The organism is Streptomyces sp. NBC_01463, assembly GCA_036227345.1.
Lineage (GTDB): Bacteria > Actinomycetota > Actinomycetes > Streptomycetales > Streptomycetaceae > Streptomyces.
The window spans coordinates 3914256-3971926 of the sequence record CP109468.1 but is presented as its reverse complement, the minus strand read 5'-3'; the positions used below and the strand labels follow the sequence as shown (position 1 = coordinate 3971926).

48 protein-coding genes and 1 pseudogene (2 of these 49 cut by a window edge) are annotated in these 57671 nt (G+C 72.7%); 25 read left to right on the top strand and 24 right to left on the bottom strand.

Annotated elements, in window-relative coordinates:
* Positions 1-190: the beginning of a MurR/RpiR family transcriptional regulator gene (locus tag OG521_17565; GenBank protein WUW22500.1), read on the bottom strand. Its footprint begins 728 nt before the window's first position; 190 of the gene's 918 nt are visible here — the first part of the coding sequence; its start codon is at positions 188-190; its stop codon lies beyond the left edge, outside the window.
* Between the two features lie 119 nt (positions 191-309).
* Here OG521_17565 and OG521_17560 point away from each other — a divergent pair, with 119 nt between their 5' ends.
* The 3 genes from OG521_17560 (at position 310) to OG521_17550 (ending at position 5171) form a co-directional block, all read left to right on the top strand.
* The gene (locus OG521_17560) at positions 310-678 is read left to right on the top strand and encodes a hypothetical protein (protein ID WUW22499.1); all 369 of its coding nucleotides are present in this window, start codon (positions 310-312) and stop codon (positions 676-678) included.
* Positions 675-947 carry a DUF4031 domain-containing protein gene (locus tag OG521_17555; protein WUW22498.1) on the top strand — a complete coding sequence of 91 codons (273 nt, stop codon included), beginning with the start codon at positions 675-677 and terminating at the stop codon, positions 945-947. The genes OG521_17560 and OG521_17555 overlap by 4 nt, the downstream gene beginning before the upstream one ends.
* A gap of 360 nt (positions 948-1307) precedes the next feature.
* Positions 1308-5171, top strand: coding sequence for a DNRLRE domain-containing protein (locus OG521_17550; protein ID WUW22497.1), 3864 nt, complete (start codon positions 1308-1310; stop codon positions 5169-5171).
* An 85-nt stretch (positions 5172-5256) separates the two neighbouring features.
* Here OG521_17550 and OG521_17545 read toward each other — a convergent pair whose 3' ends face one another.
* The 3 genes from OG521_17545 to OG521_17535 form a co-directional block, all read right to left on the bottom strand.
* Positions 5257-5886 carry an SMI1/KNR4 family protein gene (locus tag OG521_17545; protein ID WUW22496.1) on the bottom strand — a complete coding sequence of 210 codons (630 nt, stop codon included), beginning with the start codon at positions 5884-5886 and terminating at the stop codon, positions 5257-5259.
* Positions 5887-5964: 78 nt separating this feature from the next.
* Complete coding sequence (locus OG521_17540; protein WUW22495.1) at positions 5965-7200, bottom strand: MFS transporter; 1236 nt, start codon at positions 7198-7200, stop codon at positions 5965-5967.
* A 131-nt stretch (positions 7201-7331) separates the two neighbouring features.
* On the bottom strand, positions 7332-8006 hold the full coding sequence (locus OG521_17535) for a hypothetical protein (protein ID WUW22494.1): 675 nt from the start codon (positions 8004-8006) through the stop codon (positions 7332-7334).
* 101 nt (positions 8007-8107) lie between these two features.
* Between OG521_17535 and OG521_17530 the strand changes: the two genes are divergently transcribed.
* The 5 genes from OG521_17530 to OG521_17510 all read left to right on the top strand — a co-directional run bounded on the left by OG521_17530 (position 8108) and on the right by OG521_17510 (position 11901).
* A complete protein-coding gene (locus OG521_17530) occupies positions 8108-8761 on the top strand; it encodes a maleylpyruvate isomerase family mycothiol-dependent enzyme (protein WUW22493.1) in 654 nt (217 codons plus the stop codon).
* Positions 8762-8855: 94 nt separating this feature from the next.
* Positions 8856-9605 (top strand): LamB/YcsF family protein, encoded by a 750-nt coding sequence (locus OG521_17525; GenBank protein WUW26718.1) that lies wholly within the window; start codon positions 8856-8858, stop codon positions 9603-9605.
* Between the two features lie 44 nt (positions 9606-9649).
* Positions 9650-10270, top strand: a complete 621-nt coding sequence (locus OG521_17520; protein WUW26717.1) for an allophanate hydrolase subunit 1 — start codon at positions 9650-9652, stop codon at positions 10268-10270.
* The gene (locus tag OG521_17515; protein ID WUW22492.1) at positions 10267-11127 is read left to right on the top strand and encodes a biotin-dependent carboxyltransferase family protein; all 861 of its coding nucleotides are present in this window, start codon (positions 10267-10269) and stop codon (positions 11125-11127) included. The genes OG521_17520 and OG521_17515 overlap by 4 nt, the downstream gene beginning before the upstream one ends.
* Before the next feature lie 147 nt (positions 11128-11274).
* A complete protein-coding gene (locus OG521_17510; protein WUW22491.1) occupies positions 11275-11901 on the top strand; it encodes a GNAT family N-acetyltransferase in 627 nt (208 codons plus the stop codon).
* Between the two features lie 43 nt (positions 11902-11944).
* On the opposite strand, the gene OG521_17505 is transcribed toward OG521_17510, so the two are convergent.
* Positions 11945-14161 carry a heavy metal translocating P-type ATPase gene (locus OG521_17505; GenBank protein WUW26716.1) on the bottom strand — a complete coding sequence of 739 codons (2217 nt, stop codon included), beginning with the start codon at positions 14159-14161 and terminating at the stop codon, positions 11945-11947.
* A gap of 339 nt (positions 14162-14500) precedes the next feature.
* Here OG521_17505 and OG521_17500 point away from each other — a divergent pair, with 339 nt between their 5' ends.
* Both OG521_17500 and OG521_17495 read left to right on the top strand, forming a co-directional pair.
* Complete coding sequence (locus OG521_17500) at positions 14501-15190, top strand: copper homeostasis protein CutC (GenBank protein WUW22490.1); 690 nt, start codon at positions 14501-14503, stop codon at positions 15188-15190.
* Between the two features lie 340 nt (positions 15191-15530).
* Complete coding sequence (locus tag OG521_17495; protein ID WUW26715.1) at positions 15531-18092, top strand: glycoside hydrolase family 9 protein; 2562 nt, start codon at positions 15531-15533, stop codon at positions 18090-18092.
* Positions 18093-18136: 44 nt separating this feature from the next.
* Here OG521_17495 and OG521_17490 read toward each other — a convergent pair whose 3' ends face one another.
* Positions 18137-20215, bottom strand: a complete 2079-nt coding sequence (locus tag OG521_17490) for an AAA family ATPase (protein ID WUW22489.1) — start codon at positions 20213-20215, stop codon at positions 18137-18139.
* Positions 20216-20555: 340 nt separating this feature from the next.
* Here OG521_17490 and OG521_17485 point away from each other — a divergent pair, with 340 nt between their 5' ends.
* Positions 20556-20738 carry a hypothetical protein gene (locus OG521_17485; protein ID WUW22488.1) on the top strand — a complete coding sequence of 61 codons (183 nt, stop codon included), beginning with the start codon at positions 20556-20558 and terminating at the stop codon, positions 20736-20738.
* Position 20739: 1 nt separating this feature from the next.
* Here OG521_17485 and OG521_17480 read toward each other — a convergent pair whose 3' ends face one another.
* The gene (locus OG521_17480) at positions 20740-22383 is read right to left on the bottom strand and encodes a DEAD/DEAH box helicase (protein WUW22487.1); all 1644 of its coding nucleotides are present in this window, start codon (positions 22381-22383) and stop codon (positions 20740-20742) included.
* Between the two features lie 565 nt (positions 22384-22948).
* Entirely contained in the window at positions 22949-25399 is a 2451-nt protein-coding gene (locus OG521_17475; protein ID WUW22486.1) for a helicase C-terminal domain-containing protein, read from the bottom strand.
* A 75-nt stretch (positions 25400-25474) separates the two neighbouring features.
* Between OG521_17475 and OG521_17470 the strand changes: the two genes are divergently transcribed.
* On the top strand, positions 25475-26518 hold the full coding sequence (locus OG521_17470) for a hypothetical protein (protein WUW22485.1): 1044 nt from the start codon (positions 25475-25477) through the stop codon (positions 26516-26518).
* A gap of 451 nt (positions 26519-26969) precedes the next feature.
* Here OG521_17470 and OG521_17465 read toward each other — a convergent pair whose 3' ends face one another.
* Genes OG521_17465 through OG521_17455 form a run of 3 tightly spaced genes read right to left on the bottom strand, consistent with a single transcriptional unit; the run spans position 26970 to position 29877 of the window.
* Positions 26970-27803, bottom strand: a complete 834-nt coding sequence (locus OG521_17465; GenBank protein WUW22484.1) for an ABC transporter ATP-binding protein — start codon at positions 27801-27803, stop codon at positions 26970-26972.
* Positions 27800-28870 carry an iron ABC transporter permease gene (locus OG521_17460; GenBank protein WUW22483.1) on the bottom strand — a complete coding sequence of 357 codons (1071 nt, stop codon included), beginning with the start codon at positions 28868-28870 and terminating at the stop codon, positions 27800-27802. The genes OG521_17465 and OG521_17460 overlap by 4 nt, the downstream gene beginning before the upstream one ends.
* Positions 28867-29877 (bottom strand): iron ABC transporter permease, encoded by a 1011-nt coding sequence (locus tag OG521_17455; GenBank protein WUW22482.1) that lies wholly within the window; start codon positions 29875-29877, stop codon positions 28867-28869. Before OG521_17455 ends, OG521_17460 begins: the two co-directional genes overlap by 4 nt.
* A 118-nt stretch (positions 29878-29995) precedes the next feature.
* Here OG521_17455 and OG521_17450 point away from each other — a divergent pair, with 118 nt between their 5' ends.
* Positions 29996-30619 (top strand): HAD family hydrolase, encoded by a 624-nt coding sequence (locus OG521_17450; GenBank protein ID WUW22481.1) that lies wholly within the window; start codon positions 29996-29998, stop codon positions 30617-30619.
* Between the two features lie 16 nt (positions 30620-30635).
* Here the strand turns inward: OG521_17450 and OG521_17445 are convergent, their stop codons facing one another.
* Positions 30636-30863 carry a hypothetical protein gene (locus OG521_17445; protein WUW22480.1) on the bottom strand — a complete coding sequence of 76 codons (228 nt, stop codon included), beginning with the start codon at positions 30861-30863 and terminating at the stop codon, positions 30636-30638.
* A 206-nt stretch (positions 30864-31069) separates the two neighbouring features.
* On the opposite strand from OG521_17445, the pseudogene OG521_17440 reads away from it, so the two are divergent.
* A pseudogene (locus OG521_17440) lies at positions 31070-31264 on the top strand (cold-shock protein).
* A 207-nt stretch (positions 31265-31471) separates the two neighbouring features.
* Here the strand turns inward: OG521_17440 and OG521_17435 are convergent.
* From OG521_17435 to OG521_17420, 4 genes are read right to left on the bottom strand one after another with little or no spacing between them, the layout of a single operon-like run.
* Complete coding sequence (locus OG521_17435) at positions 31472-32329, bottom strand: 1,4-dihydroxy-6-naphthoate synthase (GenBank protein ID WUW22479.1); 858 nt, start codon at positions 32327-32329, stop codon at positions 31472-31474.
* Entirely contained in the window at positions 32310-33014 is a 705-nt protein-coding gene (locus OG521_17430; GenBank protein WUW22478.1) for a futalosine hydrolase, read from the bottom strand. Before OG521_17430 ends, OG521_17435 begins: the two co-directional genes overlap by 20 nt.
* 29 nt (positions 33015-33043) lie before the next feature.
* The gene (locus OG521_17425; GenBank protein WUW22477.1) at positions 33044-33523 is read right to left on the bottom strand and encodes a DUF2771 domain-containing protein; all 480 of its coding nucleotides are present in this window, start codon (positions 33521-33523) and stop codon (positions 33044-33046) included.
* Between the two features lie 27 nt (positions 33524-33550).
* The gene (locus tag OG521_17420) at positions 33551-34981 is read right to left on the bottom strand and encodes an MFS transporter (GenBank protein ID WUW22476.1); all 1431 of its coding nucleotides are present in this window, start codon (positions 34979-34981) and stop codon (positions 33551-33553) included.
* Positions 34982-35400: 419 nt separating this feature from the next.
* Between OG521_17420 and OG521_17415 the strand changes: the two genes are divergently transcribed.
* The 3 genes from OG521_17415 (at position 35401) to OG521_17405 (ending at position 41073) form a co-directional block, all read left to right on the top strand.
* On the top strand, positions 35401-36327 hold the full coding sequence (locus tag OG521_17415; protein ID WUW22475.1) for a DUF3027 domain-containing protein: 927 nt from the start codon (positions 35401-35403) through the stop codon (positions 36325-36327).
* Between the two features lie 610 nt (positions 36328-36937).
* The gene (locus tag OG521_17410) at positions 36938-40144 is read left to right on the top strand and encodes a molecular chaperone Hsp90 (protein ID WUW26714.1); all 3207 of its coding nucleotides are present in this window, start codon (positions 36938-36940) and stop codon (positions 40142-40144) included.
* 185 nt (positions 40145-40329) lie between these two features.
* Entirely contained in the window at positions 40330-41073 is a 744-nt protein-coding gene (locus tag OG521_17405; GenBank protein WUW22474.1) for a calcium-binding protein, read from the top strand.
* A gap of 23 nt (positions 41074-41096) precedes the next feature.
* Here the strand turns inward: OG521_17405 and OG521_17400 are convergent, their stop codons facing one another.
* Positions 41097-43574 (bottom strand): cation-translocating P-type ATPase, encoded by a 2478-nt coding sequence (locus OG521_17400; GenBank protein ID WUW22473.1) that lies wholly within the window; start codon positions 43572-43574, stop codon positions 41097-41099.
* Positions 43575-43709: 135 nt separating this feature from the next.
* Positions 43710-43994: a DUF2530 domain-containing protein gene (locus tag OG521_17395; protein WUW22472.1), complete on the bottom strand. Its 285-nt coding sequence runs from the start codon at positions 43992-43994 to the stop codon at positions 43710-43712.
* A 185-nt stretch (positions 43995-44179) separates the two neighbouring features.
* Here OG521_17395 and OG521_17390 point away from each other — a divergent pair, with 185 nt between their 5' ends.
* Positions 44180-45634 (top strand): NCS2 family permease, encoded by a 1455-nt coding sequence (locus OG521_17390; GenBank protein WUW22471.1) that lies wholly within the window; start codon positions 44180-44182, stop codon positions 45632-45634.
* Positions 45635-45673: 39 nt separating this feature from the next.
* Here OG521_17390 and OG521_17385 read toward each other — a convergent pair whose 3' ends face one another.
* A complete protein-coding gene (locus OG521_17385; GenBank protein WUW22470.1) occupies positions 45674-45880 on the bottom strand; it encodes a BrnA antitoxin family protein in 207 nt (68 codons plus the stop codon).
* Between the two features lie 145 nt (positions 45881-46025).
* On the opposite strand from OG521_17385, the gene OG521_17380 reads away from it, so the two are divergent.
* From OG521_17380 to thpR, 3 genes are all read left to right on the top strand, one after another.
* On the top strand, positions 46026-46466 hold the full coding sequence (locus tag OG521_17380; GenBank protein WUW22469.1) for a MarR family transcriptional regulator: 441 nt from the start codon (positions 46026-46028) through the stop codon (positions 46464-46466).
* Positions 46467-46561: 95 nt separating this feature from the next.
* Positions 46562-47896, top strand: a complete 1335-nt coding sequence (locus tag OG521_17375) for an MFS transporter (protein WUW22468.1) — start codon at positions 46562-46564, stop codon at positions 47894-47896.
* Between the two features lie 94 nt (positions 47897-47990).
* On the top strand, positions 47991-48554 hold the full coding sequence (thpR, locus tag OG521_17370; protein WUW22467.1) for an RNA 2',3'-cyclic phosphodiesterase: 564 nt from the start codon (positions 47991-47993) through the stop codon (positions 48552-48554).
* Positions 48555-48675: 121 nt separating this feature from the next.
* On the opposite strand, the gene OG521_17365 is transcribed toward thpR, so the two are convergent.
* A complete protein-coding gene (locus OG521_17365) occupies positions 48676-49452 on the bottom strand; it encodes an alpha/beta hydrolase (GenBank protein WUW22466.1) in 777 nt (258 codons plus the stop codon).
* Between the two features lie 90 nt (positions 49453-49542).
* On the opposite strand from OG521_17365, the gene OG521_17360 reads away from it, so the two are divergent.
* Entirely contained in the window at positions 49543-50067 is a 525-nt protein-coding gene (locus OG521_17360) for a PadR family transcriptional regulator (GenBank protein WUW26713.1), read from the top strand.
* Positions 50068-50130: 63 nt separating this feature from the next.
* The gene (locus tag OG521_17355; GenBank protein WUW22465.1) at positions 50131-51129 is read left to right on the top strand and encodes an aldo/keto reductase; all 999 of its coding nucleotides are present in this window, start codon (positions 50131-50133) and stop codon (positions 51127-51129) included.
* Between the two features lie 37 nt (positions 51130-51166).
* On the opposite strand, the gene OG521_17350 is transcribed toward OG521_17355, so the two are convergent.
* The 3 genes from OG521_17350 to OG521_17340 form a co-directional block, all read right to left on the bottom strand.
* On the bottom strand, positions 51167-52858 hold the full coding sequence (locus OG521_17350) for a serine/threonine protein kinase (protein ID WUW22464.1): 1692 nt from the start codon (positions 52856-52858) through the stop codon (positions 51167-51169).
* Between the two features lie 144 nt (positions 52859-53002).
* Entirely contained in the window at positions 53003-53980 is a 978-nt protein-coding gene (pip, locus tag OG521_17345) for a prolyl aminopeptidase (protein ID WUW22463.1), read from the bottom strand.
* Positions 53981-54001: 21 nt separating this feature from the next.
* Positions 54002-54697 carry a hypothetical protein gene (locus OG521_17340; GenBank protein ID WUW22462.1) on the bottom strand — a complete coding sequence of 232 codons (696 nt, stop codon included), beginning with the start codon at positions 54695-54697 and terminating at the stop codon, positions 54002-54004.
* Positions 54698-54794: 97 nt separating this feature from the next.
* On the opposite strand from OG521_17340, the gene OG521_17335 reads away from it, so the two are divergent.
* A complete protein-coding gene (locus OG521_17335; GenBank protein ID WUW22461.1) occupies positions 54795-55301 on the top strand; it encodes a hypothetical protein in 507 nt (168 codons plus the stop codon).
* Positions 55302-55315: 14 nt separating this feature from the next.
* Here the strand turns inward: OG521_17335 and OG521_17330 are convergent, their stop codons facing one another.
* The gene (locus tag OG521_17330) at positions 55316-56692 is read right to left on the bottom strand and encodes a choice-of-anchor A family protein (GenBank protein WUW22460.1); all 1377 of its coding nucleotides are present in this window, start codon (positions 56690-56692) and stop codon (positions 55316-55318) included.
* A gap of 261 nt (positions 56693-56953) precedes the next feature.
* On the opposite strand from OG521_17330, the gene OG521_17325 reads away from it, so the two are divergent.
* Positions 56954-57671 carry the 5' portion of an endonuclease/exonuclease/phosphatase family protein gene (locus tag OG521_17325; protein WUW26712.1) on the top strand. 320 nt of this gene lie beyond the right edge of the window, so only the first 718 of its 1038 coding nucleotides appear in the window; its start codon is at positions 56954-56956; its stop codon lies beyond the right edge, outside the window.

Here is a 57671-nt window from a genome sequence, read left to right as displayed (position 1 = left end):
TGGTGCCGGTGAGCTCGGCGAGACCGGTGACCGTCAGGGCAGCGCAGCCGGCCGGGTCACCGGCGACGGCCTCGGCGACCCGCTGCATCGAGCGGGTCATGGACGGCGCGAGCGTCCGCACCTTGGCCGCGAGGGCTGCCGGGGCGGGCGGCGAATCAGCGCTGAAACTTTCCTTCAGGTCATTGGTCACCTTTGAAAGATATTTTCAACCCCGGGGTCCGTCAACCCCCCTTTGGTCCTGACCTCTGGCGGTTTCCGGCCTCCGGCGGCACGGGCGGGGGCTCCGGTGCGCAGGTGGACAATGGAGGTATGGAGCCGAACCCCCTGGAGCAGGCGCTGCACACCGCCCGCGCCCTTGTCATGGCCGACCTGGCCGCCGGAGACGTCGCCGAGGCGCAGATCGTCTCGATGGTCGAGGACGCCGTGACGCACCGGCGATGGTGGGTGGAGCAGTGGCCGGAGGGGGTGGAGTTCGTCGTCGGCCTCGTCGCCCAGGACGTCCAGGACGCGCTGCTGGAGGAGTACGGCCGCTGGCCGCTCTGCCCGGTCTGCGACGCGGGCGACCCGCACGCACTCGACGTCGAGCCGGAGCTCGGTCCCGACCCGCACTGGGTCTGCACGAAGGCCACCGTCGCGGTCGCCCCGGTCGGATCGCTCGGCGGGATACCGCGCCCGTGACCGTCTACATCGATCCGCCGGACTGGCCGGGCCACGGACGGCTCTGGTCGCACCTGGTCAGCGACGTCTCGTTCGAGGAGCTGCACGCCTTCGCCGCGTCCATCGGCTGCCCGGAGCGGGCCTTCGAGCGGGACCACTACGACGTGCCGGAGGCCCGGTACGAGGACGCGGTCCGGGCCGGCGCCCGGCAGATCGGCTCCAAGGAGCTGGTCCGCCGGATCACCGATGCGGGCCTGCGCCGCCCGAAGGGCCGGCCGGCGCCGCGGTAGCGCCGGGGGCGAGGACGGCCGACGCCGGTAAGCCCCCATTCCCGAAATCTGACGCCAAGTTACCGGATCAGGGGTGGAATCGCCCGGCGACTTGTCGACCCCTCCAGGCAATCCCCTTTCTGAAGGCGGCAGTTCGGATGATTCGGCCTGCAACTCTCCAGGGCCGTGTCGGGCGTCACGTCCACAACCTCCGGCTTCGGCTGATCCTCCTGATTTCTTCTCTTGCTGCCGGATGTCAACTCCCCGTAAACAGACGGGCGGCGCGACACCCTGCAACCAGGAGATCAACAGCCTTTGAGCGGCAGCACAGTCAAAAGAAGCGGCACAGGAAAAAGAAGCAGAGCGGGAAAACGAAGCACCGTGCCCCTGATCGCGATCGGGGCAGCACTGGCCACCGCGGTACCGCTCGCGGTGGCCCCTCCCGGGGCCTCGGCCGCGGAGAGCCCCAGGTCCACGGCCGCGGCGATACGGCCGGCCGCCGAGGACATCGAGGCCTCCGACCTCGCCTGGGCCGCACGGCACTCCAGGGGCGGCATCCCGTGGGCGCTGGCAGAGGCCGCGAGGACGGGCAGGAAGACCCTCGTCCCGGACGAGACCACACCCACCAGCCTCACCTACGCCAACCCCGACGGGACGCTGACCTCAGAGGTCACCACCGGGCCCGAACGGATGCAGCGCGACGGCAAGTGGATCGACGTCGACGCCACTCTCACCGAGACCGGTGGCATGGTCGCGGCGAAGGCGCACCCCGAGGGCCTGCGACTCGCCCCGGGCGGTGGCACCCGCGCGAAATCGCTGCAGGCCGCCAACGACGCCGCAGGCCGTGACCTGGTCACCCTCGGCACCGGTGCCGAGCAGGTGACGATGCAGTGGAAGGGCGGTCTGCCCAAGCCCGTCCTGGAGGGCACCCGCGCCACGTACAAGGACGCCGTGCCCGGCGCCGACGTGATCGTGGAGGCCACCCGCACCGGCTTCGAGCAGTTCGTGCGGCTCGACTCCGCGCCGGCGGCCGGCGCCTACACCTACACGCTGCCGCTGAAGGCGAAGGGCCTCAAGGCGGCGGCGCAGAAGGACGGCTCGGTGCGGTTCACCGATGCCAGGACCGGTGCGCCCAAGGCCACCATGCCCGCCCCCGTCATGTGGGACGCGAGCGTGGACAAGATCTCCGGCAGGCACGAGAACCGTGCCCGGGTCGGCATGGAGGTCGTCGACAACGGCGGCGGGAACATCGACCTCGTCGTGACCCCGGACGCGGAGTTCCTCGCGGACCCGGCGACGGAGTACCCGGTCACCGTGGACCCGTCGACCTCCGCGCTCGGGAACACGTTCGACACCTATGTGCAGCAGGGCGAGACCACCGACCTGGGCTCGGAGACCGAGCTCGACTTCGGCAACCCCGGCACGGTCAACGCCGACGGCACGCCGCGTACCGCGCGGACGCTGATGACGTGGAACACCGCGCCCTTCGCCGACGCGCTCGTCTCCTCGGCGAGTGTGCAGCTGTACAACTTCCACTCCGGTGCCACCGACTGCAAGGCGCAGGGCTGGACGGTGTGGAACACCGGTGCCGGGTCCTCCGCCTCCCGGTGGACGAAGCAGCCCGAGTGGATGCAGCAGTACGCCACCGGCACCCAGACCGCCGGATACCCGGCGGGATGCCCCTCCACGGCGGACGGCTGGATCAAGGCCGATGTGACCGAGCTGGCGAAGGTGTGGGCATCGGGCAAGCAGACCGCCGGCCACATGGGCGTGCGTGCCGTGTCCGACGACACCAAGGCCTGGAAGCGCGTCAACAGCCGCAACGCGACGGCCAACCAGCCCAAGCTCACGGTCAACTACAACTTCCGGCCGGGTGACGGCAGCGCGCAGCAGGCCGGTGCGCCGTTCAAGTCCTACGCCGGGGTGTGGGCCGTCAACTCCACCACCCCGACCCTGCGGGACAAGTTCGCCGACGCGGACGGCGACAAGGTCAACGGGACCTTCCAGGTCTACGACGCCGCGACGAACAAGCCCATCACCACACCTGCGGGTGACGGCGCGATCGTCTCGGACTACGTCGCCCCCGGCTCCTGGGCGAGCGTGAAGGTCCCGGCCGGTCAGCTGAAGGACGGCAGGACGTACAAGTTCCGCACCAACGCCTACGACGGCACCCACTACAACCTCGGCTGGTCTCCGTGGCGCGAGTTCGCCGTCGACACCACCGCCCCCGGTGAGCCGGCCGCGATCGGCTCCGCGACCTATCCGGACGACGGACGCGGAGGCGGCACGGGAGTCCAGGGCACGTTCGACGTGGACACGGGCGACGACGGCGCGCAGCAGATCCGCTACCGCGTCGACGGCGAACTGCCCGAGGACGACGACCCCGGCCTGCTGGACGGCACCGACGAGTCCCCCGACGCGGAGGGCGGGGACTCTCCCAGGCCGCCGACCCGGCCCACCGCACGCGCGGTCGCCCCGGAGTGGCAGAGCGCGCCGACGGCCGGCACCACCGGCTCGTTCACCGCGACCCCCGGCGCGGACGGCGCGCACCACGTCGAGGTGCAGACGGTCGACCGCGCGGACAACGTCGGTGCCACGGGCACCTACGGGTTCCTTGCCGGTGGCCAGGTCCGTACGAACCATGTCGTGGACATCACGCTGCCCGACAAGCCGGCGTACAGCGACGGCAAGTGGAAGGCCACCGGCGAGTGGCAGCAGATCCCCGGATGGGCGACCGCCGCTCTCAGGAGCACGGCACCGAAGTGCACCGACCGGGGTGACGGAACCGTCTCCTGCGGTGTGCTGAAGCCGCGTACGTCCAAGGGCGGTCCGGCCACCGAGCCGTCGGTCGTCACCGAGCGGCTCGACGCCGCACCGGTCGCACCGCGCGCCGGCACGGAACTGCTTCCGGAGTGCTCGGGGGTCAACCCGGACGGGACCCCGAACCCGGACAACGCGCAGTGGGGCTGGTTCAACCGCACGAAGATGTGCATGGCCGCGTACTACGAGTACTACACCTACGACAAGAAGACGAAGAAGCGCCTGACGCAGGCCGACTTCTTCATAGACGTCCAGATCAAGACCGACACCAAGTCACCGGACATCAAGTTCTGGTCGCGGATCCGCCCGAAGACGGCGCCGCCGCCCACCCCGGCGATGAAGAACGACATCGAGATCGGATTCACCCCCCGGTGCGACTTCGGCTGTACCGGCGTCCCGGCCTTCACCTGGGACGGGTCGACGACCTGGAAGGGCGCCAAGGAGTACGACAGCCATGAAGTGACCGGGACCGCCACCATGACGTACGACGTCAAGAACGACCAGAACGGCGGCGCCAACGGCAGTGGCTGGGACGGCAAGTCCCGCAAGGACAAAGCTCGCTCCCGCACCATGCCGATCAGCTTCTTCGGCCCCGATTTCAACGGCGCCGCGGCCGACGAGGACTCCGACGTCGGCGTCAGCGGCGACAGCATCTTCGAGGCCGAGGCGCGCTGCGACTTCGCCGACATCGGTATGCCGCCCGGCTGTGTGTTCCCCGACTACGTGCCCGGCTATGTGATCAAGGGCAATGAGTTCCCGGCCGCCGCGGCGCACATCTGGCTGATCACCGGCAAGATCGGGCAGCGCACCGGCACCTACCCGGGCAGCTGGCCGTCCTCCCCGCTGCACTACCTGCCGATGACGGCGAAGGCGGAGCACAAGGCCAACCAGCGCAACGCGTACGACCGGGGGGCCAACGCGAACCGCAACAAGATCTGCGGCCGGAGCGGCGCGAACGGCTTCGAGCCGCACGGCCTGACCAGGAAGGCCGTGAAGCAGTACAACCACCCGAAGCGGGACACGCCGTCCTGCGACGAGTTCTCCTTCAACTCCACCTACGAGTCGGCCGGTATGCCCGCGAACATGGTTCCGTCGGGCATCACCTCGTACGCCGTCGACAACGGGGCCCAGTGCGTCCAGACGTACGAGGGTCTGGCCGACGACGGCAAGATCCATCTGCGGGACGACGGGCGCTACCCCGAGCCGGACTGGAAGAACATCAACTGCGGCCGGTCGTCGATGGCGCTGAGTGTGAACTCCGGCTCGATGGCGCCGTTCGGCGCGTTCGCCAAGGCGCACCGCATGCTCGACCAGGACGCGTACTACGTGTACGCACCCATGGCCGACCTCGGCTGCGGGGAAGCCATCAAGAAGGACGTCGTCACGTGCGAGATCACTGATCTGGACCCGGACACCATTCCCTAGGCCCGGCGCACACACCAAGGGTGGAGCGGAACCCCGGCCGAACCGGGGGTCCGCTCCACCCGCGGTTCCGCCGGGGTGGCGACGGTCAGGGGTGCAGCGGCGTCCAGCCGGGCATCCACACGTCCCGCGGGTCCATCCACACCAGGCCGCCGTCCACGATCCCCGGGGCGCTGGTGCTGCCGATCCTCGGCCCCGTGCCCTCTCGCAGGGCTTCGACGATCTGTGCCAGCATGCCGGGCAGGGTCAGTGCACCACCGGACCCGTCGCCGTGCATCCCCGGTTCGTCCTCCATGTCCTCCATGCCCCAGAAACCGGTCGCTCCGGTGCCGCAGTGGATGAAGTCGCCGCTCCACGGCTCGTCCACCTCGTTCGCGGTGAACGGAAGCCACAGCGGGTCCCAGTCGGGCCAGGCGTCGGACAGGGCGCCGTGAGTGTCCAGGGCGGTCTCGATCGGCAGCGGCCCGTGCCCGTCCAGGAAGGCGCTCGCGCCGGTTCGGCTGTGGACGACGCCGTCGTTCAGTGTCCACAGGGCGCGCAGGGAGGCGGGCAGGGTGAAACCCAGCCGCTGTTCGGCCTGCGCCACGCGGTCATCGGACGCGCCCGGCCGCAGGGACGCGGCGGAGCCCGGGGCGTTCTCTCCCAGCCAGCCCGTGAGCCAGGTCCACGCCGCCCGCACCTGGGCCGCCTCGTCTTCTACATTTTGTTGATCCGGCATGCCGCCCACACTAGACAACGGGGGAGTCCGCCGGGCGGGCATGGCGACAAGAATCCACGGCCGCTGTCCCGCCGCCGCTCACACGGCCTTCTGGCAGGCGGCCTCCGCCGCTCTGCCCTGCACCCCGACGGCGGCCGGCGCACCCGCCACCAGCCGGGACGCCGAGGTGCGGGAGCGCTGCAGCCGCAGCGAGAACACCACCGTCACCAGCGCCACCACGGTCATCGCCGCCCCCGCCCACGCGGTCGCCGCGAAACCGAAGTCCAGGTCGATCACCGTGCCGCCCAGCCACGGGCCACCCGTGTTGCCCAGGTTGAACGCGGCGGTCGTCGTCGCACCCGCCAGGGTCGGGGCGGCGCCCGCGACGTTGAACATCCGGGCGTTCAGCGCCGGAGCGGTGAAGAACGCCGACAGACCCAGCAGGAAGGCCAGCACGATCACCGCGACCTGGCTCGACGCGAACAGCGCCAGCGCGGCCAGGAACACCGTCGACGCCGTGATGCCGCTCAGCAGCACCCCGAAGAGGTGCGCGTCCGCGACCCGGCCGCCGATCGTCGTACCGATCAGCGCACCGACCCCGAACAGCGCGAGCACGGTCGGCACCCAGCCCGAGTCGAGACCGGCGACGTCCGTCAGCAGCGGCGCCAGATAGCTGAACGCGCAGAACACTCCGCCCGCCGCGAGCGCGGTGATCACGATGGAGAGCCACACCTGACGGTCGCGGTAGATGGCCATCTCCCGCTTGAGCTGCGGCTTCTCGTCCGGGAGCGGGATGCGGGGGATCATCGTCGCCACCCCGGCCAGGGCCACCGCGGAGGCCGCGCCGACCGCCCAGAACGCCGAGCGCCAGCCCAGGTTCTCGCCGAGGAAGGCCCCCAGCGGCACACCCAGGACGTTCGCGATCGAGAGCCCGCCGATCATCACGGCCATCGCACGGGCGCGCGAGTTCACCGGCACCATCGCGATGGCGACGGCGGCGCCCACCGCCCAGAACCCGGCGCAGGCGAAGGCGCTGATCACCCGGGAGGCGAAGAGGATCTCGTACGTCGGCGCGAGCGCGCCCGCGACCTGCCCGAGGCCGAAGACCGAGATCAGCGCGATGAGCGTGGTGCGGCGCGGCAGCCGGAGCGTGGCGACGGCGAGCAGCGGGGCGCCCACCACCATGCCTATCGCGAACGCGGATATGAGGAGACCCGCGCGCGGGATCGACACGTTCATGTCATCGGCGATGGGCGGCAGCAGCCCGGAGAGCATGAACTCGCTCGTACCGAGAGCGAAGACCGAGAGTCCCAGGATGTACACGGCCAGGGGCATGCGGGAGCGGCTAGCGGCAGAGTCGGGCATGACAGGTGCCAACAGCGAAACAGACCGTCGCATTCCCCGGCCCCGTTCCCCGGCCTCGTTCACCGGCTCCTTCCGGCCGGCCGGAAAGAGGCCCCGCCCGCTCAGTGCGAGGCGAGCAGCTCCAGCTCCGTCAGCAGGTTGTGCCGCGCCCTCGGCTCCCACTCCGCCGCCCCGTGCGGCGTACGGAACAGCCGCGGCAGCTCCAGGAGCTGCCGCAGCACCGCCGCCCGCCCCTCCCGGAACGCCTCGTCCGGGACGAAGCCGTACTCCTCGCGCACCCGGGACGCGTACTCCGCGTACTCCTTCGGTGACGCGGCCAGGATCGCGAGGTCCGCGTCGCACAGCACCTCGCCGTTGGTGTCGCCGTCCGCCGGGTCGTGCGAGACCGTGAGCCGGACCAGCCGGGCGACCTCGGCGGTGGTCGTAGCGGGCACCCCGGCCTCGGGCAGGGCGCGCTCGGCGAGCACGGCGCTGCGCTCCTCGTTCTCGGTCCGGTCGGGCCGGTACACCGCGTCGTGGAACCAGGCGGCGAGCCGTACCGCGTCCGCGTCGGCGGCATGACCGGCGAGCGTGTCGATGCGGTCCAGGACCGCCGCCAGGTGCGCGGTGGTGTGGTACCTGCGCTGGGGTTCGGCCCAGCGGGCCAGCAGGTTGTCGGCGTACGGCAACGGGTCGGGGCCCGGCCCGCCGGCCCGCGCGGCGGTCAGGGAGTCGCGCCAGCGGACGCGGAGCCCGGCGTCGTCGGTGCTGCGGGTGCCCTGAGCGGTGTCGTCCATGGGGACGAGCGTAGGGGTGTCCGGTCGCGGCGGGGCCGTGCCGCCCGCCACATCTGTGCGGAACGCCGGTCCGCGCGGGCCCGCGGTGGTTGGCTGGGCCCATGGCTGACGAACGCGATCCCGAGCTGCCCGGTCTCCTGCTGCGCACCGAGCGGGACCTCCTCCTCCCGCTGCTGCGGTCCGCCGCGGCGAGCGACTTCACCCTGCGCACCGCGTGTCCCGGCTGGACCGTGCGCGATCTGCTCGCGCATTGCAGCTCCGCGCTGGACCGGGTGGTGGAGAGCCGGTTCGGGCCCGACGTGTACAGCCCCGAGAGCAACGACCGCGACATCGCCGAACGCGCCGGCTGGACGGACGCGCAGGTGCTGGACGAGCTGGAGCGCGGGATGACCGAGGCCGGTGCGGCGATCGCCGGGGCGGGCGGGGTGCTGGACGCGGTGGCGCTGGGGGAGTGGGTGCACGCCGGGGACGTACGCGAGGCATGGGGGCTCGACGGGGCCTACCGGGGCCCCGGACTCGGACACGCCCTCGGGCTCCTCGGCCCGCGCTCCCGCCGCGAGAAGACACCGCTGCTGATCGCGCGGTTGGAGGACGGCGGCGACGAGCTGGTCCTCGGCGCCGAACAGGACGGCCGCGCACCCGCCCGCTACCGGGGCGACGGAGCGACGCTGATCAGGCTGTACGCGGGCCGGCCGCTGGTGGGGACGCGGTACGAGCTGGAGGGCGCGAAGGAGAGCGAGCTGTGCGTCTTCTGACGGACGGCCGGCCGCGGTGAGCGCTAACGTGCGCAGCGTGACGAATCTGATGCAGCCGGCGGACCGGGGCGACGGACCGGCCGAGGCCGGCCCCATGGATCTCAACGCGGACCTCGGCGAGGGGTTCGGGCGCTGGCCCCTCACCGACGACGAGGCGCTCCTCGCGTGCGTGACCAGCGCCAACGTGGCATGCGGCTTCCACGCCGGCGACCCCTCGGTGATGCGGCGGGTCTGCGACACCGCCGCCGCCCGCGGCGTCCGGATCGGCGCACAGGTCTCGTACCGCGACCTGGCGGGCTTCGGGCGCCGCTCCATGGACGTGCCGTCCGACGAGCTGACCGCCGAAGTGGCCTACCAGATCGGCGCCCTGCGGGTGTTCGCCGAGGCGGCCGGTGCCACCGTCGCGTACGTCAAACCGCACGGCGCCCTCTACAACCGGGCCGTCCACGACGACACGCAGGCCGCCGCCGTGACCGAGGGCGTCCGGCTGGCGGGCGGGGACCTGACCGTGCTCGGACTGCCCGGCTCCCGGCTCCTCGTACGCGCCGCCGAAGCGGGACTGCCCACGGTCGAGGAGGCCTTCGCCGACCGTGCGTACACCCCGCAGGGCACGCTCGTGCCGCGCACCGAACCGGACGCGGTCGTGCACGACGGGGACGAGGTCGTGCGCCGCAGCGTCGGGATCGCGGTGGACCGGAGCGTGATCGCGGCGGACGGCGTACGGATCCCGGTCGTGGCCCGGTCCCTGTGCGTCCACGGCGACACCCCCGGCGCGGCCCTGATCGCGCGGCGGGTGCGGGCCGCGCTGGAAGAGGCGGGCGTCGCGGTCCGGGCGTTCACGTGAGCACGCCCCGCCCGGACGCGGAGGGGCGCGGACCCGCGCCCCTCGTGCTGACCGCCGGGCCTGCCGCGCTGCTCGTCGAGCTCGGGTCCGGCGAGGAGACGGAGGCCTTCCACGCGGAGCTGCTGCGACGCCGCGGGAAGGGCGAACTGCCCGGCGTGCGCGAGATCGTGCCCGGGGCCAGGACGGTCCTGCTGGACGGCATCGCACAGGACCCGGCCGCGCTCGCCCGCGAGATGGTGACCTGGCGGGTGCCGCCGCTGCGCCGCGACACGGGCGAACCGGTGGAGATCCCGGTCGTCTACGACGGCCCGGACCTGCCCGACGTCGCCGAGGCGTGGGGCGTCGCCGCCGACGAGGTGGGCCCCCTCCACGCCGGGACCGCGTTCCGCGTCGCCTTCTGCGGCTTCGCCCCCGGCTTCGGGTACCTGACCGGGCTGCCCGAGCGCCTCCACGTGCCCCGCCGGGCCACCCCGCGGACCCGGGTCCCGGCCGGAGCGGTGGCCCTCGCGGGCCCCTACACCGGGGTGTACCCGCGGCTGTCGCCCGGCGGCTGGCAGCTCATCGGGCGGATGCCGGACCCGGCCGCGCTGTGGAACCCGGACCGCGAACCGGCGGCCCTGCTGACACCCGGGGCCCGGGTGCGTTTCGTCGAGGCGGCGGCATGAGCGGGCAACTGGAGGTCGTCCGCGCCGGCGTCCTGACCACCGTGCAGGACGAGGGGCGGTTCGGCCACGCGCACCTGGGCGTGGGACGGGCGGGCGCCCTGGACGCACCGTCCGCCCGGCTCGCCAACCGGCTGGCCGGCAACCCCGTGACCGCCGCGCTCCTGGAGACGACCGTCACCGGCTGCGCCGTCCGCCCGGACCGCGCCGTGCGGGTCGTCGTCGGCGGCGCGCCCTGCCGGGTGACGGTCGACGGGCGGCCGGTGGCGTGGGGGGCCGCGGTGCGGGTGCCGGCGGGCGCGGTGCTGGACGCCGGCCCCGCCGCGTACGGGCTGCGCGGCTACCTGGCGTTCGCGGGCGGCCTGCGGCCGCGGCCGGTGCTCGGCAGCAGGTCAGCCGACCTGCTCTCCGGGCTGGGCCCGGCACCCCTGCGCGACGGGGACGTCCTCCCGCTGGGCGCGCCCCCGTCCGGCCGCGTCCACAGCGGCGAGGCGGTGCCGTGGCCGGGCGTGCCCGACACACTCGTGCTCCCCGTCCGTCCCGGCCCCCGCCACACGTGGTTCACGCCCGCCGCCCTGCGTACGTTCACCTCCGCCGCGTACCGCGTCTCCCCACAGAGCAACCGCATCGGCCTGCGGACCGAGGGCCCGTCCCTGGAGCGCGCCCGCACGGGCGAACTGCCCAGCGAGGGCATGGTGCTCGGCGCCGTCCAGGTGCCCCCGGACGGGCGGCCGGTGGTGTTCCTCAACGACCACCCGACGACGGGCGGATACCCGGTGGTGGGCGTCGTACCGGAATCCGCGCTGGCCGCGGCGGCGCAGGCCGTGGCCGGGACGGTGGTGCGGTTCGTGCGGGCATGAGACGGGACACGCGCCGTCGCACACCGCGCCGGGCCCGTCCACGCCTGCCCGCAACGCCGGCCCGCGCTTATTCGCGCGACACGGACCGCCGCCTCTGGAACGCTACGTCGCGGACTGTGCCCGAGGACGGAAGCGGAGGGGTGCGCGATGGGGTTCACGCTGGAGGGACCGGTTCTTGAGGGCTCGCGGGTGCGCCTGGAACCGCTGGGGCACCGGCATGCGCGGGACCTGGCCCGGGCGGCGGAGGAGGACCGGGGTTCGTACCGCTTCACCTGGGTGCCCCGCGCCCATGAGATCGAGGGATACCTCGACGAACAGCTGGCCCGCACCGCTACCGGGAAGCTGTTCCCGTACGCGCAGGTGGACCGGGCGTCCGGCCGCGCGGTCGGCGTCACGGCCTACTGGGAACCGCGGCACTGGCTGGACGAGGACATCCTGAGCGCGATCGAGGTCGGCTTCACCTGGCTCGCCGCGTCCGCCCAGGGCTCCGGCATCAACGCCGAGGCCAAGTACCTGCTGTTCCGGCACGCGTTCGAGGTGTGGGGCGTGGCACGCGTCGACCTGAAGACGGACGCGCGCAACAGCCGCTCCCGGGCCGCCATCGAGGCGACGGGAGCGCGCTTCGAGGGCGTGCTGCGCAACTGGTCCCGCTCCTCGGTACCCGGCGAGGACGGAATGCTGCGGGACTCCGCGATCTTCTCGGTCACCGCGCAGGAGTGGCCGGACCGGCGGAAGGCCATGGAGGAACGCGTCGCACGCGGGCGCAGGACCTGACCCACCGGGCCGGCCCCACTCCCGCGCACGACGGCCTGCACCCCTACGCGGCCGCCCGGAACCCGCGCAGCCGAAGCGAGTTGCCGACGACGAACACCGACGAGAACGCCATCGCCGCACCCGCGATCATCGGGTTCAGCAGCCCCGCCGCGGCCAGCGGCAGCGCTGCCACGTTGTAGGCGAAGGCCCAGAACAGGTTCGTACGGATGGTGCCCAGCGTCCTGCGCGACAGCCGGATCGCGTCCGCCGCGGCCCGCAGGTCCCCGCGCACCAGCGTCAGGTCACCGGCCTCGATCGCCGCGTCCGTGCCCGTGCCCATCGCGAGGCCCAGATCGGCCTGGGCCAGGGCGGCCGCGTCGTTCACCCCGTCACCGACCATCGCGACCGAACGGCCCTCCCGCTGAAGGCGCTTGACGACGTCGACCTTGTCCTGTGGCATGACCTCCGCGTACACCTCCTCGATGCCGACCTCGGCCGCGACCGCCTGCGCCACCGCCCGGTTGTCACCGGTCAGCAGGATCGGCGTCAGACCGAGTCCGCGCAGGCGTCGGATCGCCTCGGCACTGGTGTCCTTCACCGCGTCGGCCACCTCCAGGACCGCCCGCGCCTCGCCGTCCCAGGCGACCGCGATGGCTGTCCGGCCCGCGGCCTCCGCCGCGGCCTTGCGCCGGGACAGCTCCACGGGCAGGCGGATCTCCCACTCGGCGAGCAGCTGTTCGCGGCCGACGAGGACGGCGTGGCCCTCGACGACGCCCTGGACGCCGAGCCCGGGGACGTTGACGAAGTCCTCGGGGGTGGGGAGTGGGGTGCCGGTCCGTTCGGTGGCTCCGGTGGCGACGGCCTGGGCGATGGGGTGCTCGGATGCGTGCTCCAGTGCGCCGGCGAGGCGCAGGACGTCCGCCTCGGTGGTGCCGTCGGCGGTGTGGACGTCGACGAGCGTCATCCGGCCGGTGGTGACGGTGCCGGTCTTGTCCAGGACGATCGTGTCCACCCGGCGCGTGGTCTCCAGGACCTCGGGGCCCTTGATCAGGATGCCGAGCTGGGCGCCGCGCCCCGTGCCGACCATGAGGGCGGTCGGGGTGGCGAGGCCGAGGGCGCACGGGCAGGCGATGATCAGGACGGCGACGGCGGCCGTGAACGCGGCTGTCAGGCCCGCCCCGTTGCCCAGCCAGAAGCCGAGCGTCCCGAGCGCCAGCGCGATCACGACGGGGACGAACACCGCGGAGATCCGGTCGGCCAGCCGCTGCGCCGCGGCCTTGCCGTTCTGCGCGTCCTCGACGAGCTTCGCCATCCGGGCCAGCTGGGTGTCGGCGCCGATCCGGGTGGCCTCGACGACGAGCCGGCCGCCCGCGTTCAGCGTCGCGCCGGTCACCGGGTCGCCCGCCGTGACCTCGACGGGCACGGACTCACCGGTCAGCATCGACGCGTCCACCGCCGAACTGCCCTCCACCACCGTGCCGTCCGTGGCGATCTTCTCGCCGGGCCGGACCAGGAACCGGTCCCCGACCCGCAGATCGGCCGTGCCCACGGTGACCTCGCGGCCGTCGCGCAGGACGGTGACCTCCTTGGCGCCCAGTTCGAGCAGCGCCTTCAGCGCGGCGCCCGCCTTCCGCTTGGAGCGGGCCTCGAAGTAGCGCCCGGCCAGGATGAACGCGGTCACTCCGGCGGCCGCTTCGAGATAGATGTTCCCGGCGCCGTCGCTGCGGCCGATGGTCAGCTCGAAGGGGTGCGTCATGCCGGTCATCCCGGCGGTGCCGAAGAACAGCGCCCACACCGACCACAGGAAAGCGGCCGATGTGCCCACCGAGATCAGCGTGTCCATGGTGGCCGCGCCGTGCCGCGCGTTGGTCCACGCGGCGCGGTGGAAGGGCCAGGCGGCGTACGTGACGACGGGGGCGGCGAGGGTGAGGGAGAGCCACTGCCAGTTGTCGAACTGGAGGGCCGGGATCATCGCCATCGCGATCACCGGCACCGCCAGGACGACCGCGGTGACCAGCCGCTGTCGCAGCGCAAGCAGCTCGTCCGCCGCCTCGCCCTCCCCGGGCCCGTCGTCGGCCCGTACGGCCGGGGGCGCGGGCTCCTTCGCGGTGTAGCCGGTCTTCTCGACCGTCGCGATCAGGTCCTGTACGGAGACGTCCGCGCCCCGGTAGCTGACCCGGGCCTTCTCGGTGGCGTAGTTGACGGTGGCCTCGACGCCGTCCATCCGGTTGAGCTTCTTCTCGATACGGGCCGCGCACGAGGCACAGGTCATGCCGCCGATGGCGAGCTCGACCTCTGCGGCGGCGCCGTCACCGGTGGGGTCACCGGGGACGGTGGTGCCGGTGGTGGCTGCGGTCTGCGCGGACACGGTGCCTCCTCGTTCACTGGATCATTCATACCCCCTAGGGGTATGCGGTGCTGATTCAGGTATACCCCCTGCCCCTATCCGGACGCAAGGGTGATCGGCCGTGGAGCGGTGGCCCGCGCGCGTCCGATTGCCGGTCGGCCGTCTGACCTCGCGTATCTTCACGTTCACGGTGCGGCTGTGCCCCCGGCCGCCCGCCCCGTAGGCTGCCCATTGGACTAGACCTATAGCTGCTTCCTGGAGGATTGGGATCCCATGAGCAACCGTGCAGTCCTGGAGGTGATCGCTCTCGACGCGGAGGACGCGGTCGCTGCCCAGGCGGGTGGTGCCGACCGGCTCGAACTGGTCACCGACATGGCGGCGGACGGTCTCACCCCGTCCTGCGCGACCTTCGCGGCGATCCGGGCCGCGGTGGACATCCCGCTGCGGGTGATGCTCAGAGTGGCGGACGGTTTCGCGGCCGGCGACGTCGGCATACTCGTCCGCAAGGCGCGCGAGCTGCGGGCCGAGGGTGCCGACGAGTTCGTGCTCGGCTTCCTGGACGAGGGCGGCCACGCCGACCTCGTCGCGGTCGAGCGGATCGTCGCCGGACTGGACGGCTGCAACTGGACGTTCCACCGCGCGATCGACCGCGCCGCCGACCGGGACGCACTGCGCAAGTCCCTCGCGGACCTGCCGGGCCTGGACACGTACCTCACCGCGGGATCGCCCGCCGGGGTCGACGACGGCATCCCCACGCTGCTGGTCGAGGCGGCCCGCAAGGGCGAGCCGGGGTACGAACCGCAGATCCTCGTCGGCGGCGGCCTGCGGCTGGAGCACCTGCCGGAGCTGCTGGACGCGGGCATCGACGCCGTCCACATCGGCGGCGCCGCCCGGCCGGGCGGCTGGTCGGGACCGGTGGACGCGGCGGCGGTACGGGAGTGGCGGGACGTGCTCGACGCGTAGGGCGGTCGCGTGCGAGGCGGGGCGGGTGCCGGGCAACGGCACCCGCCCCGCCGCCGTTTCCGGCCCGGCAGCACAGGCTGGTGCTGTCATGACCCTGGCGCAACAATCACCCCCGGCGCCACAATGAACCGGCGGTGTGGGAACGCTCCCACGATGCCTCCCCGGCCTTGCGCCTCGCTAATGGGAGCGTTCCCACCGCGCCATCTCCGCTTCGTTCCCGACGTTCCGCCCGCCCCCTACCGAAAGGCCCCCGGTGAACGCCTCCCCGCCCCCGTCCCCCACCGGCCGCGCCCGCGCCCCGCACGGCCGCCGTGTACTCGGCGCGTTAGCCCTCGCCGCACTGTTCGCCGGTGCCCTCACCGCACCCGGCGCCGCCGCCGATGACGCCGACCCCGCCCCGGAACAGATCACCAACGGCGACTTCTCCGCGGGCACCGCGCCCTGGTGGTGGACGGCCAACACCGCCGCCGTCACCGACGGCCGGCTCTGCACCGACGTGCCGGCGGGAACGGCCAACCCGTGGGACGTGATCGTCGGCCAGAACGACATCCCGCTCGTCGCGGGGGAGACGTACACCCTCACCTACACGGCGACGTCCACCACCCCGCTCTCCATCCACACCAACGTCCAGCTGGCCACCGAGCCGTACACGACCGACCTCTCCGCGACCGACCCGATCGGCACCGATGCGGTGCCCGTCACCCACGTCTTCACCGCGACCGCCGACCGCGACGCCGCCCAGGTCGCCTTCCAGATCGGCGGCGGCGACGAGGCGACCGCCTTCTGTCTCGACGACGTGTCCCTGCGCGGCGGCGCCGAACCACCCGTGTACGTCCCCGACACCGGGTCGCCCGTCCGCGTCAACCAGGTCGGCTACCTCCCGCTGGGCCCCAAGGAAGGCACCCTCGTCACCGAGGCCACCGCGCCCCTGACCTGGACGCTGCGCGCTGCCGACGGAACCGCCGCCGCCACCGGCACCACCGTCCCGGGCGGCGTCGACCCGACGTCCCGCCAGAACGTCCACACCTTCGACTTCGGGGCCGTCACCACCTCGGGCGACGGCTACACCGTCGAGGTGGACGGGCAGGTCAGCGAACCCTTCTCGATCGGGTCCGACCTGTACGACTCGCTGCGCGGCGACTCGCTGGCGTACTTCTACCAGAACCGCAGCGGCATCGAGATCGACGCGGACCTCGTCGGCGCGCAGTACGCCCGGCCCGCCGGACACCTCGGCGTCGCCCCCAACAAGGGCGACACGGACGTGCCCTGCCGGCCGGGGGTCTGCGACTACCGGCTCGATGTGCGGGGCGGCTGGTACGACGCCGGTGACCAGGGCAAGTACGTCGTCAACGGCGGCATCGCGGTCGCCGAACTCATGGACACCTACGAGCGGACCCTGACGGCCGACGGGGCGGAGTCCGCCGAACTCGGCGACGGCGCGCTGCGCGTGCCCGAACACGGCAACGACGTGCCGGACATCCTCGACGAGGCGCGCTGGGAGCTCGACTTCCTGATGCGCATGCAGGTCCCGGCCGGGCAGCCGCTCGCCGGCATGGTCCACCACAAGATGCACGACGCCCAGTGGACCGGGCTGCCGATGATGCCCGACCAGGACCCCCAGCAGCGCGAGCTGCACGCGCCGACCACCGCCGCGACCCTCAACCTGGCCGCCACCGCCGCCCAGTGCGCCCGGCTCTTCGCCCCGTACGACGCGGACTTCGCCGCCCGGTGCCGTACCGCCGCCGAGACCGCGTGGACCGCGGCGAAGGCCCACCCGGACGTGCTCGCCGACCCGAACGACGGGACGGGCGGCGGGACGTACAGCGACGACGACGTCTCCGACGAGTTCTACTGGGCCGCCGCCGAACTCTTCACCACCACCGGCGCCGGCACCTACCGCCAGGCCCTCCTCGGCTCCCCGCTGCACGGCGACACCGACGCGGCGTTCCCCGCCGACGGCGGCATGTGGTGGGGCGAGACCGCCGGGCTCGGCGTCCTGACCCTCGCCACCGTCCCCAACGACCTGACCGCCGCCCAACTGGGACAGGTCCGCACGGTCGTCACCACCGCCGCCGACCGCTACGCGGCACAGACCGAGGACCAGGCGTACGGCGTGCCCTACGCCCCGGCCGGCCAGAACTACGTCTGGGGCTCCAACAGCCAGGTGCTCAACAACATGATCGTGCTGGCCACCGCGGCCGACCTCACCGGAAGGGCCGCGTACCGCGACGCCGTCCTGCGCGGCGCCGACTACCTCTTCGGACGCAACCCGCTCAACCAGTCGTACGTCACCGGATACGGCGAGCGCAGCTCCGAGAACCAGCACCACCGGGTCTGGGCCCACCAGAGCGACCCGTCCCTGCCCCACCCGCCCGCCGGCTCCCTCGCGGGCGGACCGAACCTCACCGCCCCCACCTCGGGCGACCCGGAGGCCGCGGCCAAGCTCAACGGGTGCGCGGCGGCGATGTGCTACCTCGACGACAACGGCTCGTACGCCACCAACGAGGTCGCGATCAACTGGAACGCACCGCTGGCCTTCGTCGCCTCCTACCTGGACGACGCCGGAGCCGGCACGGGCCCGGCCCGCGCCTGCACCGTCACGTACTCCTCGCACCCGTGGCGCACCGGATCGACCACCACGGTCACGGTGAAGAACACCGGAACCGAGGCGCTCACCCCCTGGTCCCTGACCTGGCTGCTGCCGGGCGACCAGAAGCTCAGCCACACCTGGAGCGCCGAACTCGCCCAGTACGGACGGACGGTCACCGCGGCGCCGCTGTCCTGGAACCGCACCCTGGCCCCGGGAGCGGCGGTCGACTTCGGGTTCAACAGCAGCCTCTCGGGTCCGGCGGCCGACCCGGGAACGGTCAAGCTGAACGGGAGGGCGTGCACAACGGCCTGAACGGGAGCGGTGTGCGGGGGAGCCCCGCACACCGCCCCATCCCCTCAGCCCAACTGCGCGGGCAACGGGGCCGAGTGAAGGACGATCAGCCCGGACACGGCACGGGTCAGGGCCACGTACAGCCGGCGCAGCCCGGTCCGCTCGTCCGGCTCGCCGTCCACCACGGCCGCCGGCTCGTCCAGCACCACGTAGTCGTACTCCAGACCCTTCGCCAGCGACGCCGGCACCAGGGTCAGCCGGGACTCGGCGGTCGTCTCCTGACCGGGCGAGAGATACGTGTGCCCCGCCGCCGTCAGCGCCTCGGCCAGTGCGGGGATCCGCGCGTCGGCGGCGATCAGACCCGTCGACCCCTCCTGCCGCAGCGACTCCACGCACGCCGCGACCACCGCCGCGTCCAGCCCGTCCGCCGCCTCCCGCACCGACAGCGAACCGGGCGACTCACGTACCGACTCCACCGCGGCCAGACCCGGTGAGATCACCGGCAGCAGCCGCGACGCGTACGCGATCACCTCGCGCGGCACACGGAAGCCCGCCGTCAGCTCCTCCACCATCGCGTCCGGTTTCCCCAGATGGTGCAGCGCCTGCTCCCAGCTCTGCGTCGACCAGGGCGTCGTGCCCTGCGCCAGGTCCCCGAGCACGGTCGCCGAACCGGTCGAGCACCGCCGGCCCACCGCCCGGTACTGCATGGGGGACAGGTCCTGGGCCTCGTCGATGACGACATGACCGAGCGAGTGCGTACGCGCCACCAGGTCGTTCGCCTCGTCGATCAGCACCGCGTCCGCCGCCGACCATTTCGCGGACCTCACACTGCGGGCCGGCCTGGCCCACAGGATCGTCTTCTGCTCATCCTCGGTCAGCAGCCCGTCCGCCTGCGCGGCCAGGAACTCCGGGTCCGACAGCAGCCGCAGCACCAGCTTCGACGGGTCGACCGCGGGCCAGGCCGCCTTCACCGCCGCCTTCACCGCCGCCTTCACCGCGGGATTCCGCGCCACCGCGTTCTGCACCCGGTCGTCGGGCGCCTCGCCCGCCTCCTCCATCCGCACCAGCACGGCATGCGCGATGCGCTGCGGCAGAGCCTCGTGGGCGGCCCCGTACCGCATGTCGCGGTCCAGCAGCTCCTTGACCATCTCCTCGATCTCGTACGCCGGAACGCGCCAGCGGCGGGACCCCCGCACCACCATCACGGGCTCCGTCGGCATGGTCACGTGCGAACGGATCGCCCGCCGCAGCACCTCCGCCATCCGGGCATCGCCCTTCACCACGGCGGCCCGCGCCTCGTCCGTGCCCCGGACCTCGACCTGTGCCGTCACCAGGTCGTCGACGGTCGCCTGCTTCACCTCCAGCTCACCGAGCGCCGGCAGCACCTGCTCGATGTAGTGCAGGAACGACTTGTTCGGCCCGATGACCAGGGTCCCGGTGCGGGCGAGCCGCTCCCGATGCGCGTACAGCAGATACGCGACCCGGTGCAGGCCCACGGCCGTCTTCCCGGTGCCCGGCCCGCCCTGCACGCACACCGTGCCGCCGAGCCCGCTGCGGACGATCTCGTCCTGCTCCGGCTGGATCGTCGCGACGATGTCACGCATCGGACCGACACGCGGCCGCTCGATCTCCGCCTGGAGCAGCTTGCTGGTCTGCGCCGCCTCCGAGGGGTCGGTGAGGTGCTCGTCCTCGTACGCGGTCAGCTCACCGCCCGTGTAGCCGAAGCGGCGCCGCTGGCCCACGTCCAGCGGATCCTTCCGGGACGCCCGGTAGAACGGCTGGGAGACCGGCGCGCGCCAGTCGATCACCATCGGGTCGCCGCCGGCGTCATGGACGTGGCGCCGCCCGATGTAGAACTGCTCGCCCTCCGCGCCCTCGGCCTGCTCGGCGCCGACCACGTGGAGGTAGTCCAGCCGCCCGAAGAACAGCGGGGTGTGGGCGAGGTCGGCGAGCGACTTGATGCGGTCGGTGATCTGCGCCTGAAGGACGGCGGCGTTCACCCAGTTCGCCGTGACGTCACGGATGTCGAGGGCCTGGGCGTCCTCGCGCATCGCGCGCAGCGCGGCGCGCGATGCGGCGAGATGGGCGCGCTCGTGCGCGAGGGGATCGGTGGTGGTGTCGCTTTCGTGTTCGTGCGCGGGCACGGTGTTGCCTCCGGCATTCAACGCAGGACGGCGGACCGCATCGCCCCGTGTACGTGGGGTGCGGTCCGCTCGGGAATCGATCACTGGCTGTCGGCCGGTTTCCGTCCGGTCGGCGGCGCTCCCCCGGCTGCCGGACAGGCCCTTGCGGGCGGCCGGTACCACGGTGCGGGAGGCGGGCAGACCGGCGATTCTAGCGACCACCCGTCCCGGGCGCGAACGAATACCGGCACGCCTCCACCCCGTAGGGGACGCCGTGCGACCACAGAGGGAGACGGCCGCCCCCGGGCTTCCGTCTCCGGACCGACGCGGTGACGCGCCCGTCCGGAGCACCATGGAAGACATGAGCACCGTCACCCTGAACCCCAGAAGGACCGGCCCCGCGCACGGCGCCACCGCGGCCACCGGTCACCCCCACAGCCACCGGGCCGGAGACGCCCTGCGCGCCGTCAGGATCTTCGCCCGGGCCGCGTTCGGCGTCGTCGTCCTCGGCGAGTACGCGGAAGAGGCGGGCGTCCGCCGCTGAGTCAGCCCTCCGCCAGCAGCTCGTCCGCGTCCATGATCCGGTACGCGTAACCCTGCTCCGCCAGGAACCGCTGGCGGTGCGCCGCGAAGTCCTGGTCGATCGTGTCCCGCGCGACCACCGAGTAGAACCGCGCCTCGTGCCCGTCCGCCTTCGGACGCAGCACCCGGCCCAGCCGCTGGGCCTCCTCCTGACGCGAGCCGAACGTACCCGACACCTGAATGGCGACGGTGGCCTCCGGCAGGTCGATGGAGAAGTTCGCCACCTTCGACACCACCAGCACGCTGATCTCACCCTCCCGGAAGGCGCCGAACAGCTTCTCGCGCTGGGCATTGGTGGTCTCGCCCTTGATCACCGGGGCGTCCAGATGCTCACCCAGCTCGTCGAGCTGGTCGATGTACTGCCCGATGACCAGCGTCTGCTCACCCTTGTGCTTGCGCACCAGCGCCTCGGTGACCTTCCGCTTCGTCGCCGTCGTCGCGCAGAACCGGTACTTCTCCTCCGCCTCGGCGGTCGCGTACGCCAGCCGCTCCGAGTCCGTCAGATTGACCCGCACCTCGACACAGTCGGCCGGAGCGATGTAGCCCTGCGCCTCGATCTCCTTCCACGGAGCGTCGAACCGCTTCGGCCCGATCAGCGAGAAGACGTCCGACTCGCGGCCGTCCTCCCGCACCAGCGTGGCCGTGAGCCCCAGCCGGCGCCGCGCCTGCAGATCGGCGGTGAACTTGAACACCGGCGCGGGCAGCAGATGCACCTCGTCGTAGATCACCAGACCCCAGTCGCGGGAGTCGAACAGCTCCAGGTGCGGATAGATCCCCTTACGCCGGGTCGTCAGCACCTGGTACGTCGCGATGGTGACCGGCCGGATCTCCTTGCGCGTACCGCTGTACTCGCCGATCTCCTCCTCCGTCAGCGACGTCCGCTTCACCAGCTCGTGCTTCCACTGCCGGGCCGACACCGTGTTCGTGACCAGGATCAGCGTCGTCGCCTTGGCCTGCGCCATCGCGCCCGCCCCGACCAGCGTCTTGCCCGCGCCGCACGGCAGCACGACCACACCCGAACCGCCGTGCCAGAACCCCTCGACCGCCTGCTGCTGGTACGGCCGCAGCGCCCAGCCGCTCTCGTCCAGCTCGATCGGGTGCGCCTCGCCGTCCACGTACCCCGCGAGGTCCTCGGCGGGCCAGCCCAGCTTCAGCAGCGTCTGCTTGACCTGCCCGCGCTCGGACGGGTGCACCGCCACCGTGTCCGGATCGATCCGGGCCCCCACCAGCGGCTGGACCTTCTTCGACCGCAGGATCTCCTCCAGGACCGGCCGGTCCGTGGACGTCAGCACCAGCCCGTGCACCGGATGCTTGGACAGCGTCAGCCGGCCGTAGCGGTCCATCGTCTCGGCGATGTCGACGAGCAGCGCGTGCGGTACGGGGTAGCGGGAGTACTTCACGAGCGCGTCGACGACCTGCTCGGCGTCGTGCCCCGCCGCCCGGGCGTTCCACAGCCCGAGAGGGGTCAGCCGATAGGTGTGGATGTGCTCGGGCGCACGCTCCAGCTCCGCGAAGGGGGCGATCACACGACGGCAGGCGTCGGCCTGCTCGTGGTCGACCTCCAGGAGCAGCGTCTTGTCGCTCTGGACGATGAGGGGTCCGGTCACGCGCTTCGGCCCTTTCTGCGGGGCCGCCCACGGGGGCGGCGGGTTGGCCAAACCTCCAGTGTGCCGCATCTGTGGTCGTGGTGCGGGGTGCTGTGGTGCGGGGTTCCGTCCTCAATCGCCGGACGGGCTTGGGTGCGGGTTCCCCGCGGGGTGCGCCGTTCCCCGGTGGGTGGGGGTCCGGTGCCCCTCCGGGGCGTCTCCTCAAACGACGAACGTTTCCAGTCCCACGCGAACGAACCCCGGTATCCGTTCGTCGTCCTGCGGGGACTCCCCTGCACGGCCCCGGACCCGGCCGCCGAGCGTCTGCGGCAGTCGTTTCGTCGGCGTTCAGACGCGACTGATGCCGGGTGGGGGCGTGCAGGGGCGTCCCCGCAGAAAAATGGCGTACTACCCGGCCCCTGCTGCGTCTCCGGTTGCCACGCCAGTTTTTGAGGAGACGCCCCGGAGGGCCCCCACCCCCACCCACCGGGCATTCGCGCCCCGCGGGGGACCCGTACACAAGCCTGTCGAGGGGGTCCCCCCCCATGCCCTTAAGGCTATGGGGGAGATTGAGGACGGAACCCCGTCAGCTCTGGTCGTCCGCCAGTTCTGCGACGCCCGTGATCCGGTGGAGCGGGTACGTGCGGACCTCGTCCGCCGTGTGGTCGTACGCCGTCACGTAGCCGCCCTCGACGCGGACCGGGGCGATCACCCGCTGGCTCGCCGCGCCCTCCGCGTTGACGTAGCCGATCCAGATCGCGGAGCCCGTCATCGCCGCGGCCTGGACGGTGACCAGGGTCTCCGCGGAGGTCGTGCGGGGCAGGGCGCCGGCGGGCGAGGAGGGCCCCGTCTCCTTGTGGACGACCGTGGCCGCCGTGTCCCCGGCCCGGATCGCCCGGACCGCCGCGCCCAGCAGCGTGGGGTCGGGCAGGGGCGGGCCCTCGGGGACGGGGACGGGGGCGGTGCGCGGCGGTGTGCGGCGGGCGCCCGCGCGGGTGATCAGGACGTCGCCGTCGGCGGACTCCGCGGCGGGCGCGTAGCCCATGTCGCGCAGGCCGTCGAGGAGGGAGGCCGGGTCGGTCTGGGCGGCCAGGGCCGTGGGCGCGAGCCGCCGCAGCCGCAGTGTGGCGGAGCGCTTGTCGGCGAGGATCTCGTTGAGGACGGCCTCGTCGTCGCAGCGTACGTACGCGGAGGCGGCACCGATCCGCAGGTGCCCGTGGCGCCGGGCGACGTCGTCGATGAGGTAGCTGAGCGGCTGGGGGACCGGCGTGCGGCTGTGCGCGGCGAGGAAGGCGTGCAGGTCGGCGGCGGACTGCCCGGCGTCGAGGGCGCGGCGTACGGAGCCGGGGGTGAAGCGGTAGACCGTCGCGCCGCCCTTGGACTCGACGTCGGCGAGGACGCCGAGGGTGTCGGCGAGGGGCCGTTCCAGCGGGCCGGGCGCGACGGCTGTCAGGTCGGCCTGGAGGAGGACGTGGTCGAGGGGTTCCGGGATGAGCGGGGCGAGCCGGGCGGCGGCCTCGGCGGGCCCGCCGGAGAGCAGGGCGCGGGTCTGCGAGGCGAGGGCGCCGCGGCCGGTGATGCCGAGGAGCTCGGACTCGTTCAGCGTCCACAGGGCGAGCCGGGACCGCAGGTCGGTGGTGTCCCCGGCGGAGGTGGAGGCGCCGCGCAGCGGGCGTTCCCAGCGGAGCCGGGCGAGGAGCGTTTCCGGGTCGGGGGCGGTGCCGGGCGGCAGCGTGGCGAGGAGGGCGAGGACCCGGTGGCGTACCTCGGGCGCGGCGGAGCGGTCCAGTTCGGGGCCGAGGGTGGACAGGGCGCGGCCCTTGGCGTCCTGGCCGCCGACGAGCCCGGAGGTGCGGGTGGCGGCGAGCCAGGCGGCGGCGAGCCGCACCCAGCGGTCCTGGGCGGAGAGTTCGGTCCAGTCGTCGTACGCGGGCGTCGGCGCGTACCGTTCGTCGGCCTCGCCGTCGGAGGCCAGCAGCCCGGCCGCGTAGGCGAGTTCGATCCAGAACGCGGCGAGGGGTTCGGAGACGTCGAGGACGGCGGCGGTCTTCTTGAGTTCGCGGACGCTGAGGCCGCCGGCCCGCAGTATGGCGGGGCCGCCGCCGTTCCAGCTCTTCAGCAGTTCCTCGACGGTGGAGACGGCGAGGAACGCCTGGCCGGCCGCGGCGCTGTCCACAGCCTGTGGATCACGTTCGGCGACGGCCACGACGGCGGGCGGCTGCGGTTCGGGCACGCGGTGGGCGCGTCCGGCCCGCAGGTGCAGGGCGGCCTCGCGCGGCAGGACGACGGTGCGGGTGGACACGGGCAGCAGGAGCCCGCGGTCGCGCAGCCACTTCACGGGCGGGGTGGGGTTCGGCGTGACCTCGCCGTACGGCGGGCCCCAGACCAGCCGGTCCAGTACGGCCAGCGCCTCCACCGGCGCGGTGTCGAGGAGTTCGCCCATCCGGGTGCGGTCGGTGAAGAGCGCGGACAGGGCGGTCACCGCGGACACCGGGTCGTAGGTGGCGGGCAGTCCGGCGGCCGTGAGGATCTCCTGGAGGCGGCCGGGCGACATGCCGGCCGTGGCCTCGGCGATGGTCGGCCCGAGGCCGGTCGGGGAGGGGTGCTGCGGTGTGGGCGACAGCAGTTCGCGGGCGGTGCGCACCAGGCGCAGCCGGTCGTCCTCCCCCCAGACGAGGGCCTGTTCGCGCAGGGTGCCCAGGGCGCGGGGCAGCGCGGCCACGATCGCGGCGCCCGCGTCGTCCCGGTGCTCCCCGTCGTCGCGGCCGTCGCCCGTGAGCAGGCCGAGCAGCGTGTCGTACGGCGCCGGGTCGGGCGCGACGGCCAGCGCCTCGGCGGTCTGCAGGGCGAAACGGTCGAGGTGTTCCAGGGCGCGGACGACGGAGGCACGGGTGCCGGCGCGCGTCGCGAGCTGGGTGATGTCGCCGGGCACGGGGCTGAGGAGGTCGGGACGGGCACGCAGCAGCCCGGCCAGTGACTCGTCGTCCCGGGCGCGCAGAGCCTCGGCGAGCGTCCGCGGTGGTGTGGTCATCCCCATCCGTCCCACGGTAGTCGCTCCGGACAGGCCCGAGGGCGCTACCGTCGGTGCAGGGCCGTAGAGGGGAACCATCGCGTGGGGATCGAGAGCGACCAGCTGGTCTACGACTACCTGAGCCGGGTCGGGGACCTGGCGCAGCAGCAACAGCTGTCCTCGGGCACCCGGATGAGGCTCGTCTCGGCGTTGCGGAGCGAGATCGACCGGCAGCGGGTGAAGCAGGCCGCGGACACGCCCGGGGCGGTGCGCCGCATCATCGGGGGGCTCGGAACCCCGGACGAACTCGTCGCGGCGGCGGCCCTGTCGGGGGACGGTACGCCGTTGTTGCCGCAGGAGCCGGAACAGGGTGCCGCGAAGCCGGCGGGGGTCCCGCGCCCGCGCCGGGCGAAGCTCCGGAAAGACAGTTCGCGCAAGGGCGCGTCGGAGGCCGCAAGAGCGGTGCCGGCGCCGTCCCCGCCGCACCGTGCGGGTTCGGAGGAGCTCGGCCCGTCCTCGGGGGACGGCACGGACTGGTGGAGCGTCGCCCCGGGCCCGTTCGGCGAGTTCGGCGCGGGCACGGACGTGCCGGGTTTCCGGGGCGGGGTGGAGATCCCGGCGGTGCTGCGGCCTCCGGTGCCGGACGACGAGGACGAAGAGGAAGCCGAGGCCGAGGCCGAGGACGACGAGGAGTACGACGACGAGGCCGCGGAGGAGGAGGCCGCCGTGCCGCGCCGGCGGCTGCCGCGGCTGCGCCGGGTCCGGGTCCGTGAGGACGGGGCGCGGCGCGGCTTCTCGCACCCGCTGCTTCTGCTCGCCGCCGTGCTGCTGGTGGCCGGTGCGGTGCTGGACACCCCGCAGGCCGTGCCGGTGCTGGCGGCCGGCTGGGGGCTCGCGTACGGCACGCGCAAGCTGTCCCGGGCGCAGGCGAAGTGGGCGGCGATGGGGCTGCCCGGTGCGGTCGCCGTGGCGGCCCTGGTGTGGCTGTGGGGCCGGATGGACGGCCGGTGGGGCGCGCCCATCCCGGAGGGGCAGATGGGCCCGGCGATCGGCCAGACGTGGCCGTGGGTGGTGCGGGGGGCGGCCGTGGCCTCCGCGCTCTACCTGGTGTGGCGGGCGCGGGGCCCTCGGCCGGGCGGGCGTTGAGGTCCAGCGGTGGGTGCTCCGCTGCTTGGGGTTCGCCTCTGTCCGAGGTGAGGGTGGGGGCCCTCCGGGGCGTCTCCTCAAAAACTGGCGTGGCAACCCGACACGTAGCGGGGGCCGGGTAGTACGCCATTTTTCTGCGGGGACGCCCCTGCACGCCCCCACCCGGCCCGCCATGCGTCTGAACACCGGCCCAGCTTTCTGCCGCAGACGCTCGGCGGCCGGGTCCGGGGCCGTGCAGGGGAGTCCCCGCAGGACGACGAACGGATACCGGGGTCGCTCGCGTGGGACTGGAAACGTTCGTCGTTTGAGGAGACGCCCCGGAGGGGCCCCGGACCCCCACCCACCGGGGAACGGCGCACCCCGCGGGGAACCCGCACACAAGCCCGTCCGGCGTTTGAGGACGGAACCCCGCTCCACAGCACCCCGCACCCCGCACCCCGCACCACGGCGGCTACGGCCGCCAGGGCGCTCCCGGTACGACGAGCGGCGAGCCCGTCACCGGGTCGGGGACGATCACGGCTTCGAGGCCGAAGACCTCGCGGACGAGCTCGGCGGTGACGACGTCCTCCGGGCGGCCCTCGGCGACGATCCGGCCGGACTTCATGGCGACCAGGTGGTCGGCGTACCGGGCGGCCTGGTTCAGGTCGTGCAGGACCGTCACCACGGTCCGGCCGCGGGTGCCGTCCGCCGCCGGGGTGGCGAGCCGGCGGACCAGGTCGAGGACCTCCACCTGGTGGGCGATGTCGAGGTAGGTGGTCGGCTCGTCGAGCAGCAGCAGGTCGGTGTCCTGGGCGAGGGCCATCGCGATCCACACGCGCTGGCGCTGCCCGCCGGAGAGCTCGTCCACCGACCGGGAGCCGAGGGCGGTGATGTCGGTGCGCTCCATGGCCTCGGTCACCGCCCGCTCGTCGTCCTGCGACCACTGCTGCCACCAGTGCTGGTGGGGCTGGCGGCCGCGGGCGACGAGGTCGGAGACGGTGATGGCCTCGGGCGCCACCGGGGTCTGCGGGAGCAGCCCGATCGACTGGGCGATCTTCTTGGTGGGGATGCCGGACAGTTCGCTGCCGTCCAGGAGGACCGCCCCGCCGCGCGGTTTGAGGAGCCGGCCGAGTGCGCGCAGCGTCGTCGACTTGCCGCAGGCGTTCGGCCCGACGATGACGGTCACCTTCCCGTCGGGGACGGCGAGGTCCAGCTCGTGGACGACGGTGCGGTCCTCGTACGCGAGCGTCAGCTCCCGTGCCCGCAGCCGGCTGGGTACGGCGTCCTGCTGCCGGGTCGTGGTCATGCGTTGCCTCCCCTGCGGCCACCGTGACCGCGGATGATCAGCCAGATCAGGTACGGGGCGCCGACCGCCGCCGTCAGGACGCCCACCGGGAGTTCGGTGGGGGAGAAGAGTCTGCGGGCCAGCAGGTCCGCGAAGACGACGATCACCGCGCCGAGCAGCGCCGAGCAGAGCAGCGGGATCTGCGCGGTGCGGGTCATGCGGCGGGCGATCTGGGGGGCGAGCAGCGCGACGAAGTCGACGGGCCCGGCCGTGCCGGTGGCCACGGACGCCAGGATCACGCCGAGGGCGACGAGCCCGAGCCGGGTCCTGCCCAGCCGGACCCCGAGCGCGGTCGCGGTGTCGTCGTCCATGGAGATGCTGCGCTGGGCGCGTGCCGCCCACAGGACGGCGGGCAGCAGGATCAGCAGCGTCCAGCCGATGGGCGCGGCCTCGTCGTAGCCGCGGCCGTTGAGGGAGCCCGTCATCCAGATCTGCGCCTGCTGGGCGACGAGGTAGTCGCCCTTGGTCAGGAACAGGGTGGTGACCGAGCGCAGCGCGATCGCGAAGCCGATGCCGATCAGGACGAAGCGGGTGGCGTGCAGCCCGCCGCGCCAGGCGAAGAGGTAGACGAGCGCGGCCGCCGCGACCCCTCCGATCACCGAGAGGTAGGGCAGCACGGTGTACGAGGTGATGCCGTACGTCATCGCGCCGACGGTGAGCGCGCTCGCGCCCTGGCTGATGCCGATGATGTCGGGGCTGGCGAGCGGGTTGCGGGCCACGGTCTGGATGAGCGCGCCGGCGATCCCGAAGGCGAGGCCGACGAGGAGACCGACGACCATGCGGGGCAGCCGCAGCGTGCCGACGACGAGTTCGTCCGGGGACGGCCGCCCCAGGACGACGTTCACGACCTCGGACGGCGCGACGAAACTCTCGCCGACACAGAGGTACGCGACACAGACGACGGCCAGCAGCACGACGAGGACGGCGGCGACGACCGCGGCCCGGCGGTGCAGCAGGAACCGTCCGCGCGACCCGATCCGTACGAGGCCGTAGCCGGCGGGCCGCACGGCGGCCGTCGGGGCGCTCATGCGGGCACCGCCTTCCGGCGCACCAGCGTGACCAGGAACGGCACCCCGATCAGGGCCGTCATGACCCCGGCGGGCACCTCGCTCGGCGGGAAGACGATCCGGCCGATGACATCGGAAACGAGCAGCATCACGGGTCCGATCAGGGCGGCCATCGGGAGCACCCAGCGGTGGTCGCTGCCGACGATCGCGCGGGCGATGTGCGGGACGGCGAGCCCGATGAACGCGATCGGGCCGGCCGCGGCGACCCCGGCGCCGGTCAGGACGGTGGCTCCGATGCCGCCGACGATCCGTACGGTCGCGACCTTCTGGCCGAGGCCCTTCGCCATGTCCTCGCCGAGCGCGAGCGCGTCGAGCCCGCGCGCCACACAGAGCACGAGGACCGTCCCGATCAGGAGGAACGGCCAGATCTGCTGGGCGACCTGGGCCTCGCGGCCGGCGATCGAGCCGACCTGCCAGAACCGGAACTCGTCGAGCGCGGACGCCTTCGTGGTCAGCACGGCCATGGTCACGGACACCAGCAGCGCGTTGATCGCGGCGCCGCCGAGCGCGAGCTTCACCGGGGTCGCGCCGCCGCGCCCGCTGGAGGCGATGGCGTACACGGCGACGGAGGCGATGGCGGCGCCCGCGAAGGCGAACCACACGTATCCGGTGAGCGTGTGGATGCCCGCGTACGCGATGGCCAGCACCACACCGACCGAGGCGCCCTGGCTGATGCCGAGGATGCCGGGATCGGCGATGGGGTTACGGGTGATGCCCTGGAGCACCGTGCCGGCGAGGGCGAGCGAGGCGCCGACCATCAGGCCGATCAGGGTGCGGGGCACCCGCATGTTCCGGATGACCTCGGCGGCGTCGGAGTGGCCGCCGTGCAGCAGGGCGTCGAGGACGGCGGACGGGGCGATGGAGCGCGCCCCCACGGCGAGGCTGAGCAGTACGGCGAGCAGCAGCGCCACGACGGCCGCCGCCGTCGCGAGAGCGCGTCTGGAACGGCGTGGTGCGGCGGCTGACATCGATCCTCATAGACAGGCGGGCAAGCGGGACAACGCAGAGCGAAGTAAGGCTTGGCTAGCCTATGCGGAGGCTGTGCGGGGTCGAACAGGGGTACGCCGCGCGCGGGCGCTCGGCACAATGGAGGGCATGGCTTCCCACGCGCTGACGGTCGGCTTCGACCTGGACATGACGATCATCGACTCCCGGCCCGGCATCAAGGCCGTCTACCAGGCACTCGCCGCCGAGACGGGGGTGTGGATCGACACCGACCTGGTGGTGACCCGGCTCGGTCCGCCCCTTGAGGAGGAGCTCGCGAACTGGTTCCCGGCGGCCGAGGTGCCCGCGATGACCGACCGCTACCGCGAGATCTATCCCACATACGGGATCGGCCCGACGCTGGCGATGCCGGGTGCGCGGGAGTCGGTCGAGGCGATCCGCGCGCTCGGCGGCCGGACGATGGTCGTCACCGCGAAGTACGAGCCGAGCGCGAAGCTTCACCTCACGCACCTCGGCATAGAGCCCGACGTGATCGTGGGCGGCCTGTGGGCCGAGCGGAAGGCGGAGGCGCTGCGGGAGCACGGGGCGGGGATCTACGTGGGCGACCACACGGGAGACGTGCGCGGCGCACGGGCGGCGGACGCGCTGTCGGTGGGCGTGACCACGGGCCCGTGCGACGAGGCCGAGCTGCGTGCTGCGGGCGCGGACGTGGTGCTGACGTCGCTGACGGAGTTCCCGGCGTGGCTGGAGAGCTACCGGGGGTAGGGCGTACGCCCCGTCGTCACCGGCGCTGGGGCGACCCGGCCCGCACCGACCGGACCACGCCCGCCGCGGCGATCAGGAAGCCGACGCCCATCAGCATGCAGAGCGACCAGGCGACCGACGGCAGCGGGTCCGTGCCCAGGAAGAGCGGGGCCATCGTGACCAGGGTGCACACGGCGCCGACGAAGAAGACGATCGCGCCGATACGGACCAGCCGGTCACCGGCGCCGGAAGTGGGAGTACTCACCCCGCCAGGGTAGTTCCCGGCGGCGGAGCACCCGAGGGCGGCCGGTCGAAGAAGCAGGTGCCGTTTCCGGACAGAGTCCGGATGACCAGGCTTGACGAGGGGTACTTCACCTGTGGAGGCTTCTGCCAGCAGGGGAGCACGACCACAGGACGGCCTGACCTGCTGAGGCTCTGTTCCGGCATACGGGTTGAGATGGGGTGCGTGCTTTGCCGACTGGCAAGGTCAAGTGGTTCAACAGCGAGAAGGGCTTCGGCTTTCTCTCCCGCGACGACGGCAGCGACGTCTTCGTGCACTCGTCCGTGCTTCCCGACGGAGTCGACGCACTCAAGCCCGGCCAGCGCGTCGAGTTCGGCGTGGTCGCCGGACAACGCGGTGACCAGGCGCTTTCCGTGGCGATCCTCGACCCCACCCCGTCCGTCGCGGCGGCCCAGCGCCGCAAGCCGGACGAGCTGGCGTCGATCGTCCAGGATCTGACGACCGTGCTGGAGAACATCACGCCGATGCTGGAGCGCGGCCGCTACCCCGACAAGGCGGCGGGCGCCAAGATCGCCGGTCTGCTGCGCGCGGTCGCGGACCAGCTCGACGTGTAGCCGGCGGACGCGGGCGGATCAGACGAACGACAGCGCGTCCGGGCCGAGGGGCGGAACCAGTCCCTCGGCCGCGGCGCGCGTCAGCAGGCCGCGGATCGCCGCGTAGCCGTCCTCGCCGAGGTCGGCGGTGAACTCGTTCACGTACAGACCGATGTGCTGGTCGGCGACGGACGGGTCCATCTCCTGCGCGTGCTCCAGGACGTAGGGGCGGGAGGCCTCCGGGTCGTCCCACGCCATCCGCACCGAGGTGCGCACCGACTCGGCGAGCAGCTTCAGCGTGTCCGCGCCCAGGGAGCGCTTGGCGATGATCGCGCCGAGCGGGATCGGCAGCCCGGTCGTGTCCTCCCAGTGCCGCCCCATGTCGGCCAGGTTGTGGAGTCCGTAGTTCTGGTACGTGAAACGGGCCTCGTGGATGACGAGACCGGCGTCCACCTTGCCGTCGCGCACCGCCGGCATGATCTCGTCGAACGGCATGACGACGATCTCGCCGACCCCGCCGGGCACCTGGTCGGCGGCCCAGAGGCGGAACAGCAGATAGGCGGTGGAGCGCTCGCTGGGCACGGCGACGGTCCTGCCCGTCAGGTCCGTGCCCGCCTCCTTCGTGAGCACGAGCGGTCCGCAGCCCCGCCCCAGCGCCCCGCCGCACGGCAGCAGCGCGTACTCGTCGAGGACCCAGGGCAGCACCGCGTACGACACCTTGAGCACATCCAGCTCACCGCGCTCGGCCATGCCGTTGGTGATGTCGATGTCCGCGAACGTGACGTCGAGCGCGGGCGCGTCGGGGACCCGCCCGTGCGCCCAGGCGTCGAAGACGAACGTGTCGTTCGGGCACGGCGAGAAGGCGATCCGCAGCGGGTCAGGAGTCGTGTCGGTCATGGTGGATCCAGCCTTCCAGTACGGGGGTGAGCTGCCCGAACGCCTCGGTGAGCGCGCTCAGCGCGTCGCCGATGCGCCAGGCGTCGCGGTCGCGCGGGCCGACGGCGTTCGAGACGGCCCTGATCTCCAGGACGGGGACACCGAGCCGGTCGGCCGCCTCCGCGACCCCGAAGCCCTCCATGGCCTCGGCGACCGCGCCGGGGTGCGCGGCGAGGAGGGCGGCGGCGCGCCCGGCGCTGCCGGTGACGGTGGAGACGGTGAGGACGGTGCCGGTCCGCGCGCCGGTGGCCGCAGCAGTCTCCCGTACGAGCGCGGGGGGCGGGGTGAAGCGGTCGCGCCCGAAGCCGAGCGCGGTCACGGGGACGAAGCCCCCGGCGGTCTCGGCGCCCAGGTCCGCGGCCACGACCGCGTCCGCGACGAGGAGCGTGCCGACCGGAGCGGCACCGGCGAAACCGCCGCCGATGCCGGCCGAGATCACCAGGTCGTAGCGGTCGGCGGCCAGGGCGAACGCGGCGGAGGCGGCCGCCGCCGACGGTCCCGCACCGCCCGCGAGGACGTCGAACGGTCCCGCGCGGTGGATCTCCGCGCCCGGCACCGTACGGACGGACACCGCGTCAGCGGGCCCGAACGCGCGCGTGACCGCGTCCCGTTCCACCGGGACAGCGGTCACGACGAGCACACGCACGGGAGGAGTCCTCCGAGGTCGGGAGGGGGTCAGTCGGTCTTCTTGAGCTCGAAGTGCCAGATGCCCAGCAGCTCCTTGCCCTTGGTCTCCACGATGCTGAGCTGCGTCTTGTCCGTGGTCTCGCCGGTCTGGCTGGCGAAGAAGGCGCTGCCCGCGATGGAGCGGTAGGTCTTCTTGTTGGGCGCCTGCTCGGCCTGCTGGCCGTTGATGAAGATGGTCCAGCCGTTGTCCGCGACCTCGGGGTCGACACCGAAGTGGACCTGGTCCTCCATCGAGACCTTGACGGTCTTCTCGGCCTTCTTGTTGAGGCAGCCCTTGATGTCGGCTTCCTTGAGGGCCTTGCCGTCGTTGTAGCAGGACGCCTCGGTACTCACCGAGTTGTCGCCGACCGTCACGGTGGCGAGCGGCGTCGGCTTGTCGCAGGCGGAGAGGACAAGGAGTCCCGCGGACACGGCACCAAGAGCGACGCCGATTCGACGGCCCTTACCGGAGAAGAACGCAACGGTCATGGGCCGAAGGCTATCGGTCGCTCCGGCTCACGCCACGCGGGGGTGCGGCGAGCCGCGCCGCGCGGCGCCCAGCAGACCCCGTACGGACGCCGCCGCGCCGAGGGCGAGGATGCTCGCGGCGACCGACATGCCCAGTACGCCATTGAGGGGGAGGGCGATCCCGATCGCCCCGCCGGCCACCCAGGCCATCTGGAGCAGCGTCTCCGAACGGGCGAAGGCGGAGGTCCGCACCTCCTCCGGCACGTCGCGCTGGATCATCGCGTCCAGCGACAGCTTCGACAGCGCCTGGGTGAACCCGGCCATGGCCGCCAGCGCGGCGACCATCACCGTGCTGAAGAAGACGGCGGCAAGCACGGCGACGCCCAGGGCCAGGCCCAGCACCGAGGCGATGATGATCTCGGGGCCGCGGGCCCGGATCCAGGAGCCGACCGCCGTGCCCAGCGCGTTGCCCACCCCGGCCGCCACGCCGACGATGCCGAGGGAGATCGCGGCGCTCTGCCCGGCGAGCGGGTGCTCGCGCAGCAGGAACGCCAGGAAGAAGATCAGGAAGCCGGAGAGCGCCCGGTGCGAGGCGTTGGCCTGCAGTCCATGCAGGACGGACGGGCCGACGGAGCGCAGCCCGGGCCGCTTCTCGCCGCTCTTCTCCTTGGCCGGCTTCTTCCCGCTCTTCGGCGTGGCGGTCTTCCGCAGCGGTTCGGGCCGGCCGGGGCCCTCGCCGTGCGGCGGCACCAGCTGCGCCTTGCGCTCGCCCTTCGCGGAGTCCACCTTGGGCGGCAGCGTGAACGCGAGGACGGCACCGCCGACGAAGATCGCGCAGGCGCCGTACAGCGGCCACGGCGGCCCGATGGTCTGCAGCCCCGCCCCGACGGGCGCGGCCGCGCCCGTCGCCAGGAGACCGGCGAGGGTGACCCGCGAGTTCGCCTTCACCAGCGAGAAGCGGGGTGGCAGCAGCCGCGGCACGACGGCGCTGCGCACCACCCCGTACGCCTTCGAGCAGACCAGGACGCCCAGGGCCGCCGGATACAGCTCCAGGCCGCCGGTGGCGACCGCGCCCGACATGGTGAGCGCCAGCACGGCCCGGGCCAGCATGGAGCCCGCCATCGCGGCGCGGCGGCCGTGCGGGAGGTGGTCCAGGAGCGGGCCGATGACCGGGGCGAGCAGGATGAACGGTGCCATCGTGACGGCCAGGTACAGCGCGACGCGGCCGCGGGCCTGGTCCGTCGGCACGGAGAAGAACACCGTCGACGCGAGCGCGACCGTGATCATCACGTCGCCCGCGCCGTTCACCGCGTGCAGTTCGATCAGCTTGCCCAGGCCGGATTCGCCCGCCCCGTGGGCGTGCGTCGCCTTCCGGATGCCCCTGGCGGTTCCGGTGAACGGGGTGTGGAGGGCATGACCGATCGTCCGGCCCGTTCTGCGGAGCGGGCCGGATTCGTCGTGCGACCTGGCAGAAGCCACTTGGTCATAGTGCCCCAGTCCCCGGCATCGCGAACCGAGATCGGCGCGGGGCGCGTGGTCCACCGCCCTGTCGGGTGAGTGATCGGGCAGGTCGCAGGGGGTGCGGCGGCCCGGATCAAGAGGGCAGCGGAGCGCGCTTCCCGCGCAATACGGTGTCGGATACGGCGTCGTTTGGGACGGGCAGGTGGGCGGGGAGCGGCGGAGAGGGTAGCGTGCGTAGCGCGCCACCGGCGGTTGTTCTTGGCCGCGCGCCTCTCGGCGATCCCGCAGAATGGATCGAAGAAGGTGCGCCCGAGGCAGGCACAACGGGTGTGGACGTCGACGCGGCCCCCAGGTCCGCTCCGCCCGCAACCGAATGGCCGAAATCGATGGATGTGCTGGCGCGCTCGTGAGACTGGCGTAGGAGAGAAGCGAGACCTGTGAGTGCTGCGACGACGCGAAGCCGTACGGCCCGTACCCCCGTTCCCGACCGTCTGTGCGCCGAGGCGGTAGACCTCGCCCGCGCGGCGGCCGAGGAAGCGGCCGCGCCCGGGGTGGTGGGCGAGCATGTGGCCGTGATCCCCGAGGGGGACCGGGTCGTCACGCACTACTTCGAGTGCAAGGACCCGGCCTACCGGGGCTGGCGCTGGGCGGTGACGGTCGCCAGGGCCTCCCGCGCGAAGAACGTCACGCTGGACGAGACGGTCCTGCTGCCGGGCACCGACGCGCTGCTCGCGCCGGAGTGGGTGCCGTGGAGCGAGCGGCTGCGGCCGGGCGACATGGGGCCGGGCGACCTGCTGCCCACCGAGGCGGACGACCTGCGCCTGGAGCCGGGCTACACCGGCGAGGACGAGGTGCCGCCGAACTCCGCGGTCTCGGGCGAGCTGGCCGACCTCGTCGAGTCCGAGGACGCGGAACTGACGACGCGCCCGGAGCCGCCGCGCCGCGGTTCGATCGCGGCCGTCGCGGACGAGCTGGGCATGCGGCGTGCGCGGGTGCTGTCCCGGTACGGGCTGCACGCGGCGGCCGACCGCTGGGACGAGGGCTTCGGCGCGAAGACGCCGATGGCCCAGGCGGCCCCGGCGACGTGTGTGTCGTGCGCCTTCCTGGTGCCGCTCGCGGGTTCCCTGAAGCAGGCCTTCGGGGTCTGCGCGAACGAGTTCGGTCCGGCGGACGGGCACGTGGTGTCCCTGTCGTACGGCTGCGGTGGGCATTCGGAGGCCGCGGTGATGCCGAAGCCGCCGAAGCCGGCGCCGCATGCGCTGGACACGATGCAGGTGGACGAGTACCCGCTGCGACCGGCGCGGGACTCCGGCTCGGTGCCGGCGGAACCGGACGCCCCGGCGGCGGACCTCGGCCACTCCTGAGGCGGGGCCCTTGGGCGGGCGGCAGCGTGCGCCTTCCGTGCCCCGGTCCTTGGTGCGGGGTTCCGTCCTCAATCGCCGGACGGGCTTGTTGGTGCGGGTTCCCCGCGACCCGGGGCGCCGTTCCCCGGTGGGTGGGGGTCCGGTGCCCCTCCGGGGCGTCTCCTCAAACGACGAACGTTTCCAGTCCCACGCGAACGAACCCCGGTATCCGTTCGTCGTCCTGCGGGGACTCCCCTGCACGGCCCCGGACCCGGCCGCCGAGCGTCTGCGGCAGTCGTTTCGTCGGTGTTCAGACGCACGCGAGAGTGGGTGGGGGCGTGCAGGGGCGTCCCCGCAGAAAAATGGCGTAATACCCGGCCCCCGCAACGTCTCCGGTTGCCACGCCAGTTTTTGAGGAGACGCCCCGGAGGGCCCCCACCCCCACCCACCGGGCAGGCGCCCCCGGGTCGCGGGGCACCCGCACACAAGCCCGTCCGGCGATTGAGGACGGAACCCCCAGCCACGAAACCCCGCACCGGCGAAGAGCCGGTAGCTTCGGGCGCACAATGGGCAGCGCTGGGTACGCGTAACCGGATCCAGGGACCACGGATGAGGGAGTCACGGCGTGAGCATGAATGCGACCGAGGGGGCCGACCCGTTCGGGACCGCACGGCTGCGACGCGGCGTGCTCGATGCCTGGGGCGCCGGCCCCGCCCGCTTCCGCGAGGACGCCAACGCCGAGGAGGACCTCGCGCTCGGCGGCTACCGCGACCGCCTCGTCGTCGAGCTGGCCCAGAACGCCGCCGACGCCGCCGCCCGCGCCCGCGTGCCCGGCCGGCTCCGGCTGACCCTGCGCCCGGCGACCGCGACCGCCCCGGCGGTCCTCGCCGCCGCGAACACCGGCGCCCCCCTGGACGCCACCGGCGTGGAGTCGCTGTCCACCCTGCGGGCCTCCGCCAAGCGCGAGGGGCACGAGGGGGCCGTCGGACGGTTCGGCGTCGGGTTCGCCGCCGTGCTCGCGGTGAGCGACGAACCGGCCGTCGTCGGCCGGCACGGCGGCGTCCGCTGGTCCCTCGCCGAGGCCCGCGACCTCGCCCGCGAGGCGGCCGTCGGCAGCCCCGGCCTAGGCGACGAGCTGCGCCGCCGCGACGGACACGTACCGCTGCTGCGGCTCCCGCTGCCCGCCGAGGGCACCGCCCCCGACGGCTACGACACCGTCGTCGTCCTGCCGCTGCGCGACGGCGTCGCCGAGGACCTGGTGGGCCGGCTGCTCGCCGCCGTGGACGACGCGCTGCTGCTCACGCTCGGCGGCCTGGACGAGATCGTCATCGAAACCCCGGACGCCGTACGGACGTTGCGCCGCGCGCAGCACGGCCCGTACACGCACGTCGAGGACTCCGCGCACGGCACGAACCGCTGGCGCACCGTCACCCACCACGGCCCCGTCGAGCCCGCGCTGCTGGCCGACCGTCCGCTGGAGGAACGGCTGCGCCCGCACTGGTCGGTGACCTGGGCCGTGCCCGTGGACGCGGAGGGCGCCCCGGTCCACCCCCGTACCGCCCCCGTCGTGCACGCCCCGACGCCCACTGACGAACCCCTCGGCATCCCGGCGCTGCTCATCGCCTCGCTGCCGCTGGACACCACCCGGCGCCACCCCGCGCCCGGCCCGCTCACCGACTTCCTGGTGCAGCGCGCGGCCGACGCGTACGCGGAACTGCTCGCCGACTGGCAGCCGGTGACCGTCGCCACGATCGGGCTGGTGCCCGGACCGCTCGGCAAGGGCGAGCTGGACGGTGCGTTGCGGGGTGCCGTGCTGGAGCGGCTGCCGCGCGTCGCGTTCCTGGAGCCCGCCGCCCCGCGCGACCCCGCCGCCGAACCCGACCGGTGGGACGACTGGGACGCGGGCGTCGGGAGCGCCCGCAAGGCCACCACCGCGCTGCGGCCGATCGAGGCCGAGGTGCTGGAGGGCGTCGGCGCCGAGACGGTCGCCGTGCTCGCCGAGGTGCTGCCCTGCCTGCTGCCGGCGGGGCTTGAGCGCCGCAGCGAGCTGCGGACGCTCGGCGTCGCGCGCGTCCCGCTGACCGAGGCGATCGACCGGCTCGCGGGTCTGGAGCGCGACCCCGGCTGGTGGCGGCGGCTGTACGACAGCCTGGCCGGTGTCGACCCGGACCGGCTCTCCGGCCTTCCGGTGCCGCTCGCCGGAACGGAGTCGCCGGGCCCGGACCCGGAGGCCCCGGCCGTCCCCCGGACGACGATCGGCCCCCGGCAGATCCTGCTCCCGCTGCCCGACGCGCTGACCGGCCCGGTCCTGGACCGGCTCGGCCGGCTCGGCCTGAAGGTCGCCCATCCGGACGCCGCGCACCCGCTCCTGGAGAAGCTGGGCGCCCTGCCCGCCACCCCGCGCGCCGTGCTGACGACCCCGCAGGTGCGGGCCGCCGTCGCCGGTTCTCTGGACGCGGGCGAGATCTGGGACGAGGACGCGCTCGACGGCGACGAGCTCGTGGAGACCGTCCTGACCCTGGTCCGGGACGCCGACCTGACACCCGGCGACGAGCCCTGGCTCGGCGCGCTCGCCCTGCCCGACGAGGACGGCGAGCTCGCACCGGCCGGGGAACTCGTGCTGCCCGGCAGCCCGTTCGCCGCCGTCATGCGCGAGGGTGAACTCGCCCACTGCGACGCGGACCTGGCCGCCCGCTGGGGCGAGCAGGCGCTCACCGCGTGCGGGGTGCTCGCCACGTTCGCGCTCGTCCGGGCCACCGACGTGGTGCTCGACCCGGACGAACTGGAGCCCCGCGACGGTGACTTCGCCGAACCCGACGACGCCGGACTGCTGGACGCCGTCGACGTGTGGTGCGAGGACATCCTCGACCAGCTGCCCGACACCCCGGTGCCGCCGGTCGCCACCGAACTCGTCGCCGTCCGCGACCTCGACCTCGTCGACGACGACGCCTGGCCGCAGGCGCTCGCCCTCCTCGCCCAGCCACCGCTGCGCGACGCGCTGACCCAGCCGGTGCGCGTGCTGCTCCCGGACGGCACGACGCAGTCCGTGCGCCCCTACACGGCGTGGTGGCTGCGCGACCACCCGGTGCTGGACGGCCGCCGCCCCGCCGGTCTGCGCGCCCACGGCGGCGATCCCCGGCTCGCGGGCCTGTACGACTCCGCCGACGCGACCGGTTTCGACGACGCGCAGGTGCTGCGCGCCCTCGGCGTGCGGACCTCGGTCGCCGCGCTGCTGGACGAGCCCGGCGGTGCGGCCGAACTCCTCGGCCGGCTCGCGGACGAGGAGCGCCCGGTCTCTCCCGTACAACTGCACTCCCTGTACACGGCGCTGGCCGACCTCGACCCGGAGCAGGTCACGCTGCCCGACGAGCTGCGGGCCGTCGTCGACGGCGAGGTGCGGGTCGTCGACGCGGCGGACGCGATGATCGCGGACGCCCCGGACCTGCTGCCGCTGACCGGGGGTGTGGCACTCCTGCCGGTCGCCCCTGCCAACGCGGCGGAGCTGGCCGATCTCTTCCAGGTGCGGCGGCTCGGCGAGAGCGTCGAGGCGGCGGTGACGACCGAGGGCGAGGAGCACCGGGTCCCGGAGCCGGTCCGCATCCTGCTCGGCGCCGGCACCCCGGACACGTACGTCGAGCACGGCGAACTGCGGGCGGGCGGCGTCGAACTGGACTGGCGCCGCACCCCGGACGGCGTCGTCCACGCCTCGACCCTGGAGGGCGTCGCCGCGGGCCTGGCCTGGGCGGCCGGTCAGTGGCCGCGCCGCTTCGAGGTCGCGGCCCTGTTGGAGGACCCGTCCCGCACGGAGGAACTGGCCCGGGACCGCTGGTTCGACTGACGGCCGGGACGCTTCCCGGCCCGCCGCGGGCGGACCGATATGGGCGGCCTCCGCAAAATCTTCATACTCTCGCACAACCCTTCACATGTGTTCCTCGTCTGGTCTGTCGAGTCACCGACTCGACAGACCGACCGGCCCCAGCCGTCCGCCCGCGGACCGGGGCCCTTTCCTCCGGGGACACACACATGCGCATGCGCACCTCTGCCGCCGTCGCGATCGGCGCCCTGGCCCTGACGGCCCTCGCCGTGCCGGCCGCCCAGGCCGACGGCGGCTACGGCGACACCGCCATCACCAAGGTCACGGTCAACGGCGGCAAGAACGTGGTCGTCGGCACGAGCCTCGTCAAGAAGTTCACCGTGTCCGTGACCGCCAGGGACGACTCGGGGATCGCGGCAGCCGACATCTCCCTGCACGGACCGGGGTTCGGCTACCTCGACACGAGCAGCACCCGCTGCTCCGGCAGCACCTGCACCGCGACGTTCACGGTCGACCCCAAGGTCGACCTCATGTACTCCAACGACTACGCCGGCACCTGGTACGTCGACGCGTGGGTGGACGCCCAGGACGGCGACTACATCTGGACGCAGAAGGCCCGCTCCTTCAAGTTCCAGCGGGCGGCGACGCAGAGCGTGAACGCCTCCCCCGAGCCGGTGAGGAAGGGGAAGACCCTCACCGTCACGGGCAAGCTGGCGCGGGCCAGCTGGGACGACTTCAAGTACCACGGCTACACCGCCCAGTCGGTCAGGCTGCAGTTCTGCAAGAAGGGCAGCAAGACGTACACCACGGTGAAGACGGTGAAGACGAACAGCACCGGCAGCCTGAAGACCACGGTCAAGGCCTCGGCCGACGGCTACTGGCGCTACAGCTTCGCCGGTACGGCCACCACCCCGGCGGCGACCTCCGCGGCCGACTTCGTCGACGTGAAGTAGCCCGCGCGCGCCGGTGCTTCCCGCTACACCGGGAAGCGCCGGCCCACCAGGCGCCAGGTGTACTCCAGGGCGACCGAGGCGACCACGGCGATGCCCACCGCCGTCCACGGCATCGTGGTGCCCACCAGCTTCAGGGCGAAGAAGTCCTGGAGCCACGGCACCACGAGCACGACCAGGAACGCCAGGCCCATCGCGGCCACCAGGCAGATCCGCCACCAGGTGTAGGGGCGGGCGATGATCGCCAGGACCCACATCGAGACCAGGAACAGCGTGAGGGTCGCCGCGCTGGTCTCCGCGTCGAGTGCGCCGGTGCCGGAGTAGTGGTGCCGGGCGATCAGGTACATCACGAAGGTGGCGGCGGCCGCGATGGTGCCGGACGGGATCGCGTACCGCATGACGCGGCGCACGAAGTGCGGATGGGCCCGCTCCTTGTTGGGGGCCAGCGCCAGGAAGAACGCCGGGATACCGATCGTCAGCGTCGACAGCAGCGTCAGATGGCGGGGCAGGAACGGGTACTCGACCTGGAAGCAGACCACCAGGACGGCCAGCAGCACCGAGTACACGGTCTTCGTCAGGAACAGGGTGGCGACCCGGGTGATGTTGCCGATGACGCGGCGCCCCTCGGCGACGACGGACGGCAGCGTCGCGAAGCTGTTGTTCAGCAGCACGATCTGGGCGACCGCGCGGGTCGCCTCCGAGCCCGAGCCCATCGAGACGCCGATGTCGGCGTCCTTCAGGGCGAGAACGTCGTTGACGCCGTCGCCCGTCATCGCGACGGTGTGGCCGCGCGACTGGAGGGCGGCGACCATCTCCCGCTTCTGCTGCGGGGTGACCCGGCCGAAGACCGTGTTCTCCTCCATGGCGGTGGCCATCGCGTCCGGGTCGGTGGGCAGCTTGCGCGCGTCCAGGGTGTGTTCGGCGCCCGGCAGCCCGAGCTTCGCGGCGACGGCGCCGACCGAGACGGCGTTGTCGCCGGAGATCACCTTCGTGGCGACCCGCTGGTCGGCGAAGTAGGCGAGGGTCTCCCCGGCGTCGGGCCGCAGCCGCTGCTCCAGGACGATCAGCGCGCCCGGCGCGGCCCCGGCGGCGATGTCCGGTGCGTCCAGCTCGCCCCGCACCCGTGCCAGGAGCAGCACCCGCAGGCCCTGTTCGTTGAGCTGCTCGATCTCGGTGAGCGTCGGGTCGGCCTCGGGCAGCAGCACGTCGGGGGCTCCCAGCAGCCAGGAAGACGACCGCCCCCCGCCCTCGTCGAACGCGGCGCCGCTGTACTTGCGGGCCGAGGAGAACGGCAGGGCCTGGGTGACGTCCCAGCTCTGCCCGTCGGGGGACGGGTACGCGTCGATGATGGCCTGGAGGCTGGCGTTGGGCCGGGGGTCGGAGGCGCCGAGCGCGCCCAGCACCCGGTGCAGGTACGCCTCGTCCGACCCGTTCAGCGCGCGGACCTCGGTGACGTCCATGCCGCCCTCGGTGAGGGTGCCGGTCTTGTCGAGGCAGACGACGTCGACCCGGGCCAGGCCCTCGATGGCGGGGAGTTCCTGGACGAGGCACTGTTTGCGCCCCAGCCGTACGACTCCGATCGCGAAGGCGACCGAGGTGAGCAGGACCAGCCCTTCCGGGATCATCGGGACGATGCCGCCGACGGTCCGGGCGATCGAGTCCTTGAAGTTGTTGTCCTTGACGACGAGCTGGCTGATGATCAGGCCGATCGCGGTCGGGATCATCATCCAGGTGACGTACTTGAGGATGGTCGAGATGCCGCTGCGCAGCTCGGACTGGACGAGCGTGAAGCGGGAGGCCTCCTCGGCGAGCTGTGCGGCGTAGGCCTCGCGGCCGACCTTGGTGGCGGTGAAGGCGCCGCCGCCCGCGACGACGAAGCTGCCGGACATGACGGGGTCGCCGGCCCGTTTCAGCACCGGGTCGGCCTCGCCGGTGAGCAGGGACTCGTCGATCTCCAGGCTGTCGGCCTCGGCGACGGCGCCGTCCACCACGACCTTGTCGCCGGGGCCGAGTTCGACGAGGTCGCCGAGGACGATCTCGGAGGTGGAGATCTCGGCGGCCACGCCGTCGCGGCGCACCGTGGGTTTCGCCTCGCCGATGACCGCGAGGCTGTCCAGGGTCTTCTTGGCCCGCCACTCCTGCACGATGCCGATGCCGGTGTTGGCGATGATCACGAACCCGAACAGGCTGTCCTGGATGGGCGCGACGAACAGCATGATCACCCAGAGCACGCCGATGATCAGGTTGAACCGGGTGAAGACGTTGGCGCGGACGATCTCGGTCACGGACCGGGAGGAGCGCACGGGCACGTCGTTGACCTCGCCCCGGGCGATCCGCTCGGCGACCTCGGCGGCGGTGAGCCCGCGGCCGTCGGCGGGCAGCTCGACCGGGTGGACCGGGTCGAGCTCGGAACCGGCGTCGATCAACACCGGCCGGTCGGCGCCGGGAGGTCCTGAGGAGCCGTCCGGCTCATCCCCTGAGGGGTCGGGTGCCCGCTGAGTCATGGTTCCGACGGTACGGGCGGAACGTCCGGTTCACCCGCCGGGGGGCCGGAAGATCAGACCGGGGGAGGAGGCGAATGGTCCCGTGGCAGTACGGCCCCGGTGCGGGCGTCCCCGCACGGGTGGTGGTGCCGGGTCTCAGGCGGTGGCGCCCGGGGTCTCCGCGGAGTCGTCGCCCGCGGCGGCGGCGCGCTTGAGTGCCGCGTCGCGGCCCCGTACGTACCAGATGCCGATCAGTCCGAGCCCCGCACCGGCCAGGCAGGTCCACACCCACCACAGGTGTCCGTGGTCGTCGAACCAGCCGTAGAAGGGGAGCTGGACCAGGAAGAGGACGAACCAGAGGATCGTGCCGCCGGTGATGGTCGCGACGACCGGCCCCTCCAGGGGCTCGGGTGCCTCGTGCTTCGGTGTCCACTTCGCCATGCCGCCAGTGTATGCGGCGCGTACGTAAAGGCCGTCGGGCCAGTCGGCCCAAGGGTCTACGCGCGGAGATAGCGATCTTCGCCTTATGTATTCATACTGAATCTGCTTACGACTGTCTCGAATTATTCGTGTGAACGTCCAAAGCTGACCGCATTTACCCCCTCTACGTACGACTGAGGTCATACATGTCCCCCTCGGCCACCGCTCCGGTCGACTCCACCCCGCCTCCGTCCCCCGGGTCCGCCGGCGGCCTGGACGGTTTCTTCAAGATCTCCGAGCGGGGGTCGTCGGTCGCGCGTGAGATCCGCGGCGGATTCGCGACCTTCTTCGCGATGGCCTACATCATCGTGCTGAACCCGATCATCCTCGGCAGCGCGAAGGACATGTACGGCCACCAGCTCGACAGCGGCCAGCTGGTCACCGCGACCGTGCTGACGGCGGCGTTCTCCACGCTCCTCATGGGCGTCATCGGCAACGTGCCGATCGCGCTGGCCGCGGGCCTCGGCGTCAACACCGTCGTCGCCCTCCAGCTCGCCCCCCGGATGAGCTGGCCCGACGCGATGGGCATGGTCGTCCTCGCCGGCATCGTGGTCATGCTGCTGGTCGCGACCGGGCTGCGCGAACGCGTCATGAACGCCGTACCGACCTCGCTCCGCAAGGGCATCGCGATCGGTATCGGCATGTTCATCCTGCTGATCGGTCTGGTCGACTCGGGCTTCGTCTCCCGCATCCCGGACGTCGCGCACACCACCGTGCCGCTCCAGCTCGGCAACGACGGTCACCTCAACGGCTGGCCGGTCCTGGTCTTCGTCCTCGGCGCGCTGCTCACCCTCGCGCTGATCGTCCGCAAGGTGCCGGGCGCGATCCTGATCTCCATCGTGGCGATGACGGTCGTCGCGCTGATCATCGACGCGATCGCCGACCTGCCGGGCGCGGCCTGGGGCCTGACGGTGCCGGAGTGGCCGGGCAATCCGGTCGCCTCGCCGGACTTCGGGCTGATCGGCGACGTCAGCCTGTTCGGCGGCTTCGACAAGGTCGGTGTCCTCACCGGTGTCCTGTTCGTCTTCACCGTGCTGCTGTCCTGCTTCTTCGACGCGATGGGCACCATCCTCGGTGTCGGCGACGAGGCCAAGCTGACGGACAAGGACGGCAACTTCCCCGGCATCAACAAGGTGCTGTTCGTCGACGGCATCGCGGTCGCCGCGGGCGGTGCGAGCTCCTCGTCCGCCTCGACCTGCTTCGTGGAGTCCACGGCGGGTGTCGGTGAGGGAGCCCGCACCGGCTTCGCGAGCGTGGTGACGGGTCTGCTGTTCACGGCGGCGCTGTTCCTCACCCCGCTGGCGACCATGGTCCCCTCGCAGGCGGCCACTCCGGCGCTGCTGGCGGTCGGCTTCCTGATCATCGCGGGCTCGGTCCGGGACATCGACTGGAGCGACTACACGCTCGCGATCCCGGCCTTCCTCGCCATGGTCATGATGCCGTTCACGTACTCGATCACCAATGGCATCGGCATCGGCTTCATCGCGTTCTGCGTGCTGCGGCTGGCCGCCGGCCGCGGTCGCGAGGTGCCGGTCGCCATGTACGTGGTGTCGGCGGTCTTCGTCTTCTACTACGCGATGCCGGCGCTCGGCCTCACGTGATCCCCGGGGTACGCGGGCACCCGGCCCGGGAGGTCTCCGTCAGGTGACCTCCTCGGCCCGGGCCCCCTCCGCCCCGTAGAACTTCTCCGTCTCGTCGACGGCCGCCTGGAAGCGCTCGTCGAAGTCGTCGCGAATGAGCGTCCGGACCACATAGTCCTGGACGCTCATTCCGCGTCTGGCGGCGTGCTGCTTGAGCCGGTCGAGCAGCTCACCGTCTATCCGCAGGCTGAGCACTGTCGATCCCATGGCATGCAGGGTTACGTCCCCCGGGCCCGGCGCGCGTGACTTTCCGCAGCCGACTCACTCGTTTGGGTGATCGATTGGTGATTCCGCTCTCGCGCGTGTACCACCGAGTGGTCTTTAGGGTAGGTAATGAGTTACGCTAACAAACATGCCTGACCTGATCCACGACAGCGACAGTGCCGCCGCCGTGAGCTCCCTTCGTTCCGCCGTCATGCTGCTCGGCCGGCGCCTGAAGCACCAGCGCGTCGACGAGTCGCTGAGCCCGACCGAGATGTCGGTGCTCGGCACACTCGCCCGTTGCGGTTCCGCCACCCCCGGTGAGCTGGCCCGCAAGGAGCATGTGCAGCCGCCGTCGATGACCCGCATCGTCGCGCTGCTGGAAGCGAAGGGTCTTGTCAGACTGGAACCGCACCCCGATGACCGTCGTCAGAAGATGGTCAGCCAGACCGAGCAGGCCGAGGCCATGCTCGCGGAGAGCCGCAACAAGCGGAACGCCTGGCTGACCACCCTCGCCGAAGGCCTGGACGAGGACGAGTGGGAGACGCTGCGCAACGCGGCGCCCGTGCTGGAGAAGCTCGCCCACCTGTAGCGGAGCCGGCCGCGCCGGACAGAACCGGCGCACCGCCCCCACCGCCGCATCCTTGTCAGTCAGCGCAATGTCCACGCCCGAGGAGGCGAACCCTTTTGAGTACGGGATCCGGAGCAGACTCCGCCCCCGCACCGACTTCCACCCACGAGAGCAAGCCCGGCGGGACCTTCTCGTCGCTGAAGATCCGTAACTACCGCCTGTTCGCAACCGGCGCCGTGATCTCCAACACCGGTACCTGGATGTCCCGCATCACGCAGGACTGGCTCGTCCTGAGCCTCACCGGGTCCGCCGCCGCCGTCGGCATCACCACGGCACTCCAGTTCCTCCCGATGCTTCTCTTCGGCCTGTACGGCGGCGTCATCGCCGACCGTCTCCCGAAGCGCAAGCTCCTGCTCTTCAGCCAGGCGGCACTCGGCCTGTGCGGGACCGCGCTCGCCGTCCTCACGCTCTCCGGCGTGGTCCAGGTGTGGCACGTCTACCTGATCGCGTTCCTGCTCGGCATGGTCACGGTCGTGGACAACCCGGCCCGCCAGTCGTTCGTCTCCGAGATGGTCGGCCCCGCCCAGCTGCGGAACGCGGTCAGCCTGAACTCGGCGAACTTCCAGTCCGCCCGGCTCATCGGTCCCGCCGTCGCGGGTGTGCTGATCACCTCGGTCGGCAGCGGCTGGGCCTTCATGTTCAACGGACTGTCGTTCCTCGCGCCGCTCGTCGGCCTGATGATGATGCGGACCAGCGAGCTGCACAAGGCCGTCGTCGTGCCGCGTGCCAAGGGGCAGCTGCGCGAAGGCCTGCGGTACGTCTCCGGCCGCCCGGAGCTGATCTGGCCGATCGTCCTCGTCGGCTTCGTCGGTACGTTCGGCTTCAACTTCCCGATCTGGCTGACTGCCTTCGCGGACGAGGTCTTCCACGGCGGCGCCGGGATGTACTCGTTCTTCAACATCCTGATGGCGGCCGGCTCCCTGGTCGGCGCCCTGCTCGCAGCCCGCCGCCGCTCCTCGCGGCTGCGGATGCTGGTGGCCGCCGGTACGGCGTTCGGTCTGCTGGAGATCATCGCCTCCGTCTCGCCGTCCGTCTGGCTGTTCTCGATCCTGCTGGTCCCGATCGGCATGATCGGCCTGACGACCAACATCAGCGCGAACACCAGCGTGCAGATGGCGGCCGACCCGGCCATGCGAGGCCGGGTGATGAGCCTGTACATGATGGTCTTCGCCGGGGGTACGCCGGTGGGCGCCCCGATCGTCGGCTGGATCAGCGACGCGTACGGCGTCCGGACCGGAATGGCGGTCGGCGGGGCGTTCTCGCTGGTGGCCGCGCTCGGTGTCGGCCTCATGCTGGCCCGCGTCGGCGGCCTGCGCCTCAAGGTCGACCTGCGCCCGGGCCGCCCGCACGTGCGGTTCGTCCCGCGCGAGCAGCTGGCGACGGCGGCCTGAGAGCCGCCCGTACGGACGTGACACGGCCCCGCCCGGGGAATCGGGCGGGGCCGTACGCGCAGGACGGCGCGCCGGGTCCTGCCAGACTCGCCGCATGAGACTCTTCGCCGCCGTCCTGCCACCGGCCCCCGCGGTCGAGGAGCTGCGCCGTGCCGTGGTCCGGCTGCGCTCCCTGCCCGGCGCCGACACCCTGCGCTGGACCGGGACCCCGGGCTGGCACTACACGCTGGCCTTCCTCGGGGAGGTCGACGAGGACCTGCTGCCGGACCTGTACGGCCGGCTGGAGCGGGCCGCGCACCGGACCGAGGCGTTCGGGATGCGCGTCCACGGCGGCGGCCGGTTCGACGGACGGGCGCTGTGGGCGGGGGCCGCGGGCGCGCTCGACGCCCTGCGGCTGCTGGCCGAGCGCGCCCACGCCGCCGCGCGCCGGGCCGGGGTACCGATGGAGGAGCACCGCCGCTACACCCCGCACCTGACCCTGGCCCGCAGCCGCGTCCCGGCGGACCTGACCCCGTTCACCGCTGCCCTGGAAGGCTTCGAGGGCCTGCGCTGGGAGGCCGGTGAGCTCAGTCTCGTACGCAGTCATCTGCCGGTGGACGGGGTGCCGGGGGAGCAGCCGCGGTACGAGGTGGTGCGGGCCTGGCCGCTGGGACGGTGAGCGGGGCGGTTACGCTCGACGGGTGGACCCGCAGACCAGAAACCGCATCATGGCCGCCGTGCTCGTGCTGATGTTCGCCGTCGTCGCCGTGGCGGCCGCGGTCGGCTGATGACGGCCCGCCTCAGCTGAACCCCCGCGCCGTCTCCTTCGCGAACGCCCCGGGGTTGTCGAGCATGATGTTGTGCCCGCAGTCCGGGACCGCGATCACGCGTACCCCGCCCGCCGTGAGCGCGTCCTCGCCCGGCAGCGGACCGTCGCTCTCCGGGCGCAGGTACGTCACCGGGATCGGCAGCTCCAGCAGGAGTGCCCGCATCGTCGGCGTCGTCCCGCGCGCCAGGTGGACCGCGCTGCGGTGCAGGGCCTCGGGCCCGGCGAGCCGCATGGTCGACCACCAGTGCGCGCCCACCCGCTCACGGACCTCGTCCCGGCCGTGGGCCAGGAACTCCTCCTCCGTATAAGCGGCGATGCCGCTGCTGCCCGCCGGCGGCACCGGCGACGGGACGACCGGGTCGAGATTCGCGTCCACCAGCACCAGCCGTGCCACCAGGTGCGGGTGGCGGGCCGCGAGGACGATCGCCACCGCGCCGCCCATGCTGTGCGCGACGACTTCCGCGTCCCGGACCCCGGCCGTCTCCAGCGCGTTCGCGACGGCGTCCGCGTGGTCCTCCAGGGTGTAGACGAAGTCCGTGGGCCGGTCGCTGATGCCGAAGCCGAGCAGGTCCATCAGCAGGGCGCGGCCGCCGGCGAGCAGCGGGTGGGTGGCGCTCGCCGTGAAGTAGGGGCCGCTGGAGGCGCCGAGTCCGTGCAGATAGAGCCGGGGCGGCGCGGTGGTGTCGTGGCCCGCGATGTCCACCCACCGGATACGCGCGCCGCCGGCCGTCACCTGTGCGTCCTGCATGTCTCCTCCTCGGATCCCGATTCCTCGTTTAAGTATCGATGGGACTATATATCGATGCCGAGGTATAACGACATGGGGGAAGATACGGGAATGCTGGAACTGGCCATCCTGGGATTTCTGTACGAGCAGCCGCTGCACGGGTACGAACTGAAGCGGCGGGTCGCCCACCTCACCGGCCATGTGCGCCCGATCGCCGACGGCACCCTCTACCCCGCGATCAAGCGGCTGGAGCGCGCCGGCCTGCTCGACCGCCGCACCGAACCCGGCAGCAGAGCCGCGCCCCGGCACACCCTCACCCTCACCGGCGGGGGCCGCGACGAGCTGCTCCGCCGGCTGCGTGAGGCCGGTGATCTGGACATCAGCGACGAGAACCGCTGGTTCACCGTCCTCGCCTTCCTGCGCCACCTCACGGACCCGGCCGAGCAGGCTGCTGTACTGCGCAGACGGCTGACGTTCCTGGAGGAGCCCAGTAGTTTCTTCTACGAGGGGGAGCGGCCGCTCGGCGCCGAGGCGTTCGACGACCCCTTCCGCCGGGGCCTGCTGAGGATCGCCCGCGCGACCAGTGGAGCGGAGCTGGGCTGGCTGGCCGAGACCCTGGCCGGACTGGAGGACTGACCTTCGCGCGGATGTGGACGGGTGCTTGCTTCGAGCGGACTCGAAGGCGTTGGCTTGGGTCCCATGAAGTACACACATCTGGGACGCACGGGACTCGAAGTCAGCCGCCTCGTACTGGGCACGATGAACTTCGGTCCGCAGACCAATGAGCCGGACAGCCACACCATCATGGACGCGGCGCTCGACGCGGGCGTCAACTTCTTCGACACCGCCAACGTCTACGGCTGGGGCGAGAACAAGGGCCGCACCGAGGAGATCCTCGGCACCTGGTTCGCCAAGGGCGGCGACCGCCGGGACAAGGTGGTCCTGGCCACGAAGGTGTACGGGAACATGGCCGCCGAAGGCGACGCCTGGCCCAACCACCACAAGCTCTCCGCGCTGAACATCCGGCGTGCCGTCGACGCCAGCCTCAAGCGGCTCCAGACGGACCACATCGACCTCTACCAGTTCCACCACATCGACCGTGACACCCCGGTCGACGAGATCTGGCAGGCCGTCGACGTCCTGATCCAGCAGGGCAAGATCCTCTACGCGGGCTCGTCCAACTTCGCCGGCTGGAAGATCGCCCAGACCAACGAGACGGCCCGCGCCCGCGGTTCGTTCGGTCTGGTCAGCGAGCAGTGCCTCTACAACCTCGCGGAGCGCCGCGCGGAGATGGAGGTCATCCCGGCCGCGCAGGAGTACGGTCTCGGCGTCATCCCGTGGTCGCCGCTGCACGGCGGTCTCCTCGGCGGCGCGATCCGCAAGGAGAGCACGGGCGGCGGGTCCGCGCGCTCGACCTCCGGCCGGTCCGCCGAGACGCTCGCCGACCCCACGGCCCGGAAGCAGATCCAGGCGTACGAGGACCTGCTCGACAAGCACGGCCTGGAGCCGGGCGAGGTGGGCCTGGCCTGGCTGCTGACCCGGCCGGGTGTCACGGGTCCGATCAGCGGCCCGCGCACGCTGGAGCAGCTGGAGTCCGCGGTGCGCGCGGTCGACCTGGAACTCTCGGACGAGCTGCTCTCCGCGCTCGACGAGATCTTCCCGGGCCCGGGCCCGTCGCCGGAGGCCTTCGCCTGGTAGACCCGGCCGGCCGGGCGGTCCCGGGTGCCGCGCGCACTCAGACCGTCCGGCCGTTCCGGTGCCCGGACGGGGCCAGGATCTGGCCCAGCAGGGCCGCGGTGACGATCCAGATGCCGCAGGCGACGGGCAGCGCGCCGATGGTCTCCAGCGGGGAGCGGTAGGCGAGCATCCCCCAGGCCACGAGGCCGTTGACCCAGCCGCTCATGGACAGGATGAGCGCCGCCCGCGGCGAGAGGCCCAGACGGGCGATGAGCTGGTCCGCGAGCAGCACGCCCAGCGTCAGCGCCGCGAGACAGGCCACGAAGGCGAACCCGATGAAGCGCGTGGAGACCTCGTCCGTCGCCGCCTGGTTCATCGCCGTCCCGGCGATACCGAGCGGCAGAGCGAGCAGGAGCGCGGACACGAACCGGTGGAACAGCGACTTGTCCTGCGGGTCGAAGATGTTGGTGAACCCCTGGGCGGCGGCCATGCCACCCAGCCCGGCGGCGACGGCCCCGAGGAGAGCCGCCTGCGGCCCGGCCGGTGTGCACGTCATCAGGAGCAGCCCCATGACCAGGGCCGTGCCCGCACCGGCGAGCCAGGTGGCCGCGACCGTACGGGTGGAGACCGTGCCGTCGCGCGACGTCCGCCCGGCGATCCGCAGCCGCTCGGGCTCGGTCGCGGGCTGCGGGCCGCCCGGCAGCGGGAACGGGTAGGAGGGCATCGGCTGCGGGAAGGGCGCGGTGGGCGGAGCCGTCGGGTACGCCACCTGCGGGGCGGACAGGACGGGTGCGGCCGGGGCCGGTGCCGCGGGGGATGGGGAGTCGGAGTGCGCGACCGACCCCAGGACGCTCGGGGTGGCCTCGGCCTCGGCGGACGGTGCCGCCCGGCCCGGCCCGGCGGCGATCGCGGCCCGCAGCAGGGCGGCGGTCTCCGCCGCGTCCGCGGGACGCTGATCCGGTTCCTTGGACAGTAATCGCATGACGAGCGCGTCGAGTCCGCCGAACCCGGCCAGCTCCGCCCGCCGGGCGCTCAGTGGTTGCGGGACGTCCCCGAGGTGCTGCGCCAGCACCGCCGTACCGGCACCGGTGAACGGCGGTGCGCCGGTGAGCAGCGTGTGCAGGAGACAGCCCAGGGAGTACAGATCGCTGCGGCTGTCCAGCACGTCGGGCGCCCGGATCTGTTCCGGCGACATGTAGAGCGGGGTGCCGATCACGAAGCCGACGGCGGTCAGGTCGGTACGGGTCATCTCCGCGGCCGTCGACAGCATCCGGGCGATCCCGAAGTCGAGGATCTTGATGGTGCCGGCCGCGGTGAGCAGGATGTTGGCCGGTTTGATGTCACGGTGCACGATGCCTGCCCGGTGCGCGGTCTCCAGCCCCGCGCAGATCTCCACGCCCCACCCCAGCACCTCCTCGGGCGAGGGAAGGTCCGGCTTGCTGCCCTCCAGTACGGCCCCGAGGTCGCGCCCCTGGAGGTGCTCCAGGACGAGGTAGAGGACGCGTTCCCCCGCCACCTGGGCCTCGCCGAAGTCGTGCAGGGTCACGATGTGCGGGCTCGACAGACCGCCGACGACCCGGGCCTCACGGGCGAAACGGGTCGCGGAGGTGTCCCCGTCCGGCCGGGAGAGGACCTTGACCGCGACCTTGCGGCCGATGCGTTCGTCCTCCGCGAGCCAGACCCGCCCCATGCCGCCGGAACCCACCGGTTCCGTCAGCCGGTACCGTCCGTCGAGAACCTCACCACGCATGGTTTCGCGCCCCCCTGCTCAACGTGCGTTGCCCGCCCCGTACATGATGACCCGACAAGCGGCGCGCGGCCCAGCAGATCGCGGTACCCGGCCGATCCGCGCGGGCGGCGCCGCCCTCCGCCGAAACCGTCCGCGTACACCGGTCTACGATCCGCCGAACCGGTCCAGCGCCCCCCGGACCGCCCGGCTCGTCGCCGCCCCGCCCAGATGGCCCGCGTCCTCGATCACGGTCAGTTCCGCGTCCGGCCACGCCTTCGCCAGCTCCCACGCGGTGACCGGCGGCCCGCCCATGTCGAGCCGGCCGTGCACCAGCACCCCCGGGATTCCCGCCAGCCGCCCCGCGTCCCGGATGAGGCCGCCCTCCTCAAGCCACGCACCCTGGGAGAAGTAGTGCGCGCAGATCCGCACCAGCGCCAGTTGGGCCCGGCCCGGCCGGCCGCTGTACGGGGGCGGTCCGGTGTACGCCTCCATGGAGAGCACCGCGTCCTCCCAGGCGCACCAGTCGGCCGTGGCCCGGGCCCGTACCTCCGGGTCGGGGCTCTCCGTCCGCCGGGCGTACGCGGCGAGCACGTCGGGCGTCGCGTCGCTCGCGGCCTCCGGCACCCCGGCACGGAACCGGTCCCACGCCTCGGGGAAGAAGTGGCCCGCGCCCCGGTACAGCCAGTCGATCTCGGAGCGACGGGTCGTCGTGACGGCCGGGATCACGATCTCGCTGACGCGCTCCGGGTGCCGCTCGGCGTACGCGAGGATCAGCGTGGAGCCCCAGGACCACCCGTACAGCAGCCACTTGTCGATGCCCAGCCGCACGCGCAGCCGCTCCATGTCGGCGATCAGATGGTCCGTCGTGTTGAACCGCATGTCGGCGGCCGGGTCGCTCGCGTGCGGGGTGGAGCGGCCGCAGTTGCGCTGGTCGAAGAGGACCACGCGGTAGCGGTCCGGATCGAAGTCCTGCCGGGGAGCGGGCGTGCACCCGGAGCCCGGACCGCCGTGGACCACCAGGGCGGGCTTGCCGGCGGGGTTGCCGCACACCTCCCAGTGGATGAGGTTGCCGTCGCCGACGTCGAGCATGCCCTGCTCGTACGGTTCGATCGGCGGGTACTTCTCGTCGGGCAGGCGTTCCATGCCAGGTGCTCCCTCTGGTCCTCAGCCCTTGACCGCGACGTGGTACGCGGAGGCCCACAGCACGGCCGCGGAGGCCAGGCCGACCGCGGCGCGCACGCTCTCGTCCGACAGGCCGGCCGCGACGAGCGCGAAGCCGGCGATCCCGACGACGGTCAGCAGTACGGCCGTTCCGTTGTACTGCCACTGGTCGTAGCAGCGCGCGAGCGGGAAGAAGTGCAGGCCCACCACGAGGGCGATGGCCGCGGGGATGAACTCGGGGCGGCCCGACGCGTTGGACGCCGCGATCACCGCGAAGACCGCCACGACCTCGACACCGTTCACGATGCCGACGGTGCGCGCCCAGTTCCGCGGGAGGTCCACCAGGCGGGGCGAGGGGGCGGCCCCCTTGCGGTGGGCGAGGAGGACCGCCGACGCGGTGAGCGCCACCGCGACGATTCCGACGGCCACGGCGGCACCCGACGACGCCAGCCCGGACGCACCGGCGAAGGCCCAGACGACGGCGAACACCGACAGCACGACGGTGCCCCGGCGGCGCAGACCGCGGGTCAGCGCGAGACATTCGGCGGCGTCCGGCGCGGCGGAGGCGGGCGCGCCGGAAGGCGCGGATACGCGCGGGCCGGAGACGGCGGAGGCGTCGGATGCACCGGAATCGTCGGACGGGCCCGGTGTCGCCGCCGGTTCCGGCGGCAGGGGCGTCGTGGGCGGTGTGGGCGTCATGGCCGGAGATTACAGCGATCATGCTGTCCGGCCGCCGGTTTTCCGGGGCCCGGTGGGCGCCGGGTGAGGCACCGCCCGGCGGCGTAGCCTGGGAATCGTGAATTCCACTCCCGCTCCCGAGGTCCTGGCCGTGCTCGGCGACCTGCTCGCCGCCGCCGCTCCCGACGATCGCGGAGCGCTGTGGCAACTGGCGCAGGAAGGACGGGAGTTGGACGCCAACCTGGTCCGTCTGCCGCCGGGCGCGGAGGTGGGGGAGCACCAGGAGGACGTCCTCGACGTCCTGCTCGTGGTCCTCGCGGGCGGCTGCCGCCTCACCCCGGGCGACGGCGGCGAGCCCCTCACCCTGGCGCCCACCACGGTCACCTGGCTGCCCCGCACCTCACGCCGCGCCCTGGCCGCCGGCCCGGACGGCCTCGCCTACCTCACGGTCCACCGCCGCCGCCCGGGCCTCGCGATCAAGCGCGGTCCGGCCCCGGCGGTGGCGTACGAGGGGGGCGAGGCGCCCTGCGCCCTGGACCGGGTCTGCCCCGAGTGCGGCCGGATGGCGCAGGAGCCGTCGCCGACGTACTGCAGCGCGTGCGGCGAACGCTTCCCCGACCGCTGACCGCTGCGGCGGGCTCAGTGGCGCGGCCGGCGGCGGAGTCCTTGCAGGAACACACCGGCGGCGACGAGCAGGAGTGCGCCGCTCGCGGCGTAGAGCGTGGTGGACGCCCCGGTGTCGGCGAGCCCGCCGCCCGGAGGCCGGTGGTGGTGCTCTCCGCCGTCGCCGTGCGGCGGGGTGGGCCGGGAGTGCGTGTGCGTCGGGGCCGGTGTCGGGGTCGTCGTCCCGTCGGTCGGCGTCGGCGTCGGCGTCGGTGTCGGGGTGGGTGTCGGCTCCTCCGTCGTCGGGGACGGCGACGGCGAGGGGGACGCGTCGTCGTCGCACTCGATGTCGGCCGCGAACGGGAACTCGTGGATCTCGCCCGCGTTCACGGACGTGGCACCGCCCTCGGTGAGCGGGCCGGCCGTCAGCTGCCGGGCCACGATCGTGCCCTCGATGTTGGAGGCGTCGATGTCGGTGAGGTGGGCGCGGGGCGCGTAGACCGTGCCCTCCAGCGAGTCGCCGTCCGCCATGGTGATGTCGGTGGCGTCGGGGAAGTTCCAGAGCGTGTACGGGGCCTGGGTGCCCGACACCCCGGCGAGGGTCGGCATGTGCCAGGTGTACGTCCCGCCGGTCCCGGTGGTGTCGACGTCGACCACGAAGGGCGTGGTCGCGGTGGGCGGGGTGCCGAAGGTGATCTCGGCGAGGTTGTTCAGCTGCTCACCGGTGAGCCGGAGGACGTTCGTCCGCCCCTCGGTGAGGGCGACGTAGGCGTTGGTCCCGGCCGGGTAGCCGGTCTGGTCGGGGAGCGGGGTGCCGGTGTCGTCGCGCAGGACGACATTGGTGTCGCACGTGTCGATCGCGTCCGAACGGTCCCGGAACTGCGCGAACAGGGCGTCCAGATCGGGGAGTCCGTCGGTGTCGAGGACCGAGAGGACCGGCTGGCGGACCGTCGTCTCGATGCGCGGGGTCGAGTTGTGGCCCGCGCCCTCGGCGACGACCTGGGTGTTGACGTCGGCACCGTTGGCGTCCGCGTCCACGACGGACGAGCCGGTCCGGTCGCCGATCTTCACGTAGCCGTCGCTGAGGACCTTCAGCACGCCCTGCGGCGAACTCGCGGCGTGGTCGGCCCGGCCCTTCACGAGCAGGGCCGTCGGCCGGGCGTCACCGGGCGCGGTGAACGTGCCGGGGGTGTGCAGGGCGACGTTGTACCCGGGCCCGTAGGTGAGGTTCCCCCCGATGGCCACCGAGCCCTCGGTCTCGGTGCTGCCCAGCGTGGCATCGTCCTGGACGAGGACCCCGAAGCCGTTGGAGCCGGCCAGCGGATTGCCCGAGTAGTCGGCGGCTGCGGGAGCGGCGAAGGCCAGGCAGAGGACACAGACGGTCGCGGCGCCGGTGAGACGGGTGCGTTTCATGCCGGGGACCGTAAATGTGATGGTCGTGCCCCGAGGAACGGCGAGGCCGCAGGGTCACTCGCACGGCGGCCGCACTCCTTCCACTGGCGGGCGGCCGCTTGCCGGGGGACGGCGCGCACTCCGTCACGTCACCCCGGGTCCGTCCCGAACCGGATGGCCGGTGAAACTGATTCACCCGGTCCGCTCGTCCTCCTGGTGAGCGAGGCGCGGGATCGAGGGAGCGGGGTGGATCGGATGGGCCGGGTGGACCAGGCGGACCAGGTGGGCCGGGCCGACCGGGCGGATCGGTCGGGCGGTGGCGCGACTCCGGTGACGGACGGCGCGGGGTCGCGTGTGCCGGGACGGCGGGCGGCGCGGTGGGCGCGGACCGGGTCGGCCTGGACACGGGGACGGGTGCTTGCCGCGGTCGCGGCGCTGACGGCGCTGCTGCTCGCGTTCCCCCGGGTGCTGCCGAACCGGCCCGGCCACCTGGGCAGTCTGCTGGAGGCGTTCCTGCCCTGGCTGGGCCTGGCCGTCGTCCCCCTCCTCGTCCTGGCCCTGCTGCGCCGCTCGTTCACCGCCCTGCTGGCGCTGCTGCTGCCGGTGGCGGCCTGGGCGTACGCGTTCGGCGGGCTGTTCCTCGCCGGGCCGGGGCCCGCCGAGGGCGACCTGGTCGTGGTGCAGCACAACGTGAGCGATGTGAACACGGACCCGGCGGGCACGGCCCGTACCCTGGCCGCGGCCGGACCCGACCTCATCGCGCTGGAGGAACTGGTCCCGGTGGCGCTTCCGGCGTACGAGAAGGCGCTCGCCCCGGAGTACCGCTTCCACGAGGTCCGGGGAACCGTCGGGATCTGGTCGAAGCACCCGCTGTCCGATACGCGCGTGGTGGACATCAGGCCCAGGGGGATCGAGGGGGGCTGGAGCCGCGGTCTGCGCACCGTGGTCCACACCCCGCGCGGCGAAGTCGCCGCCTACGTGGCCCACTTGCCGTCGATCC

Coding starts and splice junctions, on each gene's coding strand:
- OG521_17560 (WUW22499.1), top strand. CDS start 310: ATGGAGCCGAACCCCCTGGAGCAGGCGCTGCACACCGCCCGCGCCCTT.
- OG521_17545 (WUW22496.1), bottom strand. CDS start 5,886: ATGCCGGATCAACAAAATGTAGAAGACGAGGCGGCCCAGGTGCGGGCG.
- OG521_17540 (WUW22495.1), bottom strand. CDS start 7,200: ATGCCCCTGGCCGTGTACATCCTGGGACTCTCGGTCTTCGCTCTCGGT.
- OG521_17535 (WUW22494.1), bottom strand. CDS start 8,006: ATGGACGACACCGCTCAGGGCACCCGCAGCACCGACGACGCCGGGCTC.
- OG521_17530 (WUW22493.1), top strand. CDS start 8,108: ATGGCTGACGAACGCGATCCCGAGCTGCCCGGTCTCCTGCTGCGCACC.
- OG521_17525 (WUW26718.1), top strand. CDS start 8,856: ATGGATCTCAACGCGGACCTCGGCGAGGGGTTCGGGCGCTGGCCCCTC.
- OG521_17515 (WUW22492.1), top strand. CDS start 10,267: ATGAGCGGGCAACTGGAGGTCGTCCGCGCCGGCGTCCTGACCACCGTG.
- OG521_17510 (WUW22491.1), top strand. CDS start 11,275: ATGGGGTTCACGCTGGAGGGACCGGTTCTTGAGGGCTCGCGGGTGCGC.
- OG521_17500 (WUW22490.1), top strand. CDS start 14,501: ATGAGCAACCGTGCAGTCCTGGAGGTGATCGCTCTCGACGCGGAGGAC.
- OG521_17485 (WUW22488.1), top strand. CDS start 20,556: ATGAGCACCGTCACCCTGAACCCCAGAAGGACCGGCCCCGCGCACGGC.
- OG521_17475 (WUW22486.1), bottom strand. CDS start 25,399: ATGGGGATGACCACACCACCGCGGACGCTCGCCGAGGCTCTGCGCGCC.
- OG521_17465 (WUW22484.1), bottom strand. CDS start 27,803: ATGACCACGACCCGGCAGCAGGACGCCGTACCCAGCCGGCTGCGGGCA.
- OG521_17460 (WUW22483.1), bottom strand. CDS start 28,870: ATGAGCGCCCCGACGGCCGCCGTGCGGCCCGCCGGCTACGGCCTCGTA.
- OG521_17455 (WUW22482.1), bottom strand. CDS start 29,877: ATGTCAGCCGCCGCACCACGCCGTTCCAGACGCGCTCTCGCGACGGCG.
- OG521_17450 (WUW22481.1), top strand. CDS start 29,996: ATGGAGGGCATGGCTTCCCACGCGCTGACGGTCGGCTTCGACCTGGAC.
- OG521_17435 (WUW22479.1), bottom strand. CDS start 32,329: ATGACCGACACGACTCCTGACCCGCTGCGGATCGCCTTCTCGCCGTGC.
- OG521_17425 (WUW22477.1), bottom strand. CDS start 33,523: ATGACCGTTGCGTTCTTCTCCGGTAAGGGCCGTCGAATCGGCGTCGCT.
- OG521_17410 (WUW26714.1), top strand. CDS start 36,938: ATGAATGCGACCGAGGGGGCCGACCCGTTCGGGACCGCACGGCTGCGA.
- OG521_17405 (WUW22474.1), top strand. CDS start 40,330: ATGCGCATGCGCACCTCTGCCGCCGTCGCGATCGGCGCCCTGGCCCTG.
- OG521_17400 (WUW22473.1), bottom strand. CDS start 43,574: ATGACTCAGCGGGCACCCGACCCCTCAGGGGATGAGCCGGACGGCTCC.
- OG521_17395 (WUW22472.1), bottom strand. CDS start 43,994: ATGGCGAAGTGGACACCGAAGCACGAGGCACCCGAGCCCCTGGAGGGG.
- OG521_17390 (WUW22471.1), top strand. CDS start 44,180: ATGTCCCCCTCGGCCACCGCTCCGGTCGACTCCACCCCGCCTCCGTCC.
- OG521_17385 (WUW22470.1), bottom strand. CDS start 45,880: ATGGGATCGACAGTGCTCAGCCTGCGGATAGACGGTGAGCTGCTCGAC.
- OG521_17380 (WUW22469.1), top strand. CDS start 46,026: ATGCCTGACCTGATCCACGACAGCGACAGTGCCGCCGCCGTGAGCTCC.
- thpR (WUW22467.1), top strand. CDS start 47,991: ATGAGACTCTTCGCCGCCGTCCTGCCACCGGCCCCCGCGGTCGAGGAG.
- OG521_17365 (WUW22466.1), bottom strand. CDS start 49,452: ATGCAGGACGCACAGGTGACGGCCGGCGGCGCGCGTATCCGGTGGGTG.
- OG521_17360 (WUW26713.1), top strand. CDS start 49,543: ATGCTGGAACTGGCCATCCTGGGATTTCTGTACGAGCAGCCGCTGCAC.
- OG521_17355 (WUW22465.1), top strand. CDS start 50,131: ATGAAGTACACACATCTGGGACGCACGGGACTCGAAGTCAGCCGCCTC.
- OG521_17350 (WUW22464.1), bottom strand. CDS start 52,858: ATGCGTGGTGAGGTTCTCGACGGACGGTACCGGCTGACGGAACCGGTG.
- pip (WUW22463.1), bottom strand. CDS start 53,980: ATGGAACGCCTGCCCGACGAGAAGTACCCGCCGATCGAACCGTACGAG.
- OG521_17340 (WUW22462.1), bottom strand. CDS start 54,697: ATGACGCCCACACCGCCCACGACGCCCCTGCCGCCGGAACCGGCGGCG.
- OG521_17330 (WUW22460.1), bottom strand. CDS start 56,692: ATGAAACGCACCCGTCTCACCGGCGCCGCGACCGTCTGTGTCCTCTGC.